This is a genomic window from Rhizobium sp. ZX09, from assembly GCF_017357485.1.
Classification (GTDB): domain Bacteria; phylum Pseudomonadota; class Alphaproteobacteria; order Rhizobiales; family Rhizobiaceae; genus Agrobacterium; species Agrobacterium pusense.
Genome location: NZ_CP031363.1, coordinates 1,359,677 through 1,413,125, shown reverse-complemented (window position 1 = coordinate 1,413,125; position 53,449 = coordinate 1,359,677). Strand labels below are relative to the sequence as shown.

At 59.7% G+C, this 53,449-nt stretch carries 68 protein-coding genes and 1 tRNA gene (2 of these 69 cut by a window edge); 59 read left to right on the top strand and 10 right to left on the bottom strand.

The window, feature by feature from the left end:
- From coaD to BTN45_RS06990, 6 genes are all read left to right on the top strand, one after another.
- A protein-coding gene (gene coaD, locus BTN45_RS07015; protein WP_004442098.1) for a pantetheine-phosphate adenylyltransferase crosses the window boundary here: on the top strand, positions 1-206 show its 3' portion. The gene continues 289 nt to the left of window position 1, outside the view; only the last 206 of its 495 coding nucleotides appear in the window; its start codon lies off the left edge, out of view; its stop codon occupies positions 204-206.
- A gap of 28 nt (positions 207-234) precedes the next feature.
- Positions 235-804: a peptidylprolyl isomerase gene (locus tag BTN45_RS07010; protein WP_004442095.1), complete on the top strand. Its 570-nt coding sequence runs from the start codon at positions 235-237 to the stop codon at positions 802-804.
- Between the two features lie 36 nt (positions 805-840).
- Positions 841-1,350, top strand: coding sequence for a peptidylprolyl isomerase (locus BTN45_RS07005; protein ID WP_037093468.1), 510 nt, complete (start codon positions 841-843; stop codon positions 1,348-1,350).
- Positions 1,351-1,548: 198 nt separating this feature from the next.
- On the top strand, positions 1,549-2,631 hold the full coding sequence (gene queA / locus BTN45_RS07000) for a tRNA preQ1(34) S-adenosylmethionine ribosyltransferase-isomerase QueA (RefSeq protein ID WP_207589530.1): 1,083 nt from the start codon (positions 1,549-1,551) through the stop codon (positions 2,629-2,631).
- Positions 2,631-3,761 (top strand): tRNA guanosine(34) transglycosylase Tgt, encoded by a 1,131-nt coding sequence (gene tgt / locus BTN45_RS06995; RefSeq protein WP_004442089.1) that lies wholly within the window; start codon positions 2,631-2,633, stop codon positions 3,759-3,761. Before queA ends, tgt begins: the two co-directional genes overlap by 1 nt.
- A 191-nt stretch (positions 3,762-3,952) precedes the next feature.
- Positions 3,953-5,110: an aminodeoxychorismate synthase component I gene (locus BTN45_RS06990; protein ID WP_207589528.1), complete on the top strand. Its 1,158-nt coding sequence runs from the start codon at positions 3,953-3,955 to the stop codon at positions 5,108-5,110.
- On the opposite strand, the gene BTN45_RS06985 is transcribed toward BTN45_RS06990, so the two are convergent.
- The 5 genes from BTN45_RS06985 to BTN45_RS06965 form a co-directional block, all read right to left on the bottom strand.
- Positions 5,111-6,388: a type III PLP-dependent enzyme gene (locus tag BTN45_RS06985; protein ID WP_207589526.1), complete on the bottom strand. Its 1,278-nt coding sequence runs from the start codon at positions 6,386-6,388 to the stop codon at positions 5,111-5,113.
- The gene (locus BTN45_RS06980) at positions 6,372-7,904 is read right to left on the bottom strand and encodes an AMP-binding protein (RefSeq protein WP_207589524.1); all 1,533 of its coding nucleotides are present in this window, start codon (positions 7,902-7,904) and stop codon (positions 6,372-6,374) included. Before BTN45_RS06980 ends, BTN45_RS06985 begins: the two co-directional genes overlap by 17 nt.
- On the bottom strand, positions 7,901-8,164 hold the full coding sequence (locus BTN45_RS06975; RefSeq protein WP_034499138.1) for an acyl carrier protein: 264 nt from the start codon (positions 8,162-8,164) through the stop codon (positions 7,901-7,903). The genes BTN45_RS06980 and BTN45_RS06975 overlap by 4 nt, the downstream gene beginning before the upstream one ends.
- Before the next feature lie 107 nt (positions 8,165-8,271).
- Positions 8,272-9,162 (bottom strand): hypothetical protein, encoded by an 891-nt coding sequence (locus BTN45_RS06970; protein ID WP_348649828.1) that lies wholly within the window; start codon positions 9,160-9,162, stop codon positions 8,272-8,274.
- Between the two features lie 137 nt (positions 9,163-9,299).
- Positions 9,300-10,427, bottom strand: coding sequence for an S-(hydroxymethyl)glutathione dehydrogenase/class III alcohol dehydrogenase (locus tag BTN45_RS06965; protein WP_022556250.1), 1,128 nt, complete (start codon positions 10,425-10,427; stop codon positions 9,300-9,302).
- Between the two features lie 429 nt (positions 10,428-10,856).
- On the opposite strand from BTN45_RS06965, the gene BTN45_RS06960 reads away from it, so the two are divergent.
- The 3 genes from BTN45_RS06960 to BTN45_RS06950 are packed head-to-tail and all read left to right on the top strand — an operon-like array spanning position 10,857 to position 13,253.
- Positions 10,857-12,071 (top strand): TadE/TadG family type IV pilus assembly protein, encoded by a 1,215-nt coding sequence (locus tag BTN45_RS06960; protein WP_207589522.1) that lies wholly within the window; start codon positions 10,857-10,859, stop codon positions 12,069-12,071.
- A gap of 1 nt (position 12,072) precedes the next feature.
- Positions 12,073-12,639 carry a TadE/TadG family type IV pilus assembly protein gene (locus tag BTN45_RS06955; protein ID WP_207589520.1) on the top strand — a complete coding sequence of 189 codons (567 nt, stop codon included), beginning with the start codon at positions 12,073-12,075 and terminating at the stop codon, positions 12,637-12,639.
- Positions 12,636-13,253, top strand: coding sequence for a TadE/TadG family type IV pilus assembly protein (locus tag BTN45_RS06950; RefSeq protein WP_207589519.1), 618 nt, complete (start codon positions 12,636-12,638; stop codon positions 13,251-13,253). The genes BTN45_RS06955 and BTN45_RS06950 overlap by 4 nt, the downstream gene beginning before the upstream one ends.
- A 6-nt stretch (positions 13,254-13,259) precedes the next feature.
- On the opposite strand, the gene trmFO is transcribed toward BTN45_RS06950, so the two are convergent.
- The 3 genes from trmFO to BTN45_RS06935 form a co-directional block, all read right to left on the bottom strand.
- A complete protein-coding gene (trmFO, locus tag BTN45_RS06945; protein ID WP_207589669.1) occupies positions 13,260-14,702 on the bottom strand; it encodes a methylenetetrahydrofolate--tRNA-(uracil(54)-C(5))-methyltransferase (FADH(2)-oxidizing) TrmFO in 1,443 nt (480 codons plus the stop codon).
- 563 nt (positions 14,703-15,265) lie between these two features.
- On the bottom strand, positions 15,266-15,409 hold the full coding sequence (locus BTN45_RS06940) for a DUF1127 domain-containing protein (protein WP_003495735.1): 144 nt from the start codon (positions 15,407-15,409) through the stop codon (positions 15,266-15,268).
- A 473-nt stretch (positions 15,410-15,882) separates the two neighbouring features.
- Positions 15,883-16,029 carry a DUF1127 domain-containing protein gene (locus BTN45_RS06935; protein WP_004442060.1) on the bottom strand — a complete coding sequence of 49 codons (147 nt, stop codon included), beginning with the start codon at positions 16,027-16,029 and terminating at the stop codon, positions 15,883-15,885.
- A gap of 582 nt (positions 16,030-16,611) precedes the next feature.
- Here BTN45_RS06935 and BTN45_RS06930 point away from each other — a divergent pair.
- A tRNA-Leu gene (locus tag BTN45_RS06930) sits at positions 16,612-16,694 on the top strand.
- 240 nt (positions 16,695-16,934) lie between these two features.
- Entirely contained in the window at positions 16,935-18,413 is a 1,479-nt protein-coding gene (gene tig, locus BTN45_RS06925; RefSeq protein WP_207589518.1) for a trigger factor, read from the top strand.
- 138 nt (positions 18,414-18,551) lie between these two features.
- Here tig and BTN45_RS06920 read toward each other — a convergent pair whose 3' ends face one another.
- Complete coding sequence (locus BTN45_RS06920) at positions 18,552-19,562, bottom strand: carbon-nitrogen hydrolase family protein (protein WP_173615002.1); 1,011 nt, start codon at positions 19,560-19,562, stop codon at positions 18,552-18,554.
- A gap of 413 nt (positions 19,563-19,975) precedes the next feature.
- Here BTN45_RS06920 and BTN45_RS06915 point away from each other — a divergent pair, with 413 nt between their 5' ends.
- Positions 19,976-20,623: a hypothetical protein gene (locus BTN45_RS06915; RefSeq protein WP_207589517.1), complete on the top strand. Its 648-nt coding sequence runs from the start codon at positions 19,976-19,978 to the stop codon at positions 20,621-20,623.
- Positions 20,624-20,916: 293 nt separating this feature from the next.
- On the opposite strand, the gene BTN45_RS26340 is transcribed toward BTN45_RS06915, so the two are convergent.
- Complete coding sequence (locus tag BTN45_RS26340; RefSeq protein WP_246751676.1) at positions 20,917-21,696, bottom strand: helix-turn-helix transcriptional regulator; 780 nt, start codon at positions 21,694-21,696, stop codon at positions 20,917-20,919.
- 166 nt (positions 21,697-21,862) lie between these two features.
- Here BTN45_RS26340 and BTN45_RS06905 point away from each other — a divergent pair, with 166 nt between their 5' ends.
- The 47 genes from BTN45_RS06905 to BTN45_RS06675 form a co-directional block, all read left to right on the top strand.
- Positions 21,863-22,168, top strand: coding sequence for a helix-turn-helix domain-containing protein (locus tag BTN45_RS06905; RefSeq protein WP_080822817.1), 306 nt, complete (start codon positions 21,863-21,865; stop codon positions 22,166-22,168).
- Positions 22,169-22,215: 47 nt separating this feature from the next.
- Positions 22,216-23,067: a ParB N-terminal domain-containing protein gene (locus BTN45_RS06900; protein ID WP_207589516.1), complete on the top strand. Its 852-nt coding sequence runs from the start codon at positions 22,216-22,218 to the stop codon at positions 23,065-23,067.
- Positions 23,064-23,528: a hypothetical protein gene (locus tag BTN45_RS06895; protein ID WP_202036622.1), complete on the top strand. Its 465-nt coding sequence runs from the start codon at positions 23,064-23,066 to the stop codon at positions 23,526-23,528. Before BTN45_RS06900 ends, BTN45_RS06895 begins: the two co-directional genes overlap by 4 nt.
- Positions 23,525-23,698, top strand: a complete 174-nt coding sequence (locus BTN45_RS06890; RefSeq protein ID WP_167378190.1) for a hypothetical protein — start codon at positions 23,525-23,527, stop codon at positions 23,696-23,698. Before BTN45_RS06895 ends, BTN45_RS06890 begins: the two co-directional genes overlap by 4 nt.
- A complete protein-coding gene (locus BTN45_RS06885) occupies positions 23,695-25,944 on the top strand; it encodes a DDE-type integrase/transposase/recombinase (RefSeq protein ID WP_246751675.1) in 2,250 nt (749 codons plus the stop codon). The genes BTN45_RS06890 and BTN45_RS06885 overlap by 4 nt, the downstream gene beginning before the upstream one ends.
- Positions 25,945-26,006: 62 nt before the next feature.
- Positions 26,007-26,765: an ATP-binding protein gene (locus tag BTN45_RS06880; protein ID WP_112361353.1), complete on the top strand. Its 759-nt coding sequence runs from the start codon at positions 26,007-26,009 to the stop codon at positions 26,763-26,765.
- Positions 26,765-27,400, top strand: a complete 636-nt coding sequence (locus BTN45_RS06875; RefSeq protein WP_207589515.1) for a hypothetical protein — start codon at positions 26,765-26,767, stop codon at positions 27,398-27,400. Before BTN45_RS06880 ends, BTN45_RS06875 begins: the two co-directional genes overlap by 1 nt.
- The gene (locus tag BTN45_RS06870; RefSeq protein ID WP_207589514.1) at positions 27,397-27,795 is read left to right on the top strand and encodes a transcriptional regulator; all 399 of its coding nucleotides are present in this window, start codon (positions 27,397-27,399) and stop codon (positions 27,793-27,795) included. The genes BTN45_RS06875 and BTN45_RS06870 overlap by 4 nt, the downstream gene beginning before the upstream one ends.
- Positions 27,782-28,072, top strand: coding sequence for a hypothetical protein (locus tag BTN45_RS06865; RefSeq protein WP_207589513.1), 291 nt, complete (start codon positions 27,782-27,784; stop codon positions 28,070-28,072). Before BTN45_RS06870 ends, BTN45_RS06865 begins: the two co-directional genes overlap by 14 nt.
- Positions 28,073-28,134: 62 nt before the next feature.
- Positions 28,135-28,662, top strand: a complete 528-nt coding sequence (locus BTN45_RS06860; protein WP_207589511.1) for a host-nuclease inhibitor Gam family protein — start codon at positions 28,135-28,137, stop codon at positions 28,660-28,662.
- 10 nt (positions 28,663-28,672) lie between these two features.
- Positions 28,673-28,951, top strand: coding sequence for a hypothetical protein (locus tag BTN45_RS06855; protein ID WP_207589508.1), 279 nt, complete (start codon positions 28,673-28,675; stop codon positions 28,949-28,951).
- A complete protein-coding gene (locus BTN45_RS06850; protein WP_207589501.1) occupies positions 28,948-29,295 on the top strand; it encodes a hypothetical protein in 348 nt (115 codons plus the stop codon). The genes BTN45_RS06855 and BTN45_RS06850 overlap by 4 nt, the downstream gene beginning before the upstream one ends.
- Positions 29,292-29,555: a hypothetical protein gene (locus tag BTN45_RS06845; protein ID WP_207589499.1), complete on the top strand. Its 264-nt coding sequence runs from the start codon at positions 29,292-29,294 to the stop codon at positions 29,553-29,555. The genes BTN45_RS06850 and BTN45_RS06845 overlap by 4 nt, the downstream gene beginning before the upstream one ends.
- Positions 29,548-29,847: a hypothetical protein gene (locus BTN45_RS06840; RefSeq protein ID WP_207589497.1), complete on the top strand. Its 300-nt coding sequence runs from the start codon at positions 29,548-29,550 to the stop codon at positions 29,845-29,847. Before BTN45_RS06845 ends, BTN45_RS06840 begins: the two co-directional genes overlap by 8 nt.
- A gap of 64 nt (positions 29,848-29,911) precedes the next feature.
- Positions 29,912-30,160, top strand: coding sequence for a hypothetical protein (locus tag BTN45_RS06835; RefSeq protein WP_207589495.1), 249 nt, complete (start codon positions 29,912-29,914; stop codon positions 30,158-30,160).
- On the top strand, positions 30,157-30,735 hold the full coding sequence (locus BTN45_RS06830) for an MT-A70 family methyltransferase (RefSeq protein ID WP_207589493.1): 579 nt from the start codon (positions 30,157-30,159) through the stop codon (positions 30,733-30,735). Before BTN45_RS06835 ends, BTN45_RS06830 begins: the two co-directional genes overlap by 4 nt.
- Positions 30,732-31,382, top strand: a complete 651-nt coding sequence (locus BTN45_RS06825) for a regulatory protein GemA (protein ID WP_207589492.1) — start codon at positions 30,732-30,734, stop codon at positions 31,380-31,382. The genes BTN45_RS06830 and BTN45_RS06825 overlap by 4 nt, the downstream gene beginning before the upstream one ends.
- A complete protein-coding gene (locus BTN45_RS06820; RefSeq protein ID WP_207589491.1) occupies positions 31,382-31,831 on the top strand; it encodes an ASCH domain-containing protein in 450 nt (149 codons plus the stop codon). Before BTN45_RS06825 ends, BTN45_RS06820 begins: the two co-directional genes overlap by 1 nt.
- Before the next feature lie 17 nt (positions 31,832-31,848).
- A complete protein-coding gene (locus tag BTN45_RS06815) occupies positions 31,849-32,043 on the top strand; it encodes a hypothetical protein (protein ID WP_207589490.1) in 195 nt (64 codons plus the stop codon).
- Positions 32,033-32,425, top strand: coding sequence for a helix-turn-helix domain-containing protein (locus BTN45_RS06810; RefSeq protein WP_207589489.1), 393 nt, complete (start codon positions 32,033-32,035; stop codon positions 32,423-32,425). Before BTN45_RS06815 ends, BTN45_RS06810 begins: the two co-directional genes overlap by 11 nt.
- 99 nt (positions 32,426-32,524) lie before the next feature.
- Positions 32,525-33,493, top strand: coding sequence for a peptidoglycan-binding protein (locus BTN45_RS06805; RefSeq protein ID WP_207589488.1), 969 nt, complete (start codon positions 32,525-32,527; stop codon positions 33,491-33,493).
- Between the two features lies 1 nt (position 33,494).
- Positions 33,495-34,028 (top strand): hypothetical protein, encoded by a 534-nt coding sequence (locus BTN45_RS06800; RefSeq protein ID WP_207589482.1) that lies wholly within the window; start codon positions 33,495-33,497, stop codon positions 34,026-34,028.
- Positions 34,025-34,246 (top strand): TraR/DksA C4-type zinc finger protein, encoded by a 222-nt coding sequence (locus BTN45_RS06795; protein WP_080823281.1) that lies wholly within the window; start codon positions 34,025-34,027, stop codon positions 34,244-34,246. The genes BTN45_RS06800 and BTN45_RS06795 overlap by 4 nt, the downstream gene beginning before the upstream one ends.
- A complete protein-coding gene (locus BTN45_RS06790) occupies positions 34,243-34,602 on the top strand; it encodes a DUF2730 family protein (RefSeq protein WP_080823280.1) in 360 nt (119 codons plus the stop codon). Before BTN45_RS06795 ends, BTN45_RS06790 begins: the two co-directional genes overlap by 4 nt.
- A complete protein-coding gene (locus BTN45_RS06785; RefSeq protein ID WP_052817246.1) occupies positions 34,595-34,909 on the top strand; it encodes a hypothetical protein in 315 nt (104 codons plus the stop codon). The genes BTN45_RS06790 and BTN45_RS06785 overlap by 8 nt, the downstream gene beginning before the upstream one ends.
- On the top strand, positions 34,906-35,541 hold the full coding sequence (locus BTN45_RS06780; protein ID WP_207589480.1) for a DUF3486 family protein: 636 nt from the start codon (positions 34,906-34,908) through the stop codon (positions 35,539-35,541). The genes BTN45_RS06785 and BTN45_RS06780 overlap by 4 nt, the downstream gene beginning before the upstream one ends.
- On the top strand, positions 35,538-35,714 hold the full coding sequence (locus BTN45_RS06775; RefSeq protein WP_207589478.1) for a hypothetical protein: 177 nt from the start codon (positions 35,538-35,540) through the stop codon (positions 35,712-35,714). Before BTN45_RS06780 ends, BTN45_RS06775 begins: the two co-directional genes overlap by 4 nt.
- 136 nt (positions 35,715-35,850) lie before the next feature.
- Positions 35,851-37,377, top strand: a complete 1,527-nt coding sequence (locus BTN45_RS06770) for a hypothetical protein (protein ID WP_246751684.1) — start codon at positions 35,851-35,853, stop codon at positions 37,375-37,377.
- Positions 37,377-38,996: a DUF935 domain-containing protein gene (locus tag BTN45_RS06765; protein WP_207589474.1), complete on the top strand. Its 1,620-nt coding sequence runs from the start codon at positions 37,377-37,379 to the stop codon at positions 38,994-38,996. The genes BTN45_RS06770 and BTN45_RS06765 overlap by 1 nt, the downstream gene beginning before the upstream one ends.
- On the top strand, positions 38,983-40,200 hold the full coding sequence (locus BTN45_RS06760; protein ID WP_207589472.1) for a phage minor head protein: 1,218 nt from the start codon (positions 38,983-38,985) through the stop codon (positions 40,198-40,200). Before BTN45_RS06765 ends, BTN45_RS06760 begins: the two co-directional genes overlap by 14 nt.
- A 335-nt stretch (positions 40,201-40,535) precedes the next feature.
- On the top strand, positions 40,536-41,633 hold the full coding sequence (locus tag BTN45_RS06755; protein ID WP_207589470.1) for a phage protease: 1,098 nt from the start codon (positions 40,536-40,538) through the stop codon (positions 41,631-41,633).
- Entirely contained in the window at positions 41,630-42,010 is a 381-nt protein-coding gene (locus tag BTN45_RS06750; RefSeq protein ID WP_112154141.1) for a hypothetical protein, read from the top strand. Before BTN45_RS06755 ends, BTN45_RS06750 begins: the two co-directional genes overlap by 4 nt.
- A gap of 17 nt (positions 42,011-42,027) precedes the next feature.
- The gene (locus tag BTN45_RS06745; RefSeq protein WP_207589468.1) at positions 42,028-43,005 is read left to right on the top strand and encodes a capsid protein; all 978 of its coding nucleotides are present in this window, start codon (positions 42,028-42,030) and stop codon (positions 43,003-43,005) included.
- Between the two features lie 69 nt (positions 43,006-43,074).
- The gene (locus BTN45_RS06740) at positions 43,075-43,554 is read left to right on the top strand and encodes a hypothetical protein (RefSeq protein ID WP_207589467.1); all 480 of its coding nucleotides are present in this window, start codon (positions 43,075-43,077) and stop codon (positions 43,552-43,554) included.
- A gap of 72 nt (positions 43,555-43,626) precedes the next feature.
- Positions 43,627-44,046, top strand: coding sequence for a DUF1320 domain-containing protein (locus tag BTN45_RS06735; protein WP_207589466.1), 420 nt, complete (start codon positions 43,627-43,629; stop codon positions 44,044-44,046).
- Positions 44,043-44,531: a phage virion morphogenesis protein gene (locus BTN45_RS06730; RefSeq protein WP_207589465.1), complete on the top strand. Its 489-nt coding sequence runs from the start codon at positions 44,043-44,045 to the stop codon at positions 44,529-44,531. The genes BTN45_RS06735 and BTN45_RS06730 overlap by 4 nt, the downstream gene beginning before the upstream one ends.
- Positions 44,528-45,049: a hypothetical protein gene (locus tag BTN45_RS06725; RefSeq protein WP_207589464.1), complete on the top strand. Its 522-nt coding sequence runs from the start codon at positions 44,528-44,530 to the stop codon at positions 45,047-45,049. Before BTN45_RS06730 ends, BTN45_RS06725 begins: the two co-directional genes overlap by 4 nt.
- A complete protein-coding gene (locus tag BTN45_RS06720; RefSeq protein WP_207589463.1) occupies positions 45,042-45,593 on the top strand; it encodes a phage baseplate protein in 552 nt (183 codons plus the stop codon). Before BTN45_RS06725 ends, BTN45_RS06720 begins: the two co-directional genes overlap by 8 nt.
- Positions 45,594-45,604: 11 nt before the next feature.
- On the top strand, positions 45,605-45,823 hold the full coding sequence (locus tag BTN45_RS06715) for a hypothetical protein (protein ID WP_080823271.1): 219 nt from the start codon (positions 45,605-45,607) through the stop codon (positions 45,821-45,823).
- A gap of 2 nt (positions 45,824-45,825) precedes the next feature.
- Positions 45,826-46,203 carry a baseplate assembly protein gene (locus BTN45_RS06710; protein ID WP_207589462.1) on the top strand — a complete coding sequence of 126 codons (378 nt, stop codon included), beginning with the start codon at positions 45,826-45,828 and terminating at the stop codon, positions 46,201-46,203.
- A complete protein-coding gene (locus BTN45_RS06705; protein ID WP_207589460.1) occupies positions 46,200-47,138 on the top strand; it encodes a baseplate J/gp47 family protein in 939 nt (312 codons plus the stop codon). Before BTN45_RS06710 ends, BTN45_RS06705 begins: the two co-directional genes overlap by 4 nt.
- Positions 47,135-47,797: a phage tail protein I gene (locus BTN45_RS06700; protein ID WP_207589458.1), complete on the top strand. Its 663-nt coding sequence runs from the start codon at positions 47,135-47,137 to the stop codon at positions 47,795-47,797. Before BTN45_RS06705 ends, BTN45_RS06700 begins: the two co-directional genes overlap by 4 nt.
- 15 nt (positions 47,798-47,812) lie before the next feature.
- Complete coding sequence (locus BTN45_RS06695; RefSeq protein ID WP_207589456.1) at positions 47,813-50,074, top strand: hypothetical protein; 2,262 nt, start codon at positions 47,813-47,815, stop codon at positions 50,072-50,074.
- 12 nt (positions 50,075-50,086) lie between these two features.
- Positions 50,087-50,254, top strand: coding sequence for a hypothetical protein (locus BTN45_RS06690; RefSeq protein WP_207589454.1), 168 nt, complete (start codon positions 50,087-50,089; stop codon positions 50,252-50,254).
- A complete protein-coding gene (locus BTN45_RS06685; RefSeq protein ID WP_207589452.1) occupies positions 50,226-51,719 on the top strand; it encodes a hypothetical protein in 1,494 nt (497 codons plus the stop codon). Before BTN45_RS06690 ends, BTN45_RS06685 begins: the two co-directional genes overlap by 29 nt.
- Positions 51,720-51,778: 59 nt before the next feature.
- Positions 51,779-52,153, top strand: coding sequence for a hypothetical protein (locus tag BTN45_RS06680; protein WP_207589450.1), 375 nt, complete (start codon positions 51,779-51,781; stop codon positions 52,151-52,153).
- Positions 52,154-52,305: 152 nt separating this feature from the next.
- A protein-coding gene (locus tag BTN45_RS06675) for a phage tail sheath subtilisin-like domain-containing protein (protein WP_207589447.1) crosses the window boundary here: on the top strand, positions 52,306-53,449 show its 5' portion. It continues 131 nt past the right edge of the window; only the first 1,144 of its 1,275 coding nucleotides appear in the window; the start codon lies at positions 52,306-52,308; its stop codon lies off the right edge, out of view.

The following is a 53,449-nucleotide window of genomic DNA, read 5'->3' as shown; positions in this document are numbered from 1 at the left end:
GCACCGATCTCGATTATGAAATGCAGATGGCGGGCATGAACCGCCAGATGGCGCCCGATATCCAGACCGTGTTCCTGCCCGCCGGCACCTCGTCGCGACCCATTACAGCCACATTGGTTCGGCAGATCGCCGCCATGGGCGGCAATGTCGAAGCCTTTGTGCCGAAAGCCGTGCTTGAAGCCCTTAACGCCAAGCTGAAGCGCTGACTTCAGCCTTACATTTGGAGCCAATCCGATGAAACTCGTTCGATTTGCCTTTGCCGGCGCCATGTTTGCGGGCGCGCTTGCCGCCAGCACCTTTGCGTCTGCCGCCGAACTTCTCACCGTCCAGCTTAAGGACGGCCCCGTTGTCATCGAGCTTATGCCCGACGTCGCGCCGAAGCACGTGGCGCAGATCGAGGCGCTGGCCAAGAAGGGCGCTTACGACAACGTCGCCTTCCACCGCGTCATCGACGGCTTCATGGCGCAGACCGGCGACGTGCAGTATGGCAACATGGAGAAGGGCTTCAGCGCCCAGCGCGCAGGTACTGGCGGCTCCGACCTGCCGGATATTCCGGCCGAATTCTCCAAGGTTCCGTTCACGCGCGGCGTGGTCGGCATGGCCCGTTCGCAGGATCCGAATTCCGCCAATTCGCAGTTCTTCATCATGTTTGCCGACGGTCCGTTCCTGAACGGCCAGTACACCGTGGTCGGCAAGGTCGTGTCCGGCATGGAAGCCGTGGACAAGATCAAGCGCGGGCAGGGCAGCAACGGCGAAGTTTCCAACCCCGACCGGATGATCAAGGTCACTGTCGGCAAGAAGTAAGACAGGGCAATAGAGCCCGAACAGAGGAGAATAATCATGGCCGAGATCAAGGATCCGGAAAACACCATCATCATGGAAACGACGACCGGCAAGGTCTTGATCCAGCTGCTTCCGGAAGTTGCTCCGGGCCACGTTGCCCGCATCAAGGAACTGGTATCGGAAGGTGCTTATGACGGCGTCGTTTTCCACCGCGTCATCGAAGACTTCATGGCCCAGACCGGCGACGTGAAATTCGGCAAGAAGGGTTCCGAAAGCTTCAACCCGGCCCGCGCCGGCATGGGCGGCTCCGAAAAGCCGGACCTGAAGGCAGAATTCTCCGCCATCCCGCATGTGCGCGGCACCTGCTCCATGGCCCGTTCGCAGAACCCGAACTCCGCCAACTCGCAGTTCTTCATCTGCTTCACGGATTCCCCGTGGCTCAACAAGCAGTACACCGTCTGGGGCCAGGTCATCGAGGGCATGGAAGCCATCGACAAGGTCAAGCGCGGCGAGCCGGTGAAGGACCCCGATTCGATCGTTTCGATGAAGCTCGCTTCGGCGGCTTGAGAATAGCTTATAAGGTGTTTACCCGCTCCGCAGGAAACTGCGGGGCGTTTCACATTGATGACAAGGGTGCCAACCTCTCAGCCGTCATCCTCGGTCTCCGGATCAAGCCCGAGGATGACGTCTCGTTAGACGAAGCCTTGTCACTCCCACCACCCGCCCCATTGAGGGCGGGTTTTGATATTTTCGAGAGCCCTTGCAATGCGTGTAGACCTGTTCGATTTCGACCTGCCCGAGGAGAATATCGCCCTACGCCCGGCGAACCCGCGCGACAGCGCGCGCCTGCTGGTGGTCGATCCGAATGAAAATCGCATGGAAGACCATCGCGTTTTCGACCTGCCGTCCTTCCTGCGGGCCGGCGATGCGCTCGTTTTCAACGACACCCGCGTCATTCCCGCCCAGCTTGAAGGTGTCAGGCTGCGCGAAGGCGCGCCGGAGACGGCCGTTTCGGCCACGCTGCACATGCGCGCCGATCAGTCCCGCTGGAAGGCTTTCGCGCGTCCCGGCAAGCGCATCAAGCAGGGCGACCGCATCCGTTTCGGTTATGAGCGCGATAATGCCTGCGGCCTTGCCCATCTGGAGGCCACCGTCGAGCAGAAGGGCGAGGAGGGCGAGATCACGCTGCTGTTCGACGTCTCCGGTCCCGTTCTGGACGAGGCCATTGCCTCCGTCGGCCATATTCCCCTGCCGCCCTATATCGCGGCCAAACGGCCGGAAGATGCGCAGGACCAGACCGACTACCAGACCATCTACGCCCGCGAGAAGGGCGCCGTTGCCGCGCCTACCGCCGGGCTGCATTTCACGCCTGAGCTATTTGCGACGCTCGACAAGGCCGGTATCGAGCGGCATTTCGTGACGCTTCACGTTGGGGCAGGCACCTTCCTGCCGGTCAAGGCCGATGATACCGACGATCACAAGATGCATTTCGAAATCGGCCACGTCTCGCAGGAAACAGCCGACAGGCTGAATGCGGTCAAGGCGCGGGGCGGGCGCATTGTCTGCGTGGGTACGACGTCGCTGCGTCTGATCGAAAGCGCGGCTGCGGAGGATGGCACCATTCACCCGTGGTCCGATGCGACCGGCATTTTCATCACGCCCGGTTATCGTTTCCGCGCGGTCGATATGCTGATGACCAATTTCCACCTGCCGAAATCGACGCTGTTCATGCTGGTTTCGGCTTTCTGCGGTCTCGAAACGATGCGTGACGCATATAAGCACGCCATCGAAACCGGATACCGTTTCTATTCCTATGGCGATTCCAGCCTGTTGTTCCGGAAAAACTGATGCACGACAAATTCACCTTCACCCTGAAAGCCACGAGCGGCGGCGCGCGCCTCGGCGAAGTCGCCATGCCGCGTGGCGTCATCCGCACGCCCGCCTTCATGCCCGTCGGCACTGTCGGCACCGTCAAGGCCATGTATCTTGATCAGGTGCGCGAGCTGGGGGCGGATATCATTCTTGGCAATACCTATCACCTGATGCTGCGGCCCGGCCCCGAGCGTGTCGCCCGCCTTGGCGGCCTGCATGAGCTGATCCGCTGGCCACACCCGATCCTCACCGATAGCGGCGGTTTTCAGGTGATGTCGCTGTCCGGTCTGCGCAAGCTGGATGAGAAGGGCGTGACCTTCAAGAGCCATGTGGACGGTTCGCTGCATCACATGTCACCGGAACGCTCGATCGAAATTCAGGGCCTGCTCGATTCGGACATCCAGATGCAGCTCGATGAGTGCATCGCGCTGCCGGCCGAGCGCAAGGAAATCGAGCGCGCCATGGAAATGTCGCTGCGCTGGGCCGAGCGCTGCCGCGTCGCCTTTGGCGACCAGCCCGGCAAGGCCATGTTCGGCATCGTGCAGGGCGGCGACCAGCCGGACCTGCGCATTCGCTCCGCCGAAGGGCTGAAGCAGCTCGATCTCAAGGGTTATGCGGTCGGCGGCCTTGCCGTCGGTGAGCCGCAGGATGTGATGCTTGGCATGCTCGATATTACCCTGCCGGTGCTGCCCACTGAAAAGCCGCGTTACCTGATGGGCGTCGGCACGCCTGACGATATCCTGAAATCGGTGGCGCGCGGCATCGACATGTTCGACTGCGTGATGCCGACGCGTTCCGGCCGTCATGGTCTGGCCTTCACGCGCCGCGGCAAGGTCAATATCCGTAATGCCCGCCATGCGGAGGATATGCGCCCGCTCGACGAACAGTCCAACTGCCCGGCCTCGCGCGATTACTCCCGCGCCTATCTGCATCACCTCGTACGCGCCAACGAGGCGCTGGGCGGCATGCTCCTTTCCTGGCACAATCTTGCCTATTATCAGGAGCTGATGCAGGGTATCCGCAAGTCGATCGAGGAAGGCCGTTTCGCCGATTTTTATGCGGAAACCATCGAAATGTGGGCGCGGGGCGATATAGACCCGGTTTAATGCCTCGTGACCTGTCTCCACACTCGACGTCATCCTCGGTCTCGTGCCGAGGATCTGCCGAGGTCGCTAAAGTCAACGGGTGGTAGATCCTCGGGACATCCTCGGACTTGATCCGGGAACCGGGGATGACGATGGAAAGGTATCTTTCCGACGCCCTGAAGTCTCCAGATTTACCTTCTACGGATTTTTCCTTGGCACATGCGCCTTACGTTCTTTTCCGGGATGACACGACCGGCACGGTGACAGCCTTCACCGAGCCGGAGGAAATCATCGTCGCGGATGAGCGAGAAGCGTTTTTTGCAGCGCTGAAGCGCATGGAAGAACTGCGCCGTGCCGGAAAGTATTTAGCTGGCTATATGTCTTATGAGGCCGGTTTCCTGTTCGAGCCGAAGCTTGCGCCTTTTGCGGAAGAACCGCGCAACGTGCCGTTCCTGAATTTCGGGGTCTTTTCCGGCCCGCAGCCGGATGACGGCCGCTTTGCGCGGCCTGACGAAGTTCCGGGCGCGGATGCGTTTCTTGCCGATCCGGTCCCGGGATGGACACCTCCCGAGTATCGGCGGCGTTTCGAGCTGTTGCACGACCATATACGCCGGGGCGACTGTTATCAGGGCAATCTGACCATGCCCGTCCATGCCCGCTGGAGCGGCGATCCGCTGACGGCATTCTGGTCATTGATCGAGCGCCAGCCGGTGAAATATGGCGCGCTGGTCGATCTCGGCGGCCCGGTCATCCTGTCACGCTCGCCGGAACTGTTTTTCTCGGTTGACGGGCAGGGGTTCATCGAAACCCATCCCATGAAGGGAACGACGCCGCGCGGAGCGGATGCGGAGGAGGACAGGGCGATCATCGCGGCGATGCTTGCGGATGAAAAGACGCTCGCCGAAAACCGGATGATCGTTGATCTCTTGCGCAACGATATTTCCCGCATCACCGAGGTCGGCAGCCTCGATGTGCCACGGCTTTTCGATATCGAGACCTATCCGACCGTGCACCAGATGGTCAGCCATATCAGGGCGAAACTTTTGCCTGGCATGACGGTGGAAGACATTTTCGCCGCCTTGTTTCCCTGCGGATCGGTTACCGGTGCGCCCAAAATGTGGGCGATGAAAATCCTGCGCGAACTGGAAGCGACGCCCCGCGACGCCTATTGCGGCGCCATCGGCCTCATGTCTCCTGGTGGTGAAATGCGCTTTTCGGTGGCGATCCGTACGATGACACTGTTCGATGACGGTCGCGCCGTCTTTAATGTCGGCGGCGGCATCGTCTTCGATTCCGTGGCTGAGGCGGAATATGACGAGTGCCTGCTGAAATCGAAATTCGCTGTGGGGGACAGGCTGCTGCGAGGGTGATTATCGCCCGATCATCTCAAACGCCCCATTTTCCACCAGCACTTCCTTCGCCGCCGCGTGGCTTAGAAAACCCGCGGGACTGGCGCTGGCGCCATAGGCGCCTGACTGCAGGATGGCGATGAGGTCACCGGCCTGGAGCCTCGGCAATGCCGCGTTGCGAGCCAGCGTATCGAGCGGCGTGCAGAGCGGGCCCACGATGGTTGCAGTCTCCGCGTGCTCGGCCTGCATCATGGCGGGCGCAACGATGGGATAGTTGCGCTTGACGATCTGACCGAGATTGCCCGAAGCGGCCAGGTGATGGTGCATGCCGCCATCCGTCACAACGAAGGTGGTTCCGCGCGAGGTCTTCACGGAATTGACTTCGGCCGTATAGATGCCGCCCGGACCGGCGAGGAAGCGGCCGGGCTCGACGATGACATGGGCGTCGGCGATCAGCGGATGCGCTTTCAGCAGTGCCTTCAGATCGGGGACGGCGGCTTTTACCTTCGCGAGATCGAGCGGTGCTTCGCCGGCGAAGTAGGGGATGCCGAGGCCGCCGCCGAGATCGATGGTTTCAAGCGGCTTGCCGAGCATTTCCGCCATGCGGGCGGCAATTGCGATGGCATGTCGCCATTGCCAGACAAGCATGTCCGCATCGAGAATCTGCGTGCCGCCATAGATATGGATGCCGACGAGATCGATAACGCCCGCATGCCGGAAAAGCGGCAGGATATTTTCCAGTTCTTCCTCATCGAAACCAAAAGCGGTGGCCTTGCCGCCCATACGCATGGCGCCGGCTTGCGCATCCGGCACCGGATTGATGCGGACAGAGGCCTTGACGGGTTTGCCGATTGCCTCGATGCGGGCAATTTCCTCGGCGCTTTCCACGTGGATTTCGCCGATGCCGCCCGTGATCACTTCGTGCAATTCGGCTCTGCTTTTGCCCGGCCCGGCAAAGATGATGTTTTCGGGCGCGACACCGGCCTTTATAGCGGCGCGATATTCGCCAGCGGAAGCGATTTCCGCGCCGGCGCCTTCCTGCCGGAAGAGCGCGATGATGGCGGGCAGGGGATTGGCCTTCACCGAATAATAGATATCGGCAAAACCGGAGAGCGTCGCCTGGAGATCGCGGTAGGCGCGGCGCATCGCGCCAGCATCATAGAGAAAGCATGGGGTTCCGGTTTCGGCGACGATATCGCGCACGGCAAGCCCGCCGATCACAAGATCGTTTTCACTGATATCGAATGACGCGGCCGCAAGGGCGTGACCGTGGCTCTGGGGTTTATCCGTGGGCGCCATCGTCCGTCCGTTCGCGCACAAGCGCGCGGTAGTCCACCTTGCCATTGGCGGTGACCGGCAACCGGTCGACCAGCTCGATGGCGCGCGGGATCATGAAGGGTGCGAGCATTTCAGCGGCCTTCTTCAGTGCCGCGGAAACATCGATATTTTCATTGGCGGCAGTCGCCACGGCATGCACCTTTTCCCCCGCAAAGGGGTCCGGAAGGCCGATGACGGCGACCTGCTGGAACAAGCCTGTCGACATCAGGCTTTCTTCGACTTCGGTCGGGCTGATGCGATAACCCGAAGACTTGATCATCGCATCGTTACGGGCAACGAAGCTGAAGAACCCGTCTTCGTCTTCCACCGCCAGATCGCCGGAGTAACATACGGTTTCTCCGCCCAGTGCCGCCGGAATGAAGGGATGCGGGCGCAGGACTTTCGCCGTGTCTTCCGGCCGGTTCCAGTAGCCCAGCGAAACGGTCGGGCCTCGATGCACGAGAATGCCGGGTTCGCCGGGCTTTGCCCGCTGTCCCTCGGCGGTGACGATGAATATCTCACATTCGGGAATGGCCTTGCCGATGGAGGTCGGGCGGCGATCGATTTCATCCGGCGGCAGGAAGGTGGAGCGGAAGGCTTCGGTCAGGCCGTACATCAGGTAGATTTTCGTGTCCGGCAGCTTTTCGCGCAGCGCCTTCACAGTTTCCTGCGGCACGCGCCCGCCAGAATTGGTGATGTAACGCAGATGCGGAAGCGGCGTCCTGGCAAGCGACGGCGCCGCCCTCGTCAGGATCGCCCAGACTGTCGGCACCCCGGCAAGCCCGGTCACGGCATTGTCGCGCAGGTCGCGGACGATGTCGTCACCGAGCCTAAAGGTGGAGATGATTGTTGTCGCGCCCTGTTCCACTGCCGTCAGCAGCTGGTTGAGGCCATAGTCAAAGCTGAGGGGCAGAAGGGAAAGAATGCGATCCTTGCCGGTAATCTCCAGATAGGTGCGCACGATGCGCGCGCCGGCCAGGAGATTGCGATGCGACAGCATCACGCCCTTGGGTGAGCCGGTAGAACCGGATGTATAGAGGATCGCCGCGAGGTCTTCGCCGATTGCCGCCGGGCTTTTGACTGACGTCTTGCTGCCTTCGGCGATATCGTTCGCCAGAAGCACGCGGACACCGGCCAGACCTTCCAGCGCCGCGCTCAGCTCGTCGCGCATGGTCGCATTGCTGATGACAAGTTCTGCGCCGCAATCCACGATGATATGGCGTATCTGCTGCGCCTTCAGCAGCGCATTGACCGGCACGAAGACGCATCCGGCCATGCTGACGCCGAAGATCGCCCAGCATTCTTCCGTGCCTCGCGGCAGAAAAATGACGACCCGGTCGCCGCGTTGCGCCCCAGCCTGCTGCAAGGCAGCCGCGCATCGTTCCGCCGCTTCGGCAAATTGCCGGTAGCTCAGGGATGTGTCTTTATAAACGATCGCCTGCCCGTCGCTTGCCGCGCGCGCGCCCAGCAGGTGGTGCAGCAGGAAAGGAGGTGTCATCTCCTCCGTTCCCTGAGGACGAAGGCGACGAGATCGGCGGGCGTGCCAAGGTTGTCGGGGGTGAAATGTTCGTCATCGAGAATGATGCCGAAGCCTTCACCGAGAAAGATCATCAGCTCCAGGAAGCCGAGCGAATCGATGACGCCTCCCTCGAGAAGCGGCGTGTCGGCCGAAAAAGGTGCATAGGCAGGGAAACGATCCGAAAGATAGGAGTGAATGGTATCAGCAATCTCTATTTCGCTCGTTTTTGCTGCAAGCATGTTCATTCCCGCTCTCCCCGCATATTTTCCATGGCTCCCGCCCCGGAACCCCGTTTATCTGTAAAGGCCAGGTTTCGGTCAGGACAACCCTAGCACCACTAAAATACCTAGGGTGGCAATAACACCAACTCTGAGTATGTTTCGTTAATAAATTGTGGGTTCCATGCGCCTTTTACTTGTATCGGCGCAGATTTATGTGCAGCGAAGCCGCCCGCGTTTCGTTCACCCTCGAGTGCAGCCATTGTCATGGCAAATCTGCCGTGGCGGAGGAGATGGCGGGCAATCGCGGAAATGTGTCTTTGTACGATTGCGCGGTCCTCGCAATAGATGAGGCGCGCGGAGGGCGCCCTTTTGGTCGACGTTTTCAGAAAGACCAGCGGGTAATGACGGCCATCCGCCTGCATGATGGCGACGATGCAGCCGAGGCGCGCGTGATCTTCAAGCATCTCACGCGTCTCGCTGGTCAGCGTACCGGGTTGAGCGGAGGCAAGCGTTATGAGGCGGGCGCTCGAGCGGCGCAACGCCTTCAGCGGCAGGGGATAAAAAAGCGTGCAGTCCGTCACCGTGTGAAAGCCCAGCCTCTCATTCAGCCTGCAGGCTTCGGCCGAGGGGGTGAGGTCGGTGAAGACCTCATCCTCTGAAGACGACGCCATTTGCAGCATGCGCGGCGCGAACCATCTGCAAGCCGGCTCGACATACCAGCTGGACAGATTGACGACGACAGTGCCGGTTTCCGGCAGGCGGCTTTTGATTGTCAGCAATACACCGGCGGCGGCGTCACCTTTCATCAGCAATTGCCCGACCGGACCGAGTTGCCGGCGTTCGTGATGTTCGGCGATCAGCGCAAGCCCGCGGGACCAGAAGGCCTCGCTCTTTTCAGGGAAACCTTTCGTCAGAAGACTGATGGCGGCGGCGCGGTTTCCGTTATCGATCGATACGATTTTCAGGGGCGCTCTCCGCTGTCTGGCGTCACTCGGCCTGAGGAAGAGATTTTTCAACCCCACCGCGCGTTATGGGATTACAACGATAGATTTACCGTCCCGTTAATCGCGCTGGCTGCAAGGCCGAAGGCGCGATCACATTTGCATGAATGGGCAGGCGCGCGTGCTGCGCGCCTGCTGACGTTGCTGGCCGATCAGTACACGACGACGCCGCGGATGCTTTCGCCCCTGTGCATCAGGTCGAAGCCCTTGTTGATGTCTTCGAGCGGCATGGTGTGGGTGATCATCGGGTCGATCTGGATCTTGCCTTCCATGTACCAGTCGACGATCTTCGGCACATCCGTGCGGCCGCGCGCGCCGCCGAATGCAGTGCCCATCCAGTTGCGGCCGGTGACGAGCTGGAACGGACGCGTGGAGATTTCCTGGCCCGCACCCGCAACGCCGATGATGACAGACTTGCCCCAGCCGCGATGGGAGGCTTCCAGCGCCTGGCGCATGACCCTGGTATTGCCAGTGCAGTCGAAGGTGTAATCCGCGCCGCCGATTAGGTCGCCGTTGCGTTTCGTCATGTTGACGAGGTAGGGCACGATATCGTCGCCGACTTCCTTCGGGTTGACGAAGTGGGTCATGCCGAATTTTTCGCCCCAGGCCTTGCGGTCCGGGTTGATGTCGACACCGATGATCATGTCAGCGCCGGCAAGACGCAGGCCCTGCAGCACGTTGAGGCCGATGCCGCCGAGACCGAAGACGATGGCGGTGGAGCCGATTTCGACCTTGGCGGTGTTGATGACCGCACCGATGCCCGTGGTTACACCGCAGCCGATGTAGCAGACCTTGTCGAAGGGGGCGTCCGGGTTGATCTTGGCGACGGCGATTTCCGGCAGAACCGTGTAGTTCGAGAAGGTCGAGCAGCCCATGTAATGATGGATCTTGTCCTTGCCGATCGAGAACCGCGAGGTGCCGTCCGGCATCACGCCCTGGCCCTGCGTGGCGCGGATGGAGGTGCAGAGATTGGTCTTGCGAGAGGTGCACGAATAGCACTCGCGGCATTCCGGCGTGTAGAGCGGAATGACATGATCGCCCTTCTTGACCGAGGTGACGCCCGGTCCGACATCCACGACGATGCCGGCGCCTTCATGGCCGAGAATGGCCGGAAACAGGCCTTCCGGATCGGCGCCGGAAAGGGTGAAGTCATCGGTGTGGCAGATGCCGGTCGCCTTGACCTCGATCAGCACTTCGCCGGCCCGGGGACCTTCGAGCTGAACGGTCATGACCTCGAGCGGTTTTCCTGCCTGAATGGCAACGGCGGCGCGGACGTCCATATCTTATCTCCTGGCATTGTCTTGTGATCGGATGGGGCTGTTTTGCCCGAGCTTGGCTGGAGGGACAAGGGGCAAGCCCAAGTTTGTGTTTTCGCAGGTGGCCGTGAATTGAAACCCCGCGCTGCCTTCAAGCGGTCATGTGCTTTTACAGATACTCGCTAATTTATTAATAAATAAATTAAGCATATGAATTTGCTTCATATTTTTGAGTTCCGGTTGAGTTTTGATTTACGGTTTGCGTGTTAATTGACCCCTGTATTTTCAGTGGTCAGGCGAGGTTGCTCGAAAAGCAGCCCGGCCGGTGACCGACGAGCAATTTTCAAGCGACCGGTGCGAGCCGGGTATTTTTAAACGTCGCAGAAAGCCAGGCCTGCCGCTTTTCATAGCGCGCCTTTCCCATGGCGATGAGCGACATGAGACGGTGTTTTGATGACGAGCAGGTGGGTAAAAAAAGCAGCATGGAAAAGCGGGCCGTATTCGTCGCTCCTCAAGGATCGCGCGGGCGCCTTCGCCATTATGACCGCGCTCTTGCTGCCGATGTTCATCATTTTGTTGGGGCTGCTTTTCGAGGGTGGTCGAGCGCTCGCTTATTACAACCAGTCAAAGCGCGTCATAGCGATGGCGTGCGAAAGAGCCACAAAGCCGACGCGCACCTACACGTTGCTTGACAGCGTCAGGCGCGAGAACGTGGCCGCGGCCTTCGATGCCATGATTCAATCCACCAAGCAGAAGGTTCTCTCGCGCGAGGTGAACGTGGACTGGACCGAGACGGACATCAACGCCGAGTTCAGCTACCGTCTGATTTTCTCGGAGATGTTCAATCTCGATGAGCTGAAATATCGCCTCAAGGAGTCGTGCGAAGGCATCCCGCCTTACCCTGAGGACGATGCGGTCATTATTGACAACATGTTCGAGAGCAACGCTCTCGGCGTCGAGCGGATTTTGAAAAACGGCGTCACCAAGGAAACACCCGGCGGTTGCTGGGGTGTCTATCCCTATTCTGAAATTGGATGGGATGGTGGCACCGGGCCCGGTGTCGAGTTGCAGGACTGGAGCAGCCCCTGCTGCCGCCGTAACCACAATTGGCAGGGTTATCCGGCCGGAATGCAGAGCAAGAAACTCAACGAGGCCCCTACCGCCAATGACAAAGCCTGCACTCTGAAGGAAGTCGATAAGGCAAAGACCACCGACAAGATCGAAATCGAAAAGAAGGTGGGCACCGAGCTCTCATTGCCAACCCGTTATGTCATGGAACTCGACAGCGACTGGGGGCCGCCTGCGCCCGGCAAGAAAAAAAATAACGAAGCCAATAGCTCGATCTACAAGGATGTCGAGCTTCACCCCGGAATATATAAGATCATGGTTTGGTATAATGGGCGCCGGGCCGTCGAGGACGTGGAAAAAACCAACGGAATCAAGATCTCGCTCCAACAGCGCCTTCCTGACCTGAAACCCCAGCGGCCGGTGTGGGAGTTGACCCAGGATAAAAACAGTATTGCCTGGACGCCGAAGGAGTACAGTTTCAGGGTCAAAGCCTACTCCATCTATCGGGTGACTATCGAGGCTACCGGACTGAGCGACAGTTTCGGCGGCATCATCACGGGCTTCCGGCTCATCTATGTGGATCGAGTGGAAGAAGACTGAGATGAAGTCTTTTCTTTCCCTGCGTCAGGATAAAAGCTGCGGCGGCCCGCGGGGATGCCGGTTCACGCATGCGGCATGTTACCGGTTGTTTGGCGACCGAAAGGCGGCAACGGCGGTGGAGACGGCGCTGCTGTTGCCGCTGTTTTTTGCGCTGATTTTCGGGACGCTCGAAATCGGCCTGCTGATGCTCTATTACCTCTATCTCTCTTTTGCGTCGAATGCGGGCGTCGAGTATCTCCGCAAGGCGGCGGCGGACGGTCGGCCGGCGACCGAGATTGCGTTGCGCAAGGCAATTGCCTCTCATTTCATTGGTGGGACGGACGAAACCAACCTCAAGATCGCTCTCTTGCCGATCCCCGACGACGATATTGCCGAAGCCAAGGTGCCCACACCGATCGTGAACGATTTTCGCCCGCCCGCCGATACCGCCGGCCAGTACATTCTGGCAATCGGTTACAAGTGGAATTTTTTGATGCCGACGACGCGGCTCCTCGTGCCGGACACGGGTGGCATTCATCAGTTGCGCAACATTTCCCTGGCCATCACTGCGGTACGGGTGACCGAATGAAAAAGACGAGATGGTTTTTTCGTCTTGGCAGTTTCGGCCGTTGCCGTTCTGGCGCTGCGGCGGTGGAAATGGGGCTTCTGGCACCGCTGCTCGTCCTTATGCTTGCCGTGGTCATTGAGGTAGGGCGCGGCTGGTTGAGCTATGACCGGTTCATGGCGATCGTCGACAATTCTGCGCGTTGGGCGGCGAGATTTCCTGAATTCGAGGAACGGGTGCGCACGGGCGTGCCGAGTTTCGTCGTCCTTTCCGGCAGCGGCATTCTCCAGACGGGCAAACTTGACCTGACGCTGAGAAGCGTCAAACTGGTGGATAAGGTCGCCCGGCTGCAATTTCCCGCCCACAATTTTATGGGTTCTGCCGAAGATGTGCCATGGGAGAAAACCGTGATTGCCAACGGTTTCGTTGCCCAGGAAGCTATCATCGTCGTCTCCGGGCGGTACAGCTATAAGCCGCTGATCTCGGTCCTCACCGATATCACGCTCAAATTCGAGTATGTCGCAGCGGTCAACCCATTCTTTTCTCAGCGATATCCATACCAGAGCGGCAAATCGGATTTCGCAAAATGGAACCTCACGCGCACGCCCAAACCCAAAGCCGTACCCAAACCAGACTGAGCAGCCTCATTGCGCTTCTGTCGCTGTCTGACCTTCGCCGAGCCACGCCGCACAATCCTTCAACGCCCGCGCTGCAACCAGCTGGCGCTTCATGATCGTTTTGTCCTTGCCGCGAAAACGCTTGACGCCTTCTGGCTTGACGATCGAGCCCGGCTCCAGTTCGGGGAAGAGGCCGAAATTGATGTTCATCGGCTGGAAGGAGCGTTTGCCCGGCTCATCATCGGAAGACAGATGGCCGCCGGTGATGTGGTTGAGCAGCGAGCCGAGCGCGGTAGTGGCAGGCGGCAGGCTCGGGGTTTCGCCCTTTTGCTCGGAGGCGGCGAAGCGGCCGGCGAGGAGGCCGACGGAGGCGCTTTCCACATAACCCTCACAACCGGTGATCTGGCCGGCGAAACGCAGGTCCGGCCGGGATTTCAGCTTCAGCGAGGGGTCGAGCAGGGTGGGGGAATCGATATAGGTGTTGCGGTGCAGGCCGCCGAGGCGCGCGAATTCCGCATTTTCGAGTCCGGGTATCATGCGGAACACATCCGCCTGAACGCCGTATTTCAGCTTCGTCTGGAAACCGACCATGTTGTAGAGCGTGCCGAGCGCATTGTCCTGGCGCAGCTGGACGACAGCATAGGCCTTGACGGTGGGGTTGTGGGCATTGGTGAGGCCCATCGGCTTCATCGGGCCATGTCGCAGCGTTTCGCGTCCGCGCTCGGCCATGATTTCGATCGGCAGGCAGCCGTCGAAATAGGGTGTGCCTTCCCATTCCTTGAAACCGACCGTGTCTCCCGCGATCAGCGCGTCGATGAAGGCGTTATATTGCTGCTCATCCAGGGGGCAGTTGATGTAGTCCTTACCCGTGCCGCCGGGGCCGACCTTGTCGTAACGCGACTGGTACCAGCAGATATCCATGTTGATGCTGTCGCGGTGGACGATCGGGGCGATGGCGTCGAAAAAGGCGAGCGCATCCTCACCCGTCTCGGCCTGGATGGCGGCGGCGAGATCCGGCGAGGTGAGAGGCCCGGTCGCGATGATCGTGTTGCCCCATTCCTTCGGCGGAAGGCCGTTCACCTCTTCGCGGACGATCGTCACCAGTGGGTGACCCTCCAGCGTTTTCGTCACGGCCTCGGAAAATCCGTCGCGGTCAACGGCAAGCGCGCCGCCGGCCGGCACCTGGTGTTTATCGGCGCAGGCCATGATCAGCGAGCCGGCAAGCCGCATTTCCGCATGGATGACACCAACCGCATTGGCCGTCGCATCGTCGGAGCGGAAGGAGTTGGAACAGACCAGTTCCGCCAGCGTATCGCCCTTATGCGCATCGGTGCCGCGCACACCGCGCATTTCGTGCAGGATGACGGGAACGCCGCTCTCCGCAATCTGCCATGCGGCTTCCGAGCCGGCCAGCCCGCCGCCGACGACGTGAATGGGAGAAATGGTCTTGTCCTGCATGTCGATGTCCATGGGCGGCCGCGGGGCCAAGGCTCCCGTCCGGCGGCCGTCATTCGAGTGAGAGTTCCGCGCGGGTCCTAAAAGGACGCGGCATTGTTTGCCGATGCACTAGCATGCATGGCGGGGGCAGCCAAATGGTTTTGGCGGATGGAGGCTAGTGGGCTACGAAGCTCCCGCCGGGATCGAGGAGCAGGCGCGCATTTTGAAGCGGGCGGATGCTGCCTGCTTCTTCTCCCCGCCGGGGAGAAGGTCGCGGCAGCGGGATGAGGGGGCGAGGTTGGAGATATCAGGGGAGCTAGCCCCCTCATCCCACCCTCCGGGCCACCTTCTCCCCGGCGGGGAGAAGAAACAAGCGGCGATCTCGAACCCGATGTATTTGGCGTAGCGCCCGTATCCGAAATGCCGGCCGGCCCTGTAAAACCGAATGGTGGCGGAAGCCAGGAGTGCATCTTCGGAAAAAAGCCGCTTGCAGCGGAAACTCCAGAATCAAAAACGGCGCCAGAGGCGCCGCTTTCTTAACCTGTCGCTCAATCGTCGCGCCCTGGAGGTCGGGCAGCGGGACGATCGTTTACGCCTTAGCGGAACGAACGGGCTGCTACGTTACGGATGTCGTAACGGGTCAGGCCGATGTCGCTCAGAGCCTGGTTGGAGAGGCTGCCGAGTTCGTTGATCGTGCGGCGGTAGGAGATCCAGTTCTTTGCGATGCGGATAGGGTTCATGGTCGTTTCCTCAATCTATCTCTGTTGATTTCGTCTGCCGGCTCAGCGGTTTCTCTGTGCTCTCGGCTGTTGAGGTTTATATATAGACATGAAGCCATGTTGTGCAGTGCAGAATTTAGGCTACTGCCATGCATTTGTGCAGTATGTCGTCTAAATTTGCGGCTTTGGGTATAATATGGGCAAAATATGAGCGGAAATGCCTGCCTCTGAGGCGGCTTCGAGGGGTATGGCGGCCTTAGACGGCTTTCGAAGGGGCTCTGCGGCGTGAGAGGGCAATCGGAGCAGGCCCGGACATCATCCTGCCGTACGCCAACACTCGGCATCAATGCATTTATCCGTCGGCCCAGCAGGCGGTACAGAAGAATTGCTTCGAGGTGGGGAGCCGCCCAAAACGAAAAAAGGCCAGAGGCGGAAGCCTCAGGCCTTTTTGGGTAGGTCGTCTCGCATCCGCCGCAGAGCGGCGGGACGTCCAATTAGAAGCCGACGGCGGTCTTGGCGACGCGCCGGATGTCCTGACGGCCAATGCCGAGGTCATTCAGTTCGCGGTCGGTCATGCGGCCGAGTTCGGTTACGGTCTGACGATACTTGCGCCAGTTGGTGAGCGAGCGTGCAATGTTCATTTTCATCTTCCTCTTCGTGCTGTTCAGTCGCCGCGGCCAGTCTTGGGAGGCTTTGGTCCGGGGCTGAACTCGATCTCTGTATGACCACGAATATAATCGGTTTAATCAAAACAAAAACAGACAAAGCAAGATGCCACCTATGCATTAAACGCAATGCAATCCGGTAAAATGCCCCGATTGCGGCGATTCATGCATAATTTGTGACCAATTTGTGTGCTTTTGATGGAGTCATCCGCCTGCAGCCCTGCGGCGGTGCGTCATGCGGCGGCTGCGTGCGGCGGTACCGGCGCCATCATGTGCCCGCCATGCCATAATATATATAATGTCAATGCAGCCGCGTGTTAGCATGAAGCGGCCATATGAAGGGGGTCGGTAATCGGGGAGGACGATGGCGCGCTACGCCGCTGCCGTCCCTGTATCCTGGAGGCTTTCGTGTTCCGAAAATCCATTGGCCGGTCGCGAAAGCGGGCCGCGCCTCCTTCTGCCCAGCCCGGCCGGCAAGAAAAGTCCGGGCGAAACGAAAGGCAACGGAACGGCGTGCTTGACCCTTTCTGAACATTGTGACATACCGCCGCCCAACGTGCGGGTATGGCGGAATTGGTAGACGCATTGGTTTTAGGTACCAACGCTTCGGCGTGGGAGTTCGAGTCTCTCTACCCGCACCACAAGCAAGGCATGGCTGTGCCACGCTTGCGCCAGAGTGCATCCTTACAGGATGCGGGGAGCTTCGGGGTTCATTTCTCCCCTTTGGTCTTTATTCTCCGGTGCAGGCGTAACGGTGTCCGGCAGGCGCTTGCGTAAGAAATAACGGAAGCCACGGCCGGGGAACGATGTTTCCGGCGCAGTGCTCGAAAGTAAACCAACGGCTGTCTGAGCACCGCCGCCATGATGTGAAGGTTAGGAAAATGCAGGTTATCGAAACGCTCGCTGAAGGGCTGAAGCGCGAACTTAAGGTCGTTATTCCGGCTGCCGACATGAAGGCCCGTCTGGACGAGCGCCTGGTCGACGCCAAGGACAAGGTTCGCATCAACGGTTTCCGTCCCGGCAAGGTGCCGGTTGGCCACCTGAAGAAGATGTACGGCAAGTCCATCATGGCCGACCTCGTCAACGAGCTGGTTCGTGAAAAGCCGTCCGAAATCCTCTCCAGCCGCGGCGAGAAGTCTGCAACGCAGCCTGCGATCTCCATGACCGAAGACGAGCAGGAAGCTGAAAAGATCCTGTCGGCCGAATCCGACTTCGAATTCACCGTTGCCTACGAAATCATTCCGGCCATCGAACTGAAGGCTAATGACGGCATCAAGGTTACCCGCGAAGTTGTGGAAGTGACCGAAGACGAAATCAACGAGCAGATCCTCAAGATCGCCGAAAGCGCCCGCACCTACGAGACCAAGAACGGCAAGGCCGCTGAAGGCGACCGCGTCACCATGAACTACCTCGGCAAGGTAGACGGCGTTGCCTTCGACGGCGGCGCTGCTGAAGACGCTGAACTGGTTCTCGGTTCGGGCCGCTTCATCCCCGGCTTCGAAGACCAGCTGGTTGGCGTCAAGGCCGGCGACGAAAAGACCATCACCGTGACGTTCCCGGCCGATTACCCGGCGGCGAACCTTGCCGGCAAGGAAGCCAACTTCGACATCACCGTCAAGGAAGTTGCTGCTGCCGCTCCGGTTGAAATCAACGACGACCTGGCCGAAAAGCTTGGCCTCGAATCGGCTGAAAAGCTGAAGGAAATCGTCAAGGGTCAGATCGAAAGCCAGTACGGCAACGTCACCCGTCAGAAGGTCAAGCGGCAGATCCTCGACCAGCTGGACGAGATGTACAAGTTCGACACGCCGGCTGGCCTGGTTGACGCCGAGTTCGACAACATCTGGCGCCAGATCAACACCGATCTCGCTCAGTCCGGCAAGACCTTCGCTGACGAAGACACGACCGAAGAAGAAGCCCGCGAAGAATATCGCAAGCTGGCTGAACGCCGCGTCCGTCTTGGCCTCGTTCTCTCCGAAATCGGCGAAAAGGCCGGTGTCGAAGTGACCGAAGAGGAAATGCAGCGCGCGCTGTTCCAGCAGCTGCAGCAGTTCCCGGGCCAGCAGAAGGAAATTCTCGATTTCTTCCGCAACACCCCCGGCGCTTCCGCTTCTCTGCGCGCTCCGATCTTCGAAGAAAAGGTCATCGATAAGCTGCTCACCGAAATCTCGGTAACGGACAAGACCGTTTCCAAGGAAGAGCTGCTGGCTGACGACGGCGAAGAAGCCACGGAAACCAAGAAGAAGGCGCCTGCCAAGAAAAAGGCTGCTGCCAAGGCTGACGACGCCGCTGAAGGCGAAGAAGCCGCTCCGAAGAAGAAGGCTCCGGCCAAGAAGAAGGCTGCTGAAGGCGACGCCGAATAATCTTCTTCAGCGCAAGCTGATTTGAATTGAAGGGCCGTGGCGAAAGCTGCGGCCTTTTTGTTTGGGAAGATGCGAATGGTTCCGCCCTGAGCGACGTAGCCAGTGGCACAAATCAGCGCCACTGGCAGGTGTAGATTGCTAGAACTGGTTCCGGCTATCGCTTCTAGGATCGTTATCCACCTGGTGAGGTGCATATAGATCGCCACGCGCTTTTTGCCGCCATGGTCGCGCGGGATGTTCTCGATTGATGATGACGTCCGCCACCGCAATGGCCGGTAAACCACTGACCGGGCATTGAGCCGCCCATTGACCATCCGGCGCTGCTATTGCCGATGGGGCGCCGGGACTTTGGGTGGCAATTGTGGAATAGCTGGCCCAGTAGGTGTTGCTTGCTGCATGCCCCAATATCTCGGCGGCAAATGCAGGGGCATTTGAAGCGTCTTCACCTGCGGTAGAAAACAGCATGCAATCAACACTGAGCTTCTCATATTCCATGAATATTTCCGGGTAATGCGCCTCCATGCCAAGCGCGCAACCGAAGCGGAACCCATCAACGTCGAACGTCACGGGGAGGTGTCCCGGCGAGTACATGAACGAGATTTTGGTTTTCGACAACAGACGTTCATCATAGCGGGTTATAATCGCGCCACGATCTGAGATGACGTACAGGCTTTTATATGGTCTGTGGGGCGGCGTCGGTCGATGGACAGCACCGAGAACTGTCCAGAGTTTCAGCTTGCGCGCCAGTTTTCTGGTCGCCTCCAGTTCTTTGCGCAGAGTGTCCCATTCAAAGCGTGTCCAGTCGGAAGGGCCTATTTCCCGCGGACCAGTCTCTGACATGATCCGTTTATGCGGCCAGCACGTTGCCCCTTCAGGGAAGTGTATGAGACGTGCGCCAGCAAGATGGGCATCGTTCATAAGACGGCGTATTTCCTGTCCGCAGTTTTTTAGGGCGGAGATATCACGAGGATCGTTGACCAAGGATGTCTGCGCGACCGCCACCCTTATTGAGTTGCTGATAGGAGCGTCCGGTATTCTGCGAATATGCTGGAGAGCAGCTGTATAAGATTCGCCTGTTTTGGCCGCGCGAGCTCTCACCCGACGTTTTAAATTGCTATTTGCGTCATTGTCAGGCCTTTCACGTCTCAGACGCAGTTCCCCAGCAACCCGCCCGAAACGATCGGACCAAGACAATTGCCTGAGACACTAGTCCCTTTGCCTCCGTGGAAGACCCTGCTGGGGAAGGTCGTGGAGGTTAGGCGCAGGCCACGCGCTCACGAATATCCGTTGGAAAACGCCGATTCGTCAAGCGGCCGGGATACCTGGCCATGTGAAGCTTCCCGATCACAATGCAGTGCAGCATGATTTTTTGCTGCATATGCTCTTGTTCATCTCCCGTTCATCTGGCACCCTGCGCAGCATGATTTGCCTGGTCGTATCAAGCGGCCGTTCGGGCATTGCGCCGCTTGAATGTGGCTTCATCGCAGCCAAACCATTGGCCTTAGCTTTTACCGTGCTTGCCGGGTTCTCCCGGCGCGCCCTTAATTTGCCAGGGGACAAGTATGTCGATCCGAACGGGTTCTGCCCTTGTATTATTGTTCTTCACCGCAGCCGCGGCCGCCCATGCCGATGAGGCGGGGCTGATCTGGAAGCCGGTCAAGAATTCCGATCGGTCCTATACGGCGCGCATCGGCGCGAAACTGCCGGTCGATACCCCGATCCGGGCCGGGCTGGAAATGGGCATGAATGCCTCAAAGACGGGGCAGGTGGTGGATACGCCGGTGCGGCTGTGGGGTAATGTCACGTTGCTGGCCGAACAGCTGCCGGGCGTCTCGCTTGCGCGGGATGTCGGCGTCATGTTCAACGCCCTGACAGGGTCGAGCAGCGTTTCCATGACCTCGCAGCAGAAGCGTATCGTTACGCCGGAGCTGGATATCGAGGCGAACCGCAATTTCACCGTGCGGTATGACGGCACGGCGCAGCAATGGAACGGGCTTGATGTCTCACAATCGCTGCGCCTGTCCCGCTCGGAAACCGGCACGGCCTTCGTGCTGACGGGGGCGAGCCGCAACAGTTTCAACGAGTTCAGCAGCGGTGTCGCGGTGGAACAGAAGCTGGGCGATCACCTGACGGTGCGCGGGACGCTGGATCAGGGTTATGCGGATCATTTCCGGCCGGGGGTAAGTGCGCGGTACAGTATTCGGTGGTGAGGGGGCGGGCTGGCTGTATACGGTTAGTTCGCAGGTGAGAAAGTCTCTTTAGGGGCGAAAACCTTTCCTCCGTCATGCCGGGCTTGATGTAACCCGCAACACCAGATGGCAGGAGGAGGCTTTAACCGGGAATATCTGGGAAAATCCGGGAACCTGCGGTTAGAGGCCTTATTTTCTCGGGACATACGACACCATAGAGAACGTCTTAAAGGGCCTTCTAAGAAAATTCGCCCGCAAGAACAAATGGCAGGCAACGCGGCCGGAACGGAATCAGCACGCCCGGCCGCTGGCTCTCACAATGACCGGCTATACCACATCACCCGACCGGCGATAGACAGCCCCGGCACCTCGGCGGAGGTGACCTCCTCTGGCGGATACACCGCATTGTCGCTGATCAACTGCAGGGAGCCGTTCATTCTCGGATGAACGCGCTTAACCAGCAGCATATTCCCGTAAACCACACAATAGATGCCGTTATCACGCACTTCGGTCACGGACGTGTCTATCAAAAGAACATCGCCGTCGCGGATCGTCGGCTCCATGCTATCGCCTCGCGCTGTGATGATGCGGGCAAATGACGGCGCAACGCCGATCGACCTAAGCCACTCAGACTGAAACGCTATTATTTCAACAGCTTGCTCTTGAAATGCGACCAAGCCAAGCCCGGCAGATGCGCGAACGTCAAGGCGCGGAACCAGTGTTATATCGTGCTGTCTTCCGTCAACTGAGATGATGTTCGGCTCTCCTGCGACGATCAACGTTCCAGCAACGTTGTCGTTGTCTGGCCGCATACGCCCGCGCCCCGTCGCTAGCCAATCCAACGATACATTCCCAGCCTCGCAAATCGAGATGAGCTTTTCCAGCCCGGGCATGGTGCCAGCCAAATATTGGCGAAAGGTAGAATCAGGGATTTTCGCTCTTTTTGAAAAAGCGTGAATTGATTCGCCGTCCAGCACGATTTCAAGGCGCTGCGAGAACGTTTCTCCCGTCATAACGCAAACCGTGACCAAGCGACACGGTTGGAAAACCGCGCATTTCCCCGAAATTTCCCGAACATTTTCAATGCCTTCCATGGGATTTTCGGAACTACGTGAATTTCAAAACTGTGACCCGCGCAATAGCGAGAGTTTGATTGACATTTTCACGTAATTACGCGAATATCCCGTTGCAACAAAGTTTGAACGCCAACCCCCAACCAAACCAACCTTTTGCCGAAGGTCAGAAAAACAGGGAGCAATCATGACGCCCACAAAAACGTGGACTCGCACGACCATCAAAGAGGAACTGTTACGTCAGAATAAAACCCTGACCGGAATCGCTCTCGATGCTGGCCTTTATGCGAGCGCTTGCCGTGCAGGTTTGATCGGGGCCAGCCGTCCCGGTGCCGAGGCTCTTGCCAACGCACTGGGCGTGCCTTTCCGCGAGATGTTTCCCGACAGCTACACGCTTGGTCGTCACGACCGCGATGACAGTAGCAGTAAGAAGAGCGGCAACACCAGAGCAAAAAAGTCGTCGAAGCCTGACGGCGCGCAGAGCGCCGCCTGATGTTTTCGTCAGGCCGCGCAACCTTTCCTGACAATCCAGAGTGCCACATGCAGATTGACCTTCTGTCTCCCAAACTCATCGACGTCCCCTCCGACGCGAAAAGAGTCTCCCCTGACGCCATTCAGGCGTTGGCCGAAAGCTTCCAACAGATCGGGCAGCGCGTTCCGGTCGAAGTTATCGCCGGTACCGAGGGGCGATATCGCCTCGTCTTCGGTGCCAAGCGCCTTGCCGCAGCCACATCGCTCGGTATCGAAATATCCGCCATCGTTCGCCAATCAGACGAATTCGCGAACGACGCTCAAATCCGCCTGACCGAGATTTCCGAAACCCTCTATCGCCACGAACTGACGGCGCTGGAGCATAGTGTCGACGTTGCCGACTGGTGTGCAATCTGGCGGGCTGCAAACCCGGTCCGGCGCGGCCCGAAGCCAAAGCAGGAATTAAGTGCAGACTCTGCACTAAACTCCGATGACGAGACAATCGAGACCGCCGCCGCGTTCTCCGGCACTTTCAGCGAGGCGGCACAGCGCTTCCTCAAGATCAGCCGCCGCAATGTTTTCAACGCTCTCAAGATTGCCAGTATCCCGGCTGAACTGCGGGACCGTATCGCGCTTGATGAGGGCTTGGCAGACAACCAGCAGACCCTTCTGGATATCGCTGGCCAGCCTTACGAGCGCGCCGCTCGTATCGTGGAGCTGCTCATTTCCGGCGAGGCGACGAACTACGCCGACGCCATTGCCATCATTGACCAAGTTCCCCGCGCCAATCCGCTGGCCGCATGGGAAAAGCTCAACGACCGCTTCACACGGCTAAAGCCCAATGAACAGGACGCGTTCTTCGCCCTGAACGAAGCTTCCGTCATGCGTTGGCTTGCCGAGCGGAAGGCTGCTCGCCGATGAGCAAACGCCGCGACCCTCTCACGAAAGACCTCTTCGAGTGGACACCCCCACAGGTGGCGATCCGCTACGAGGAAGGCGTGACCGGTCGCGGCCCACTCGATAACCGCATTTCCCGCCTCATCGCCCGCGCCCTGCGCGATGCCCGCGATGACGGGTTTCAGCGGTCAGAGATCGCCAGCGCAATGAGCAAGTACCTCGGCCGCACGATCTCAAGCGCGATGCTCGACAAGTGGGCGTCGGAAGGAAGTGGCGAACACCGCATTCCGCTCGATGCCTTCATCGCGCTTGTCCACGCCACCAAAGCCAAGGAGCTGCTCGGTTTCGTGCCGGGCGAGTTCGGCCTGACCGTCATCGAGGACGAATACGCCGAGATGATCGAGGACCAGCTTCTTGAGGATCACATTAAGGAAATGGAGGCGCTGAGAGCAGCTCGCGCCGTAAGGAAGAGAGCACGCCGATGAATATAGCCAGCAGCATCGCGCCATTCCTGCAGCTCGTCTGCCGTGTCGCGAAAAGCCAGATCGTAAAAGACGTTTCCGCCCTGTGGGCCATCCTCTGTTTCATCCTCGGAATGATCTATTTCTCGCAGGTCGCCACGACGCTTGTCCTGATCGTGAGGGCAATGCGTTGAACACTATCCCTTTTGCCTCCGAAAAGCGCCACCTGAAGGAATGGCTAACCGCGCGTGAGATCGCGGAGGAAGCCTTGCCCGGCCTGCCCACCACAAAGAGCGCCGTAATCCGTTTCGCGAAACGCGAGGGTTGGAACGACGTTCCCTCATTGACGCGCAACCATGCTGGCTATGGCGGCGGTCTGGAGTATCACTATCGGTTATTCCCGACGCTCGCCCAGGTCACCTATGTGCAGCGCTACATGGTTGTCGGCAGCGAGCCGGTGGACCAACGACCCGAGCCAGAACCCGCTGCCTCGGCATCGTTGACCGATCGCGCCCGCCGCGAACGCGATGCCCGCTTGGCTGTTGTCGCCGCCTTTGAGACCTTCTCAAAGGGCCTTTCAATCTCAGTTCAGGCCTCCATGTTCATCTTCTGCGACCGGTGGAACATGAACATGATCCAAGCGGATGCTTGGGTGAAGGACATCCTTCCGCAGATTTCGCAGCGTTCGGTTTTCCGGTGGCGTTCGGCCAAGCAGGCAGGCGCAAAGGATAGGCTCGCCGTCGATCGGTCAGAAGCTCGCAAGGGCAAGGGCTTGCTCGACACCGCTAATGCCGGTGAAGTCCGCGCCTTTGTGCTGGCATGGATCGCCAAGAACCCGGCGCTGTCGGCCGATGTCATCCGGGGCTACTGCAAGGATCATTTTGGTGCGGAGCTGATCGACCGCAACGGCGAACTGAAGCCATTGCCGCCGGAGCGGACCTTCCAGCATTTCATCGCGCAGCTGAAGTCTTCGGAAAAGATAGTCCTTACCAAGATCACAGACCCGGACAAGTTCCGGTCGCACATGAAGATTTCCGGTACCGGCACCTTCCGCCACATTACCGATCCGAACGCGCTCTGGATGATCGATGCGTCTCCGGTCGATGCGCTCTGCATTGACGGCCGCCATTCCTTGTATGCGTGCATTGACATCGCCACGCGCAGGCTGGTCATCACCCTTTCCAAAACGCCGCGTGCCTCTGCCGTTGGCCTGATGATGCGTAAAGCCATTCTCAAATGGGGTGTCGCCAAGGTCATAAAGACCGACAACGGAAGCGATTTCGTTGCCGTTTCGATCAAGCGTCTCTTCGCCGATCTCGGTATCGAGCCGGATGTTTCCGACGCCTATTCCCCTGAGCAGAAAGGCCACGTCGAGCGCGTCATCAAGACGTTCCAGCATGAGGTATGTCCGCAGTTGCCCGGTTATATCGGCCATTCTGTCGCCGATCGGAAAGCGATTGAGGGTCGCAGGTCTTTCGCTGAACGCCTCGGCGCTGACGAAAAAGACCTGTTCGAAGTCGCGCTGACCGCCGAGCAGCTCCAGCGCCATATCGATGACTGGCTGGAATATGTCTATCACGAGCGTGAACACGGCGGCCTGAAAGACCGCACACCCAACGAGATCGCAGCCGCGTCTCTTGCGAAGATCAACCGCGTTGACGAGCGCGCACTGGACGCGCTGCTGATGCCGGTGGCTGGCAAGAACGGCCATCGCGTCATGCAGAAGCGTGGCATTCAGAATGACGGTTTCTTCTATCTCGCCGGTTCGATCATGGTCGGCACCGATGTGTTCTGCCGCCTCGATCCGCTCGACATGGGCAAGATGTACGTCTTTGACGGGGAAACCGGACGGTATCTCGATGTCGCCATCTGCCCGGAACTCTCCGAGGTCAATCCACAGGCTTACGTCAAGGCGCAGAAACAGATTGCCGCCGAGCTGATCCGCGAGAGGGAACGCGAGATCAAGGCCGATATTCGCGAACTGAAGAAGGGACCGTCCGGCATCGAGCGCACCATCCGCCTTGCCAAGAAGGAGAAGGCAGAGCGCGAAGCCGGAACCGCCAACGTCATCCAGTTGCCCAAGCGCGAACAGCAGCACAGCACGCCCGCCATTGCCGCCGCACTGGAGGCCATGACCGCGCCGAAGTTGCCGCAGTCTGCCACGCTCAATGAGAAGGCGGCGGAAATCCACGCGGCCATCGTTCGCGAAGCAGAGCAGAAGGGCAATTCCACTGTCATTCATCTGGACCCGGACGCGGCACTTTCCGACAGCGCCCGCATGTTCAAATGGGCGCAGGCCATAGAAGCGCAGATCGCCTCCGGTGTCGTCATTGATGACGCCACGGCAGGCAAGCTCGCCCGCTACAAGGCCAGCGCCGATTACCAGACGCGCCGGGACATTTTTGAAGATTTCGGGATCGACGCCGCACTGCGCGGCTAGGTCAAGAAAAAGGGGCCGACTGCCATCGACCCCTCTGCATTGCAATAATTACGAGGATTAAAATGACGACACAACCGATGAAAGTCAATGGCGACACGGCACCGATCAAGAACGTCACTACGGCGCTTACTCTTGTCCGGTCGCTGCAGAACCGTCATCCCCTGCAACCGAACCTCGGCGTTCTCGCCGGTTACTCCGGTTATGGCAAAAGCGTCGCGGCGCTCTATTGCCAGAACAAGACCGGCGCTGCCTATGTCGAAGTGCGCGACACATGGACCCGCGCCAAGCTACTGCGCTCGATCCTCTCCGAACTCGGCGTTTATCAGCCACGCGGCACGCTGTCCGACATGGAAGACGAGGTCATTGGCCTTCTTTGCCGCGATCCGCGCCGCCCGCTGATCATTGATGAAGGTGACCTGCTCATCAAAAAGAACCTGATCGAGTTGGTGCGCGGTATTGCCAAGGCAAGTGGCGTCCCCGTGATGCTGATCGGCGAGGAGCTGTTCCCGAAGAAACTGGAACATGTCGGCGACCGCTTCCGCGATCTCGTCCTCGATACGAAGTATGCCCATCCCTGCGACATGGAAGATGCCCGCACGTTGGCGCGGACGTTCTATCCGAAGCTTTCGATTTCGGATGACTTGCTCGAAAAGGCCAGAACCGAGGGCGAAGGCCGTGTCCGCCGCGTCGGCAATTCTCTGCATAACATTGCCGAGGCGGCAGCGAGGATGGGCCTTAGCTCGATCGACCTTGCGGCCTACGAGGGCGGTAACGGTCTGTTCTCGCGCTCGCGTCTGCCCTCCAGAAAGGAGGCAGCATAATGCGGGTCACTCCGATCGCTCTCAAGATTGCCGTCGCCAAGGGTCAGCGCGTCCTGACTGGCCGCGATCATTACTGGAAGCTGATGATGGACGCCGACATGCGAAACCAGCCCTTCAGCGTGGACGATATCTTCGGCCTGTCCAACAACCGTAGCCGCCTGCAGATATCGGATTTTATCGACATGCTCGAAAAGGCGGAGATCATCCGTCGCACCGGCGAGGTGAACCCGCGTGGCATGGCCCTCTATCGTGTCGCTGCCCGCCAATCTGCCACGCCGATGTTCAAACGTGACGGCACGCCGCTCGCCGACCAGATGACGGCGCGACAGGCGCTCTGGAACGCCATGCGCTCGCCTTTCTTCAGGAACGGCTTCAAGCTGATCGATATTTCCGTTCACGCCTCGACGGATACCATGCCGGTCGCGCAGCGTTCGGCCCGGCTCTATATTTCCTGCCTCCTGCGGGCCGGATATTTGATCGTGCTTCAGAAGGGAACCCGCACAGAGCCGACGATCTGGCGACTTGTTCAGAATACCGGCCCGGCCGCGCCGAAGCTCCTGAAAACCCAATGCGTCTATGACCCGAACGCCGAGAAGATTTTCGGCGAGCCGGAGACTGTCGAGGTCGAGCCATGACCCCGACAAAGCCTAAGCCCGACAATCTGGAAAAGGCCCGTGCCGCATGGGGTGAGCAGCCCCCGGAATGGATTATCGCTTTGGCGGAGGCCTGCAACGCCGAAAACCAGACGCTGGTCGGCAAGCGCATTGGTTATGCCGGTTCTACCGTCAGCCAGCTCCTTTCGAACAGCTATCCCGGCGATGTCGGCCGCATCGAGCAGCTCGTGCGCGGCGCTCTCATGTCCGAGACCGTGCGCTGCCCGGTCCTGCAGGAGATCGGCCGGGATGTCTGCCTCGGTTGGCAGCGCCGCCCCTTCAGCACCGCCAGCGCCAACGCGGTCCGCATGCATCAGGCCTGCCGGAATAATTGCCCTCACAGCCGCATAAAGGAGACGAACAGTGAAGCGATTTGATTACCTTTCCGATCGTTTACGCGACACCCGCAACAGGATTGCCGAACACCGGCATGGCGGCGTTGTCATGTCCAGCGAAGAGGTCGAGCTGCTGGTGAAGCGTCTCGATGGCTACGCCGAGATGGCCGTCGCCATGGAAACGCAGCTCAACGACATGCAGCTCTTAAACAGCGCCGAGCTGAACAAGCTCGTCCCTCCGGCAAGTGCGACGATCCTGCACATGATGCGCCCTGGCACCAACGTTGTGCCGTTCCCGCGCTCTCCGCACAGCTCCTGAAGCCGCCTTCGAAGGGCGCTTGAGCGCCCTTTCAACCCCCCTTTAGAATTGAGGAAACGACCTTGAAGAACGCATTGAAGACGAAGACGAAAGCCATCTCGCGCGTACCGCAGAACCGTGAGGACGCGATTTTCGCAGTCGGCCGGATTGGTGTTTTGCGCCGCTCCATCGCAGCACAGAAGGCGCTGGCTGACGAAGCCATCCGCCTTGTCGGTGAGAAGTTTGAAGCTGATACCGCTGCGATGCTCGAAGAGCTGGCTGAGCATGAGCGCGGCGTGCAGACTTACTGTGAGGCAAACCGGCTTGCCCTGACCAATGACGGAAAGGTGAAATACCACGATTTTGGCAACGGCCGGATTAACTGGCGGTCCCGCCCGCCGAAGGTGTCCATTCGCGGTGTCGAGGCAGCGATCGAAGCATTCAAGAAGCTCGGCCTGAGTGGATTCATCCGCACCCGCGAGGAGCTGAATAAGGATGCCATGCTCGCCGATCCTGACAAGGCCCGCCTCGTCAACGGCGTGACGATCTCCTCCGAGGGCGAGGATTTCGTTATCGAACCCGCCGAACTCGAAACCTCTGCATTGAACTGAGGGCGGGTCCATGAAGAACATTCGCGTCGAAAATCCTGCCACACCGGAAGCCTTCATTCAGGCTTTGAACGAGTTGGGCGTTGCCTTTCCGTTGACATGCTCTCAGCGGGATATGGGTGTCCTGTTGGATGCAGATGGTGATGAGCTTCTGACAATTGATTCCGCTGGTGCCATGCCCGACGACACCGTCGCGCTGCTCGCTGCAAATATCGTCATGGTTCTGAACAATGCTGCCGGTCATGTCGCCATTGCCGCGATCGTCCCTCTTGAACAAGGCAGTGCGGCATGACGGAGATCATGGGCTACGCCACAAAAACCGCCGCTGTTCTAGCCATGCGCGAGCAGGGAAAGCGGATAAGCGAGATCGCCAAAATACTTGGCATTAGCGAGAACGCCGCGTCCGGCCTCGAAAGTTGCGCAAAGCGGGCCAGAAACCGATCCGCCAAGAGGATTTCAGTTTCAGGTTCTACGGTCGCGGAACTTATTCCGCTCACCGCGCGACAGCGTCTTCGCCCTCACGCTGCCAAGCGCGGCGTGAGCACCGATCGGTTGATCGCCGATCTTGTGACGGCGATCGCTGACGGCAACCTTGTGGACGCTGTTCTCGATGACGCGGAAGGTGATGCGCAATGACGAGCATCTACTTCTCTGACGCGACCCTCAAATCCTTCTCCGCCGCCACCAAGGGCGGAAAGTCCACGATCAAGATCGAGATCGAGACGGCCGATCGCTACCAGATGGCCAGCATCCTCAACCAGCTCGATGAGATCGAGGCCGAGCAGAAGGCAGCGAAAACGCCTCGCAAAGCACCCGCTAAAAAGACGGAAGCGCCCTTGTTGGCGCTTCCCGCTCCCCCGAAACAGATCAGCTATCACGGTGAAGATCATGAATGACCCTATCGCCAAGGCGAAGGCCGAGGAGGCCCGCCAGTCACAAATCCTCGCCGATGCAATCCATAAGACCATTATAGAGACCGGCGAACAGTTCGATGTTCCGATCCTGAATGCGGTTGGCGGCGCGCTTGCCACCAACATCGCGGAGGTTTTGGCCTCAATATCCGATCGCCGTCACCGCAAAATGTTCCGCGACCAGCTCGATCGCGCTGTTTCCCTTGCGCTCGCTCAGGCCGCAACGCGGCCGATGGCGCCTGTCGAGACGATCATCATCGGGGGAGCGCGGCAATGACGGTGCTCCTGTTTGCGAGCTTCATCCTTCTTCTTGTCATTTGCGATCTCATGGGAGCCGACCGATGACCGACATTGAGAACCATCCCCTTTCAGATGAGCAGGTAGCGATCGCGCTCAAAATCATCGCGGTCATTCAGCCCCACAGCGCCGACAATGTTCTGACCGCCATGGTGTCCATCATTTCGCATGCGGTCAGCCAGTCGGACGATCCTGTTGGCAACGCACAGTTTTGGGCGAACACCATTCTGAATACTGTCGACTATGCCCGCGAGAACGGCGACCGCCCTTACGGCGGAGGGTCGATCCAGTGAGACTGTTTCCCGAACTCTGGCCGTTTGGTGACCTCCCGCCATTCTCCTTCGACCTCATCATGGCCGACCCGCCGTGGCTATATAAGCTTCGGTCGGAGAAGGGCGAAGGCAAGTCCGCGCAGGCTCATTACAACTGCATGTCGCTCGATCAGATCAAAGCCATGCCAGTTCTCGATCTTGCCTCGGAAAACTGCCTCTTATGGCTTTGGGCAACAAATCCTATGGTCTTTCAGGCCTATGAGGTTCTGCTCGCGTGGGGCTTTAATTTTGTCTCGGCAGGTTCGTGGGAGAAGATCACGAAGAACGGAAAACAGGCGTTCGGGCCGGGCTACGTCTTACGCACATCCAATGAACCTTACCTGATCGGAAAACGCGGAGAGCCGAAAACCACGAAGTCTGTCCGCTCGTCATTCCGGGGCGTAGTCCGTGGCCATTCCCGCAAACCCGAGGAAGGCTACCGGCAGGCTGAAAAGCTGATGCCGAACGCCCGGCGGCTTGAGCTTTTCAGCCGGACCAACCGCAAGGGCTGGACGGTGTGGGGTGATGAAACCGGAAAATTTGGAGAAGCAGCATGAGCATTCAACGTGCAATTTTCGGCGGTTTCCGCCAACTCGGTATCACTGAGGAAAACGCGCAGCGCGACATCTACGCTCGCGTGACAGGACAGTCTCGCCTGTCCCTGATGAACGCGCAGCAACAGGACGCTGTCATGAAGGAACTGCGCCGCCTCGGCTATAAGCCCGTGGCAGTGCGCCGCAACGGTCGCCGTCGTCTCGACGGCCGCTATGCGCCGAAGATGCAGTCGCTGTGGATCGCGGCTTACAATCTCGGCATTGTCGAGGACCGCGAAGATCGGGCGCTGGAGGCGTTCGTCAAGCGCCAGACCGGTCTCGACAGCGGCCGGTGGGTCAACAACGCCGACGATGCCAGAGCGGTTGTCGAAGCCCTGAAAAGCTGGATCGCCCGCGAGGCCGGTGTGGTGTGGGCCGATCGCAAGCCCTGCGAAGCCTACACCATGCGCTACGGTTACAAGATCGCCCTTGCGCAGCATGCCATGCTCAAATCCATGCTGTGCGATGGCTTCTGGCCTTCGGTGACCGGCATTCTCGATCAGGAAATCACCTATCGTGCCGTGACCGACAAGGAATGGATCACGGTCATGGATTACTACGGCAAGCTTATTCGCGGCCGCCGTGCACCGAAGACGAAGGCCACTTCCTGATGGTCGCCTACGGTTTCAAAAAGTACTTCAGCCCGCAGATCGAGAGCGGCCACAAGCGGCAGACGGTGCGCGGCAATCGCGACCGCCACGCCCGGCCGGGCGAGCGCGTCCAGCTCTACGAAGGTCTGCGCACTCAATATTGCCGCAAGATCATCGCCGATCCGGTCTGCACGCATGTCGTTCCGATCGAAATCGTGGTGAGCGACCTCATCAACGAGCTGATCGCCAGCATCGTCATCGACGGCGTGCATCTGCACCGTGTCGAGGTCGAGGCGTTCGCTCGCCGTGACGGCTTTGCGCCCGAGCTGCTCGGCAACAGCTATCCGGCCAAACTCTACGGCCGGACAGCGCGGGAGACGATGGGCCGGTTCTGGATCGCCAATCATCCCGGCGTCTCCAAGTTCACGGGCGTCCTGATCCGCTGGCAACCGGAGGCACCGACGCCATGAACCGGGACGTCTCTCCCATGACCGTCATGCCGCTCTTCGGCTGGCCGGAGCAGCGGGAGATAGACGTTCTGCAGATGAAGAGGGATGAACTGGCAGCACGCGCTGCCAAGCTCCCGCGATTTTCACACAAACGCCTAGAGCTGGAAGTGCGGCTGAAAGCCTTGACCGAAGAACAACTGAGATTATCGAGCAGGATCAATCATGGAAGATGACCGTTTCGCCCATCTGCCCGTGGTCATGCGCGAGATCGCCGAGGTTGCCGGTCTGGAAGCCGCATGGGCGATCGTGCAGGCGCAGGGCGGCCGTGTGGCCTATATTCCTGCCAAGGCCGCGCCGGGCCATTGGTTGCCGGAACTGGTTGGCATGGAGGCCGCCGCCAAAATCTGCAATTTCTATAAGGCAGGCGATTCCGGCTACCGTATTCTGGTCCCGATTGCCAAGGACGCCGCGAAGCGGTTAAGATTGGTCAAGGCACTGGCTGACGGCATGTCGGCCCCGGATGCTGCCGCAGCCGCTGGGATGCATGTGCGCTCAGCCTTTCGCGCCCGCAAGCGCATGAAGCACAGCGACGACGATCAGGGCAGTCTTTTCTGAAGAAACATAGGCTGGCACTGACAGTGTCAGGGGCGCGACGGCACAACCTTTGAAGCACATTTGAACGGATTTCAACGAACCGTTCAAGGTGCTTTTTTTATGTCTCCCAACGTCAGTCCGAAAGGACGGAAATTCATCTACGGACACGAAGGCGTCGTCCTGAAAGCCTATCGTGACGTTGTCGGCGTGTGGACGATCGGCCCCGGCTTGACCGCTGCCTCCGGTGTCATCACGCCCAAGGCGGGCATGACGATTACTTCCCAAAAATGCGATGAGCTGTTCGACCTCGCTGTCGGACGCAACTATCTGCCCCGCGTGGTGAAAGCGCTCGGTGCGAATGTCAGCCCTTTCGCGATCGACGCGGGCGTCTCTTTTGACTGGAACACCGGCGCAATCCACAAGGCCTCTTGGGTGAAATCCTTCCTTGCCGGGAAAAAGGACGAGGCCCGTCAGCGCCTCGGCCTCTGGAACAAGGCAGGCGGCAAGGTGCTGCGCGGCCTGACGCGCCGCCGTGCTGAAGAAGCGAACATCCTGTTGCTCGGTAAATACCCCGCCGACATCGAGGCGGCATCCGTGACCACTACCGACACGGCCCGGTTTGCTGCTTTTGTGGTGTCGGTGACGACGCCGGAAATCGAGGAGGTCAGAACCGGCCTCACCAGTATCGGTTTTGATGCTGGTGTCGCGACCGGCAAAATCCTCCGATCGGCGGTTGAAGGCTTCCAGAAAGCCTACAATCTCACGGTCGACGGCAAGATTGGCAGGGCAACTCTGTCCACTCTGCAACGCGAACTGGATGCCCGGCGCAAGGCAAAGAGCGGTGCGGTAACGACCGCTGCCAGCACCACCGTCGCGGCGGGGGATCAGGCCGTCAGCACGGTGACTACGCCAGCGCCCGCCGATCCGACTTCCGTGGTGCCGGATCATCTCGCCTCGTGGATCGGTGGCGGCATCGCCGTGATCGCCGTCGCCTATCTCGCATGGCAGGCGTACCAGTACCGTGACATCATCGCCGTTCGCGTGGCCGACAAGGCCCCGCGTCTTGCGAACTGGCTGCGGAGCTTCTGACATGAGCGCAGCCATCACCTCCATTCTTATCGGAGCGGCCGCAAAGGTCGGCGCTCCCATCGTCAAGGGCGTGCTGGAAAAGCACGTTGGCGGGCTTGCCGGAACGCTCGCCGGTACCGTCGTCGATCAGGTTGCCGAGCGCCTCGGTGTCGAGCCGGAGGTCTTGCCTTCCGTCGATCAGGCTGAGCTTGGCGATGCCGTCAGCGAGGTCAACGCCAATATGCCGGAGCTGATCGTCCTCTATGAGAAGGGCCTTCAGGGGCAGTTCGCGCTCCTCCAGGCCGAGCAGGCCGAAGGTTTCTGGCAAAGCGCTTGGCGCTGGGGCTGGATGTATCTGCTCGCGTTCCTTTGGATTTGCGCATTCCTTCTTTTTCCGATTCTGCGCGTCTTCGGCATCTATATCGATCCGATCGACAGCACCACGCTGATGACGCTGACAGGGTGGTTCATCTCCCTCTACATGGGCGGGCATACGCTGAAGGAGTTCGGCAAGCAGGCGGTCGAAGCCGTCAAGACGTGGAAGCGCACTCCATGAATTTTGGTGGAAATGCTGCTTTTGAACAGGCCGACATGCGGGCCGAGCAGGAACGCGAGGCAGGCATCGCCGCTGCCTCGCGCACCTTGCGGAGTCCCGGCACCATCCAGTGCGAGGATTGCCCAAACGACATACCCCGCGAACGCCGCATCGCCCTCCCATCCGCAATCCGGTGCATCCAGTGCCAGACACGCCACGAACAGAAAGCACGCCGATGACCCCCGGTGAAATGATCCCCTATGTCAGTCTCGCCTTGGGCCTGATCGCATTGCTCGGCCACATCAAGGGCTGGATGAACAGCGGCGAAAAGAAGCTCACTGATGATGTCGCTGCGCTGAAGGTCGAGACTGAAGTGCACGAGAAAAAGCTGATCGAGCATGATCGGCGCATCCAGTCGGTCGAGAGCGACATGAAATACCTACCCGACCGGGAGAGCCAGCACCGGCTGGAGCTGGCGCTCGAAAAGGTGAACGGGCGTCTCGACACCCTCAACGAAACCCTCAAGCCGATCAAGGCGAACGGCGAGGCTATGAACGAACTGCTGTTGGAAAGGGCGCGACAGGCCAATGTCTGATATCGGTGTGGATTGGGCGCGGATGCGCCGCGAGCGTGCACGGCTCATTATTCTGAAGGCGCTTGCCGAGCAGGTAAATGGTTCCTTGGACAGCAGCATGATCGAAGAAATCATGCCAAGCTTTGCCATTCGGGAAACGCGTCTCTGGATACACGAGCAGATGGAGTATCTGGCGGAACGGGATGCGGTCACGCTCACCAAGGCCGGAACGGTCATGATTGCCACTCTCAATAAGCGTGGTCGCCGCCACCTTCAGCGCGACATTGCTATCGAAGGCATTCTGCGCCCCTCCGAGCCGGGTGAATGACGATGGGTCGCGGTCGCCTTTCCGGCATTGAACTGTTGCCCGAAGCCTGCGCGGATGTTGTCGCATGGGCCGCCGAAGAGCTTCAGAAGCGTGAGCGAACGCAGACGGAAATCTATGAGGAGTTCGTCGGCAAGCTTGAGGCGCTCGACCAAGAATTCCGTGGCGAGCTGGAATTCACCATTCCTTCGTTTTCGGCTTTCAATCGCTATTCGATCCGTCTCGCAACGTTGACGCAGCGTCTCAACCAGACCCGCGAAATCGCCACGACGCTCGCCAGCAAGTTCGATGCCGCCGCTTCCGACGATCTCACCCTGATCGCTTCCGAGGCGATCAAGACGCTCGTGTTCGAACTGGTGACGGCCGGTGGCGAAGCCGGGTTTGATCCGAAGGGCGCAAAGGCTCTTGCTGATGCTCTTTTTTCGGCGAGCCGTGCGCAGGGCGTCTCGACCGCCCGACGCCAGAAGGTCGAGGCCGAGTTTTCCAAGAAGGCCGAAAACGTCATCGACAAGGTTTCGAAGGAAATGGGCCTCTCGTCCGAGCGGGTTGCGCAACTGCGCCGTGACTTCCTCGGCGTGCGGCCGGAGCACAAGACGGAACCTGAGACCGTCACGACCAGAGGATCGCAGGAATGATAAAAGCTGCCCGCCAAGAGCCGTGCAGCCGGTGCGGTGGCGTCGGGCAGGCTGTGAAACGCATCAACCGTCGCCGGGACGGCACGATCTCCAGCGTCGTCTACGACCTGAAGGTGATCTGCAAGCCCTGCAAGGGAAGCGGCCTTGCTTGCATGGAGGTGCGCCGTGACTGACAGCGCGCTTCCCGGCCTGCCCCGTGGCAAGTGGGACGGTTCGGCCGTTCTCGCCAGTCTGGCAGACCTCCCCGCTGAACTGCCCCGCGGGGCAGACGTGCCGGACGATCTCGATCCGCTTGCCGAAGGCGTGCTGATGAAACATCAGTCTGAGTGGCTCGCCGACGAGTCCGATCTGAAGCTCGGCGAAAAGGGCCGACGCACCGGCATTACCTTTGCCGAGGCGACGGACGCGACCCTGATTGCGTCATCGGCTCCGAGCGCCGGTGGCCAGAACTATTTCTATATCGGCGATACCAAGGACAAGGGCCGCGAATTCATCGGCTATGTCGCCAAGTTTGCTAAAACGATCGCCGACGATCTCGGCCAGATCGAGGAGTTCCTGTTTGAAGACGAGTTGAAGGACGGCTCGACGCGGTACATCGCCGCCTACCGGGTGCGCTTCAGATCGGGTTATCGTGTCGAGGCGCTTTCGTCGCGGCCGGAAAACATCCGTGGCCTTCAGGGGACCGTCTGCATTGACGAAGCGGCTTATCACCGTGACGTGCGAGGAGTGCTTGATGCCGTCAACGCCCTGTTGATCTGGGGCGGGAAAATCCGTGTCATCTCGACACATAATGGCGTCCTCAATCCGTTCAACGAACTGATCAGGGAAGCCCATGCGGGAAAAATTCCCTTCTCCGTCCATCACATTCCGTTCTCGCTTGCTGTCAAGAATGGTCTTTTCCGCCGCGTTTGCATGCTCAAGGGCGAACAGTGGACCCAAGCGGGACAGGATGCATGGGAAAAGAAAATCCGTGGCTCCTACGGCGTTCGTCTCAGCGCCATGCGTCAGGAGTTGGATGCAATCCCGGCCGATCAGGAAGGTGCGGCGCTCACCCGCGTCCAGATCGAAAACCGCATGGAGAAGGATATCCCCATCCTGCGGCACGCCCAGACCGACGATTTCAAGAACTGGAGCGATGAGGACCGCACGGCCGAGGCGCTAAAGTGGTGCAGGGAAAACCTGATCGCCGTTCTGGAGCGGCTCGATCATCGCCGTCAGCATGTGTTCGGCGTGGACTTTGCCCGCAGCGGCGATGCCACCGCGATCGTGGTGATGGAGATCGGTCAGGACCTCGTCAGGCGCACCCGCTTCATTGTCGAGCTGCACAACATGCCGTTCGACCAGCAGCGCGAAATCCTCTTTTATGTTTGCGATCGCATCCCGAGCCTTGCCGGTGGCGCGCTCGATGCCGGTGGCAATGGCTCCTATCTCGCGGAAAAGGCGACCCAGAGATACGGCTCCAGCATCATTGAGGTGAAATTCTCCGAACAATGGTATCGCCGTGAAATGACCGCCTATGTCGCGGCCTTCGGCGATCAGACAATCGTCCTTCCGCTCGATGCCGATGTTCTGGCCGACCATCAGGCGCTCGCCTATGTCAGCGGCGGTTACATCAAGGTGCCGGACGGTCATCGCTTCAAGGGTGCGAACGGCTTCAATCGCCACGGCGACACCGCGATTGCCGGAGCCTTGGCCTATTTCGCCTCGCGATCCGAACTTGAATACTTCGGTTACACCACGATCGAGGAACTGGACACCATGGACGGCGTCCAGCTCTTCGAGGCGGTTTCGACCGGAGACATCCTTATCCCGACATTGAATGGAGGTCTTCACTGATGGCCACGCCGCCCCGGATCATCGACCAGTGGGGAAACCCGATCTCGACCACAGTCCTTGAGGATGAATTCGCCGCCCCTACCATGGGCGGCATTCACTCTGTATGGCAGGAAACCATTGTCAGCGGACTGACCCCGCATGCGCTTGCGGAGGTTCTGCGGCAGGCAGGTCGCGGTTATCCCGACCGCTTCTTTTCGCTCGCAACGGAAATGGAGGAACGCGACCTGCATTATGCCGCCGTGCTTGGCACCCGCAAGCGGGCGCTGACCGGCATCACGCCGCTCGTTGTTCCCGCGTCGAACTCGGCCGAGGACGAGAAGATCGCCGAGGCCGTGCGGGAAATGATCGGTCAGCCGGAGTTCGTGGACGATTATCTGACCGACCTGCTCGACGCCTTGGGCAAGGGTTATTCGGTTGTCGAGACCATTTGGGACCGCAGCGCCAAGGAATGGTGGCCGAAACGATATGAGTGGCGCGACCAGCGGCATTTCGTGATCGATCAGCGCGACGGCCGCACGCTGCGCCTGAAGGACAGCAGCATTGAAGGCGTTGACCTGCCGCCCTTCAAGTTCTCGATTCATCGCCCGAAGCTGATGTCCGGCCTGCCGATCCGCGCCGGTCTGGCCCGGCTGGCGGCATGGGCGTTCCTCTACAAGAGCTATACGCTCAAGGACTGGATGGCCTTTCTGGAAGTTTACGGCATGCCACTCCGCGTCGGCCGTTACAGCCGCAACGCAAAGGATGCCGAGAAGCGCGTGCTTCTGACGGCAGTGCGCAACATCAGCTCGGACGCTGCAGCCATTATCCCGAAGGAAATGGAGATTGAGTTTATCGAGGCCAAGGGTGGCACCGGTAATGCCGTGTTCTCGGCGAAGGCGGAATACCTCGACCGGCAGATTTCCAAGGGCGTCCTCGGCCAGACCATGACCACGGATGACGGCTCCTCGCTCGGTCAGGCGGCCGTGCATGAAAACGTCCGTCATGATATTGCCCGCGCCGATGCACGCCAGACGGCAGTGACGGCAAACCGCGATCTTATCCGGCCTTTCGTGGACTTGAATTTCGGACCTCGCGACAAATATCCGACGATGATCATTCCGATCACCGAAAACGAGGACATCAAGGCGCTGGTCGAGGCAGTACAGGCGCTGGTGCCGCTCGGCCTTGAGGTTTCCATGTCCAAGGTGCGCGAGCGTATCGGTTTCGAGGAGCCGGACGAAGGCGAAAAACTTCTCAAAACCGTTGTGCCTGGCACAGCCCTGCCAAAGCCCGAGGAACCGTCAGCGCAAGAGAAAAACAACCCGCTGCAGCCGAAGGACAGAGCGCAGGCCCGCCTACAGCCGTGCGCCCATTGCGGCGGCTTCCACGCCGTTGCTGCTGACCAGCGCCCTGAACTGGAGGCGCTTGCTGACGACGCCCTGTCGGAATGGGAAACTGATCTTGAGCCGCTCGTAAAGCCGCTTCAAAGGCTCTTTGAAACCTCGAAAAGTTATGCGCAGCTTGAAACCGGTCTCGATGACCTGATTGCCAAGATGGATGCCGGGCCGCTCGCTGACAGGCTTGCCAAGCTGCAGATGAAGGCCAGAGGTTTGGGGGATATCGGCGATGGGCGTAGCTGACCTTTTCAAGACCGCGCCGAAGGAAGTCACCCGGTATTTCGACGGCAAGGCCAGCCTGCCGACATTTGACTGGCGGGATATCGCGCCGGAGGAACACGCGTTTTCCTTCACGGTCGCGAAGTCGGCCGGTTACGACATTCTGGACGATATCCGCTCCGCGATCTCCGAGGCGATCACCGGCAAAACGCCGTTTGAGGAATTTCAGCGCAACCTCATGCCCGTGCTGCAGCAGAAGGGTTGGTGGGGCAAGGCATTGGCATTTGACCCGGAGACCGGCGAGGAGAAGCTCGTCCAGCTCGGCTCGCCACGCCGCCTGCGCACGATCTATTGGGCAAACACGATGTCCGCCCATGCGGCGGGCGAATGGGAGCGGACGCAACGCAATAAGGATTTCCTGCCCTTCCTCGTCTACACCCTGTCCACGGCCGAGCGGAAACGGCTGGAGCATGAAGGCTGGGTCGGGTTTGTCGCTCCTGTGGACGATCCGATATGGAACCGCCTCTATCCGCCGAACGGTTGGGGCTGCATGTGCGGCGTGCGCCAGATCTCGCGCAGCGAGGCAATCCGCCTCGGCTGGCGTGAGGACACGCCCGTCATGCCGCTGGTCGAAAAACCGTGGGTGAACAAGCGTACCGGCGAAACCCGCATGGTGCCGGTCGGCATCGATCCGGGCTGGGACACGAACCCCGGCAAGTATCGCGGCCAGAATGTCTCCCGCTTTCTTGAGGAGCGTCTCGGCTCCATGCCCGCCGATCGGCAGCGCATCGCCATCCGCGATATAGTCCGCTCTCCGCTCCTGCAGGCGATGGCAGGCGGCAAAATGCCGAAATCATACCTGCCGGTAGCGCAGATGCCGGGACCGGCTGTCGAGGCGCTTGGCGCATCCACCTCGGTTGTTCGCCTGTCGTCGGACAGCCTCATCCATATTCTTCAGGAGCGCGCCGAGCGCGGGCTTGATCTCGACAATATCGAGGCGGCGATCGAGGTCATCATCAATCCGGCCGCGATCATCCGCAGCGCCTCGACCAATGCAGTCTCCCTGCTTGGTAAATCATCGGACGGCTTCTGGTGGCGGCTCGCCGTGAAGACGGCCGGGAACGGTTCGGAATGGTGGCTGACCAGCTTCCATCGCAAAAGCTACACCGAGACATACAAGGTCATCGAGCGGGCGAAGCGGGCTGGAAATCTTATTGAGGGGGATTGAAAGGCGCGGAGGGTCGGCACTCCCTCGTTGATCCGGTAAAACCGTCCAAGTAAACCTTGCTCGCGCCTGTCATCAATATGCGCCCGAACCCCGAAATTATCAAGCCGGGCTTTGCTCCAGCACCGGATTGAAATAAACGGCCACAGAGCGCGATCACGGGTTAAAACGCTCAATCGCTCGTCCCGGCCGAGAAATCGCCTGTACGGCTTTCAATCCGGCTTCAATTTTGATGCCGTTCGGGTATTCTTCATCACAGATCAGGTTTTGGGAAAGATCGGCGTGGCACTGACAGTGTCAGTCTCTTAGGTCTCCCGCCGTCAGGGCATTAATCGCCCATGACGAAAAAAACCGCAACCGCAATTTTCAGCCTCGCCGCAATCGCCGCTTCGAAGGGAAAGACCCCTCCGGAATGGGTCGAGCTGTTTCCGGCCGGACCCGAGATCAAGGCGCGGGACGGCCGCAACTGGACGCTCCAGCCGCAGATCGTCGTTGAAGCCTTCAAGCTCAACGATGGCCCGCTCGCGATCGACTATGAGCATGGTCAGGCCCATCTCGCACCGCAGGGCATTGCCGCTCCGGCTGCTGGCTGGATCGTGCTTGTCGAGGAGCGCGACGGCGGTGTCTGGGGAAAGGTCGATTGGACCCCGAAGGCATCTGCGGCAATCGTCGACAAGGAATACCGTTTCCTGTCTCCCGATTTCGATCACACGATTGATGGCCTGATTTTGCGCCTCAACGGTGCAGGCCTCGTAAACCGGCCCGCACTGGTCATGACGGCTTTGAGCCGTGTCTCCCCTGAAGAAAAGGAAAATCCACCGATGTCGAAGGCAATTGCCAAGGCGCTCGGTCTTGCGGAGGATGCCGATGAAAAGGCGATCCTTGCGGCACTGACTGCGCGTCAGGATGAGCGTTCCGCCCTGTGCGGCCTGCTCAAGATCGAGAACGGCAGCAATGCCGAGGCGATCACCGCCGCCGTAACCAAGCTGCAGACAGAGACCGAAACGGCGCTTGCGTCCGTCAAGTCGAATACGTCTGCCGCCGAGGTCAAGGCGCTGAAAACCGATCTCGACCAGACCCGCACGGCACTTGCCGCGCTCCAGAAGAAGGACGCCGATCGCGAGATCGACGCCGCCCTCGATGCCGAGATCGCGGCCGGGAAAATCACCCCGGCATCCCGTGACGGCTATCGCGCCATGTGCGCCGAAAACGGCGGGCTGGAGCGGTTCAAAGCTCTTGCCGCGACCCTGCCTGTCATCTGCGCACCGTCCGATCTGGACAACCGCAACGTCAACACCCGGACTGCCGAGGATGACCGCGACCCGGTCGTAATCGCCTCGCTTGCCCGCAAGTATCAGGACGATCAGGCCGCACTCGGCATCAGCGTCACGATCTCCGAGGCCGTCCGCCATGTCGAGGAGACGAAGACGAAATGACGACGCCCATTCTCATCAAATCTTTCCGTGTCGGCCTTGCCGCGATCGCCGGCTATCTCATCGTCAAGGCTGCGGCTGAAGGCAAGGTTGCCGCTGCGGCTGGCCCGACCGATCCGCTTATCGGCGCAGCCACCATGCTCGGCGCTCCGGCTGAAGGCATCCTTGATGTCGATCAGGCCGGTTGGTCCGAGGTTCGCTGCGGCGGAAATGTTTCCTTTGGTGACCCGCTGACCTCGAATGCCAACGCCAAGGCCGTCAAGGCCGTGCCGGTGGCCGGGTCAGTGGTGCGCATCATCGGCTTCGCGATGTCGGATGGCTCTGCCGACGATGTCATTCCCTATCAGGTCGCGCCCGGCGTTCTTTCCACGCCCGCCTAACTTCGAGGACGCTTTAAGTGAACACCACCAACAGACCTTTTCCGGTCTCGCCGACGCTGACGGCGATCTCCATTGGATATCGCAATCCGGCCGCCACGCTGATCTATGATCGCGTGCTGCCTGAAGTCGATGTCCTCGGCGACACCTTCAAATGGACCGAGTTCCCGCTCGGCGAAGCCTTCACCGTGCCGGAACTGGAAGTCGGCCGCACCGGCCAGCCCGGCCGCATCGAGTTCACCGGCGAGGAGCGCGACAGCAGCGTCCGCAATTACGGCCTTGATGATCCAATTCCCTATTCGGATATCAAGGAAGCCGAGAAGGCCCGGCGCGAGAAGCGGTCCACGATCGATCCCGAGGCGCTGGCGACGGAAGGTCTCACCAACCTTGTCCAGCTCGGCCGCGAGGTGCGTGCTGCCGCCGTGGTTCAGAACCCGGACAACTATGACGCCGCGCGCCGTCTCGTTCTGGCCGGTAACCAGCAGTTTTCCGACTTCGCCAATTCCGATCCTTATGCGGTCATTGATGAGGGCATGGACAAGACGCTGGTTTATCGCCCGAACACCATCGTCATGGGCCAGCCCGCATGGTCGAAGATCAAGCGCCACCCGAAGCTGATCAAGGCCGTCAAGGGCGGTCTGACCGAAGATGGCGCCATCACCAAACAGCAGTTTGCCGAACTCTTCGAAATCGACGTCAAGAACCTCCTGATTGGCGTCGCCCAGGTGAACCTCTCCCGCAAGGGTCAGCAGGTGAACCTTAGCCGCGTCTGGGGCAAGTCGGTCTCGCTGCTCTACATCGATCCGACGAAAAAGCAGGCGGATGGCTCGGTCATCACGTGGGGCTTCACCGCCGCCAACGGCAAGCGCATCGCCGGTTCGATCGAGGACAAGGATATCGGCCTTGAAGGCGGCAAGCGCGTGCGTGTCGGCGAAAAGGTCCGCGAACTCGTCTGCGCCAAGAGCGTCGGCTACCTGATCCAGAACGCCGTCGCCTGACCGGCCTTCTCTCCTGAACCATCATCGGCCCTGCGGGGCCGGTCGTTTAATCCGACCGGAGACAGTCACATGGGAACTTCTGAAGAAGAGAAGGTCAAGGCCGAAGCGGCCGCGAAAGCTAAGGCAGAGGCGGACGCGAAGGCAAAGGCTGACGCAGAAGCGAAGAAAAAGGCCGAGGCCGAGGAAAAGGCCAAGGCGGAAGCTGCGGCGAAAGCAAAAGCGGAAGCCGACGTAAAGGCGAAGGCCGACGCTGATGCGAAGGCAAAAGCCGACGCCGAGGAGAAGGCCAAGGCCGACGCCGAGGAGAAGGCCAAGGCCGAGGCCGCTGCGAAAGCCAAGGCGGAAGCAGAAGAAAAGGCGAAGGCTGACGCGGCCGAGAAGGCCAAAGCCGAGGCGGACGCGAAAGCCGCAGCTATTGCCGCCACGCCCGGCCCAAAGGCCAAACAGGAAATTCGCCTTTCCGGCAAGACCTACGCGCCGGGTGAACACCTGCCCGGCGACGTGGACGAGGCCGATCTCGCCACCTTCATGGCGCTTGGCGCTATTTGATCCGCCTCCCAAGCGGCGCGACCAGCTCCCGCAGCAATCCGGCTGCGGGAGCATCTTCAACGGGTTTCTTCCATGGCATACGCAAGTCGCACCAATATCGAGGATTTGTGGGGTTCCGAGTTCATCGCGGACCTTATTCACGAGGACGTGGACGCCGAGGTTGCCATCGCCCGCGCCGTCGAACAGGCCAGCGGCGAAATCGACACCCATCTTTCTGCCCGTTATGCCACGCCGATTCCCGGCACGCCTCAGGCGCTTGTCATGCCCTGCGTGAACATCGCCGTCTATTATCTGGCGATCCGCCACACCAGTCTCACCACCACGATCGAGGACCGCTACAAGCAGGCCGTCGAGCTGCTGAAGCGCATTGCCGATGGCAAGGCGGGTCTCGGCGCTGACGAACCGAAGGTGCCGACCGATGACGGCCTGTCCTCCAGTGGTGCTGCATTCTATTCCGGGCCTCGTCTGTTCGGTCGGGATCGCCTGCCATGAGCGGTATCGTCACTGAACTTGTCGGCTATGAGGAAGCGATTTTCGCCCTTGAGGGGATCGAGAACGCGCCGCTCGGCGAACTGAACGAAGGTCTAGGCCGTCTCGTGCAAGGCCAGATACGTCACCGTATCGAGGTCGAAAAGACCGAGCCGGACGGAACGCCGTGGGTTCGCAACAATCAGGGAACCAGCATCCTGTTTGCTTCAGGCGCGCTTTCCCGCTCGATCGACTATATCGCCGACGCCTCCACCATCATGATCGGTTCCGGTCTGGTCTATGCCCGCATTCACCAGCTCGGCGGCATCGTCAAGCCCAAGAACGGCAGCGCGCTGAAGTTCTGGTGGGTCTCCGGCGGCTTTGTCAATTTCGCCGTGGTCAAGCAGGTCGAAATGCCTGCCCGGCCGTATCTCGGCATGTCCGTCGCCAACCAGAATGAACTGGTCGAGACAACAGAGGACTGGCTTTCCAGACTGGTGCAGCGATGAGCGGCCGTCTTATCACCTTCCGTGAATCTGTTCTGACTGACATCAAGCGCATCCTTCCCAACCTTCGATCATGCGAGGCGCAGTTCGGCCGCTTCGATCTGTCGGAGCTGGAGCGCGAAATGATCCGTGCACCCGGCGTGCGCCTTGCGATCCTGCGCAGTCCGCTTGCATGGCAACCGAACGGACAGGCCGAGGCCGCGTTGAGCATGGTAGCCTTTGTCATCACTGAGGGTTCCAAGCGCGAGGAAGACGGCTGGAATATCGCCGAGGCGATCGGAACGCTTCTTCATCCGGGCCAGCTCTGGGGCATGACGAAGCTCACCGCGCCGTCTTCTGTCGTCATCCAGCCGATCATTTCCGCAGCCGTTAAACAGCGCGGCGTCGGCGTCATGTCCGTCGAGTGGAACCAGACGCTCCGCCAGCTCGGCGACGGCCTGTTCGGTCCTGACGGTGTTGTCATCTCCGAGTTCGAGGTGAATGGAGAGCGGATCGATATGCCGGAGGCCGGTCATGTCTGATGCCGATATCATCGTCCGCGAGTTTCGCGGCATCTACAAGAATATTGACGATCTCAATCGCCGCCTCGTGGCATCACAGATGACCGGCCGTGTCGCCGAGATCGAGGGCAGCCGCGTGCGGCTGGAGCTGGCCGCAGTCGGTGCCAATGGCAAACCGTTTCTCTCCCCATGGGTGCAGGTGCAGGAAGCGGCCGGAGCCACCGGTACCAACATGCCCGTCGCGATCGGCGATCCCATGCGGCTGTTTTCGCCGAATGGTGAGATCGGCAGTCAGTCGCTCGCAATCCGCGATAGCCACACGGACGATGCACAGAACCCGGCCGGGACGCCGAAGGAGCTGGCAATCACCTATGCCGGGTCCGCGATCCGCATGACGGCCGAGGGCCTGAAGCTTTCGCATGGCGGCTCCAGCATCACGCTTTCGGAAGACACCATTCACGCTCTTTCGGCCCGCCTGCGCCACAACGAAAAGAATGTCGGCGATAGCCACAACCACGGCGGCATCCGCAGGGGCGGCGAAAACACCTACGAACCCAACGAATAAAGGAGCCTTTAATGACCTCTAAAAAGACTTTCACCGTCACTGCCAGAGCCGGGCTTTTTGTCGCGGGCGTCCGTTCGCCCGGCGTCGGCAAGCCCATCGAGCTGACCGACGAACAGGCGGCTTATCCGCTGATCGCGGGTGAGATCGAGGAGCCGGGTACGAAGACGGAACCGCCTGCAGGTGGAACCGAAACCACGCCCGCAGCCAAAGCCAAGGCTGTGAAGGAGTAACCATGCGGGCCGGTATCGACGCGAGGACAGGCAAGATGCTGCTCGGCTGGAAGCATTGCGTCCAGTCGATCAGGAAGTGCCTGACGACACGGTTAGGAAGTCGCGTCCTTCGCCGTCATATCGGCTCGGTTCTGCGCGAGCTGCAGGACGGCAATGCCGATGCCACAACTATCCTTGCAGCCTATCGGGCGATTGCCGATGCGCTCAATGACCCTGATGGCGGCGAACCCGGTTTCAGCCTGCAGAAGATCGAGCTGGTCGAATACGAGCGCACCGGCCGCTTCATTTTTATTCTGACCGGCGTCTGGTTCCCGCGTGGCCACCTCGGCGACTGGTCCGTCTACGAAACCGTTAATACGTCTTGGCCGGAGGCCGCATGAGCTTTCAGATTATCGACCTTTCCCGCCTGCCGGTTCCTGACGCGATCGAGACATTGAGTGCCGAGGCGATGATTGCCGGGTTCAAGGCGCGGTTCCTTCAGGTATGGGATATCCAGCGTCAGCTTGATCCGACGCTGCCTGCCTATGAGACACTCGACCTCGAGACCGACAGTGCCAATATCGTCGGTCAGGCTTGGACCTATCTCCGGCTTCTCGATCGCCAGCGCGTCAACGACGCTTTCCGTGCCTTGCTTGCACCCTATGCCAAAGGTTCCAACCTCGACGCGGTGGCGGCCGACAACAACGTCGAGCGCCAGATCGTGTCACCGGCAACTGCGAATACGGACGCCGTCATGGAAGGCGATGCGTCCTTACTGCGCCGCTACCTGCTTTCGCTCGATGCGCCTGCATCCGGCTCTCCGGGCCGTTACCTCTATGACGCATGGACCGCTTGGCCGCAGACCGAGGACAGGATGCTTGGACTGTGGGACGCCCGGATCAACGGCCGGGCGGTCCATGGCCGTCGCGGCGATACCGATGTGGTGCTGATCGGGCCGTTCGGCCGCGAGCCCACCCCGGCCGAACTGGCGACAGTGCGCGCCGCTGTTCTCGACCCCGACCGCACACCAGAGGCTGTCAGTGTTTCCATCATGGCGGCATCACGCAGGGAATATCAGGTGTCTTTGGTGCTGGAGATTGTCGGAACCGGGCCGTCGCCTGATCTGCTGAAGGCCGAGGCCGTGAAGCGCGTGACGGCTGCAGCGATCGAGCGGACCACCGTTGGCGGCGAAATCCCCGAGGGCCTCCTGTCGGGTGCTGCTTATGGCGCTAACATCGTCAAGGTGCACGACCTTTCGCCGGTGGCGATCGAACCCGATCCATACACCGTGCCGGTTATGACTGAGCTGACAGTGGTGACGGAGGTCCGTGCATGAGGGACGTTGTCGCACTTCTGCCCTCTAATTCCGAGGCTTTTGAATACGCGCTTGCCGGTGGCATGTCCGACGACCTGGCTGTGCCTTTCGCCGACCTGATGGACCCCTATAAGACGGAGGCGCGGCTGCTGCCTTACCTCGCCGCGCACCATTCGGTTGACCTCTGGTATGACGATTGGACCGAGGAACGGAAGCGCGAAATGATTGCCCAATGCGCCGGGCGTTCCGTCCTATATCCCGGCTCGCGGCTGGCGGCGCTGAAAGGCACGCTTATCGGCCTTAAGCGCTATCTCGCATTTGTCGACGCTGAGATTGTTGACCGGATCGCGCATCCAGCTCGGTTCACGTTCGGTCGCGCCGTTCTCGGCCGCACGCCGATCGCGCACCAGCCGTTCACGGCGCACTACCTCGTGCATGTCACCTTGCGTGCTCCGAAGAACCATTTCCAGATCGGCCGATCGGCTTTCGGCCGCGCCGCTCTTACATCTGTCGATCTTGAACCGATCCGCCGCGCAAAGCGCGCCATGATCACCGCCAAGACGCCGGACACCCTCTACACCGTCAGTTTCGCATGGCGTCGACCAATCACCCTGCAGGACGCCGTCAAGATCGACGGCAGCACTTCGCCGGGCGGTTATCGCCACCGCCAATATCTTTGATACGAGGACCAGCCTATGCCCCGCGTTACCTTCTCTAATGCCGAAATCGCCGACCACAGCGACTTTGAAAATATCAGCCTGTTTGCGCAGCAGGACATTGATGGCGTCTGGCGGGACGCAATCGGCTATCCAGCTCACTGGTCGCACTTCACCGTTGCCCGCAAGTCCGTGCAAGAGATCACCGTATCGCCGGGCCGCTATGTGGCCGGTGAGAAGGTCTACGCGCAGGCGGCGTCCAAGGACGTCAACCTTCAGCTCCAAATCCCGCCGGCGGCGTCTGATCAGCGCTGGGTCGCCATCTTGCTGCGTGGCGAAGAAATAACCGAAACGGCGAGCCGGCCGTTCGAAACGTCTCAGGACCCTGAGACATCGATCCCGGTGCAGCGCGTCACGCCCAAAACTGTTCGCCGCATCGTCAATCTGATCGTGCAAGCTGGAGAGGCGAACCCGGTTCCGGCAAAGCCGGTGGTGGCGGAGACCGATGCTTGCATCGCGTTCGTCCTGCTGAGATCAACCGGTGTTGATACGATCGAGCCGGGCAACACCACTCGCGTCAAGACGCTTTACGAGGTCGAGGGGCGCGTGACGGCGCTGGAAATAAACCTCTCCGGGCTGTTCCTGCGTACCGAAACCATCGAGACACAAATCACCAATATTGCCACCCGGCTGACCGACATTCCGCGCCCGGCGATCATCCGCCAGATGCAGCGCGACATCGGTGCCGCAAGACTGAAGGTCGACCTGCCCGATGAGGCCCGCGCCTATGTCTTCGACAATGGCCTGATCCCCGATCGGTGGGACCTGCAGCATGTGGACTGGCTGGCGCGGGTCGAGGAAGGCGTTCGCTTTGGATTTGCCGCGATTGTGCAGGCGCGTCTCGAAGTGCAGGCCGAGGACAATCCGCAGATCGCCTTCCGGGACCGCCGCATGATCCCGGCCTTTGACGAGGTCGTGAAAATCGAGAACACGTCTCTCGACAGCACGCTCAACATCTCGCAGCTCGTCCATACTCAGACGACGCTCAAGCGGCTGGAAGCCTCCCGCGTGCGCCTGACTTATGGACCGACCATGTGGGCGTGCGAAAATCAGGCAGGATGGTCTGGTCTTGGCGAGGACTCGCGTGTCGGCCAGATGTTGAACGTAGGGGGTGAAACTTTCGAGGTCGCCGAGGTCTACACTCGCAACAATGGCCACTCGCAATACGGCGTTCGCCAGATCCGCTACGAAATCTATAGCGAACCTTATTGGGAGTACGTCACCGAGAAGGTTGGGATGAACGGCTCCATTTACGCTCAGTCGTTTCTTGTCGCCCAGCCCATGCTGATGACGTCGATCGACCTGCATTTCGCCAAGGTTGGACTTGATGGCGATGTTCACGTCGCCGTGGTCGAAGTTTCGACGGGAGGCACCCCGCTGTTTGACCGTGTCCTCGCCATCAGCACGATCGAACACAAAGACATGGCGGTCGGCTGGGTTAACTGCGTCATGCCCTACACGTTGATGGAGAGCGGCAAGCGGTATGCCATCGTGACCGTGACCACTGGCGCGCACGCGCTCTCTGTTTCCACCGGCAACAAGTACACCGGTGGAACGCAGTTTATCTGCACGGATGGCGTGTTCGCCCAAGGCTCGATGGACATCGACTTCTGCTTCAGGGTGAATGGAGCGCGTTATCACAGCCCGCGCACGGTGATCCCGATGCAGGCTCTCAATCTCGCTGACGGCATGACACAGATCGACATGCTCTTCTCAGGTTGGGTGCCGGGCGGCACAGCACTTGTATGGGAAATCCGCCCTATAGGAACGACCGCGTGGGTCGAACTGGATGATGGCGACCCAACCACGAACCCGCTTGTTGGCCTGCCAGCATCGGTGGAGCTGCGCCTCGTGATGGTCGGCACGGCCGATCTTCAGCCGATGATCCAGCTGGACGCGAAAGCTGTCTCGCGGGTAGCTCGAAACCGCACCAACATGAAAGCGGTCACCAAGGCCTTCGATTTCGGCATCTCAACCAGCGCCATCGTTACGCAGTATACGCTGGATGCTTTCGACCCGGCTCACCACACCTTCACACCCCGGATCATGGTGGGCAACAACGTGATTGCTCCTGGCACCACAGTAGTCACGACCGACCCGAACAATCCGGCGCGGCGAACCTTCGTCTCCACCTATTCACTGGGCGCTGCCACACAGAACGCCCGCATGCATTTTGCGGCCAACACCGACAACCCTGTCACCGTCCCGTTCCTTCAGGACGGCTTCATTTCCGCCCTTTAGCCCGAGGCACCCATGAGAATTGATGAGAAGAAAACCTATGACGTCAAATTGAAACGGCCAGTGACGCTCGGACCGTTTCGGTATCGACCACTCAACGAAATCGAAATGTCCGGCTCGGTTTTGAAAACCGTCATCGAGCAGGAAGGGGAGGATGTCATTGACTACGCCAACGCGCGATAATCGCTACCAGCTTCCCTCTTGGCCTCCTACCGAGTTCACGGTGGACCTGTGGAACGCGGTAATGGGCGACCTTGCCGATCGCGTCACCGATCGTGAGCAGCTTGAAGCCACCTTCGAGACATTGAAGGCACAGGGTATTCAGGCCTCGCTTGACTACATTCAGATCAACGTCGCGCCGCAGATCGTAAATCTGCAGCAGTCCATTACGCTGGCCCAAAACCAGATTGATCAGATCATTATTGGCGGCAAGGCACCGGATGCACTCAAGTTCGGCGGTCAATTGCCAGCCTACTACGCGACGGCAAGCGCTCTCGCTGACGGCCTCGCGAGCAAAGTGCCAACCACCCGCAAGGTCAACGGCAAGGAACTGTCTGGTGATGTGACCTTGGCTAAAGGTGATGTCGGGCTTGCCAATGCCGACAACACCTCCGATAAGGACAAGCCGGTCAGCGACTTACAGGGGGCTGCTATTGATGCGGTTGCACGGTCGGCGTCCACGAAGGCCAGCAGGCGTAATCGCCACCTCAACCCCGCTTTTCAAGTCTGCCAAGATCGCGCGGCAGGGGCAACTATTGATGTCGCTTCGGCACTTTACGTATTTGACGGCGTTTTCCTGAACAGTACAGGTGGCGGCGTATTGAGGGCAGGTCAAGCTCTAGCGGTAACCCCCGGCGGTTCAGGGACTAGATTTCGGGCAACAGTAATCACAGCAGATGCAGCGTATGGCACTGGCGATTATTACGGCGTTGCGTTCAATATCGAAGGTCTTGATGTTGCCGATCTAAAATTCGGAACAACTGACGCGCGCCCGTTCACATGGCGCGGTGTGGTTAAGCTTCCACAAGGTACTTACGGCCTTTCGTTCACCAACAATCAAGCCTCATCCATGTCCTATGTGAAAATGTTCACTGTCACGGCGGCGGAGGCGAACAAGGATAAGTTGGTGACGGCTGTAGTTCCGGGGTGCACAACGGGCACGTGGATCAAGGACAATACTGGCGTCGGCTTGTCCGCGCGAATTACGTTCGCCAGCGGCAGTAACTTCATCACCAGTCAAGAAGGTGAATGGCTTAACGGCAACCTTGTCGGGACGGCCGCACAAAGCCCAGCGGTCGGCACAGTAGGTAATGTTTTCGAGGTCGCGGATGTTGGGCTTTATGAGGGCAACAACCTTCCAGAATGGGAATTGCCTGACGCAAAGGCCGTTTATCGTGATTGCCTTAGGTATTTCGAAAATGGCGAGGCGACATTCAACGCTTACGTGCCGGGGCCAAATTGGACTTACGGCGTCAATATCGGCTTTGCTGAAAAGAAGCGGGTTGTCCCTAACATGTCCTCAAGCGTGCTGGAGGGGAGTTTCTCCGGAGTGGACCCGAAAACTTTCGAAAGCTTCTACCACTACATGCAGAGCAATGGCGGGAATAATTACAGCCGCATCTATTGGACGGCGAACGCGAGGCTTTGATTATGATCACTGAAATCAGACTTACAGCGCCGCCTCCGTATTCAACCGCGAAAATTGTAATGTCGGACGGTACGGAATGGTCGGATGATCTTTCCCTGCCAGCCGACAGCCACATTAGGCGTATGCGGGATGAGTGGCTCGCGGCAGGCAACGTACCCGTAGCCTTTGTTGCGCCCACGCCTGTTGCTCCGCCGATCCCTCGACTTGGCTTTTGGCTGGCTGCCGCTGAAATCGGCGTCACAAAAGCGGGCGTGAAAGCCCATATAGACGCCATGCCCGAAGGCGTCGAAAAGCAGCAGGCGATTGTGTATTTCGAGGATGCGCAGCTTTATCGACGCACCGATCCGCTGTTGAACCAAATGGCCGAGCTGGAAAACATCACGCAGGCACAGCTTGACGACCTCTGGACGTGGGCTCTCGCGAACTACGCCTGACCGGATGGACAGGCGGCCGTAAATAGGTCATTAAATAGTCTTCAAGGGCGGCTTCAAACCGCCCTTTTTCTTTGTCGGACTGACAGTGTCAGGCTCTCCGCTCCTCGCCTCGGAACCTAATTTGTCTCCAATTAGACCTTTGGAGACGGCTTATGGCACTCGATTTTAATCATGGCGTCCGCGTAATTGATGCTGGCAGCGAAAGCAGGCCGCTTGAAACGGCCGACAGCTCCGCGATCGGCGCGGCCGTCATTGCGCCGGACGCCTCAAACACGCTTTTCCCCTACGATGAACCGGTAGCCTTTTATACTCACGAGGCTGACAAGGTTGCAGCGCTCGGCACTACCGGTACCGCGATCGACATTATTAATGCGATCCGGGCGCAGGGTATCGAAGCGCAGTGCGTATTCGTCCGTTGCGAGGCAGGTCAGACGCCGGAAGCAACCCGCGCTAAGCTGCAGGGTTCGGCCGCCTCGATGACTGGCGTTCATGCGCTCTCGTTTGCCCGTGGTCATGTGGGCGTCGAGCCGGGTCTCGTCATCGCACCGGGTTATTCTTCCGGTCGCGTCGAAAATGCCAAGAACCCCCTAGCCGATGCAGTGGAGCAGGTCTCTGAAAAGCTGAAGGCTATCGCCATTCTCGATACTGGCGGCCCGGACGCGGCCACTAGCCTCGCGTTCCGTGCAGATTTCTCGTCGCGCTACACTTATCTAGTCGACCCGTTTGTGCGTGTCGCTTCCGGTGCGACGATCGTCACCAAGCCCGCTTCTCCCTTTGCGGCCGCCATGTTCGTGAAGCGCGACAAGAAAAAGGGCGGTGCCTACTGGTCGCCGTCGAACCAAGAGGTAAAGGGCGTTCTTGGCACTGCTCGGCCCATTACCTATTTCGACGGAGAGATCGATCACGAGGCAAACCAGCTCAATCAGAACGGAATCGCCACCTTCATTCCGTCGCGGCTTTCGCAGGGCGCTAACGGCCAGTTCGCCACGAATGGTCGCATCCTGTGGGGCAATCGCACGGCCTCGGAAGACACGCTCTGGCAGTTCGTCAACGTGGTGCGCACACGCGCAACGATCGAGAAAGCCATCATCAACGGCTTCCGGCCGTGGGCGAATGACGAGAACCTGACCGCGCAGCATGTCATTGCGGTGATGCGGAGCCTTCAGGACTTGCTGGACAGCATGCAGAACGTGGGTGCCATCCTCGGTGGTCGAGTGTTCTGGGACCGCGCCGCGAACAGCAACGCAAACCTGCGGCTCGGCAAGCTCCGGGTCGAGTTCGACGCCGAAGAAACAC

Excerpts from the sequence above, each read along its gene's own strand:
- BTN45_RS06850 (WP_207589501.1), top strand. The coding sequence starts at position 28,948 with ATGACGGAGATCATGGGCTACGCCACAAAAACCGCCGCTGTTCTAGCC.
- BTN45_RS06890 (WP_167378190.1), top strand. The coding sequence starts at position 23,525 with ATGAATATAGCCAGCAGCATCGCGCCATTCCTGCAGCTCGTCTGCCGT.
- BTN45_RS06710 (WP_207589462.1), top strand. The coding sequence starts at position 45,826 with ATGCGGGCCGGTATCGACGCGAGGACAGGCAAGATGCTGCTCGGCTGG.
- BTN45_RS06690 (WP_207589454.1), top strand. The coding sequence starts at position 50,087 with ATGAGAATTGATGAGAAGAAAACCTATGACGTCAAATTGAAACGGCCA.
- queA (WP_207589530.1), top strand. The coding sequence starts at position 1,549 with ATGCGTGTAGACCTGTTCGATTTCGACCTGCCCGAGGAGAATATCGCC.
- BTN45_RS06740 (WP_207589467.1), top strand. The coding sequence starts at position 43,075 with ATGGGAACTTCTGAAGAAGAGAAGGTCAAGGCCGAAGCGGCCGCGAAA.
- BTN45_RS06965 (WP_022556250.1), bottom strand. The coding sequence starts at position 10,427 with ATGGACGTCCGCGCCGCCGTTGCCATTCAGGCAGGAAAACCGCTCGAG.
- BTN45_RS06755 (WP_207589470.1), top strand. The coding sequence starts at position 40,536 with ATGACGAAAAAAACCGCAACCGCAATTTTCAGCCTCGCCGCAATCGCC.
- BTN45_RS06730 (WP_207589465.1), top strand. The coding sequence starts at position 44,043 with ATGAGCGGTATCGTCACTGAACTTGTCGGCTATGAGGAAGCGATTTTC.
- BTN45_RS06700 (WP_207589458.1), top strand. The coding sequence starts at position 47,135 with ATGAGGGACGTTGTCGCACTTCTGCCCTCTAATTCCGAGGCTTTTGAA.
- BTN45_RS06985 (WP_207589526.1), bottom strand. The coding sequence starts at position 6,388 with ATGGCGCCCACGGATAAACCCCAGAGCCACGGTCACGCCCTTGCGGCC.
- BTN45_RS06750 (WP_112154141.1), top strand. The coding sequence starts at position 41,630 with ATGACGACGCCCATTCTCATCAAATCTTTCCGTGTCGGCCTTGCCGCG.
- tgt (WP_004442089.1), top strand. The coding sequence starts at position 2,631 with ATGCACGACAAATTCACCTTCACCCTGAAAGCCACGAGCGGCGGCGCG.
- BTN45_RS06760 (WP_207589472.1), top strand. The coding sequence starts at position 38,983 with ATGGGCGTAGCTGACCTTTTCAAGACCGCGCCGAAGGAAGTCACCCGG.
- BTN45_RS06900 (WP_207589516.1), top strand. The coding sequence starts at position 22,216 with ATGCAGATTGACCTTCTGTCTCCCAAACTCATCGACGTCCCCTCCGAC.
- BTN45_RS06720 (WP_207589463.1), top strand. The coding sequence starts at position 45,042 with ATGTCTGATGCCGATATCATCGTCCGCGAGTTTCGCGGCATCTACAAG.
- BTN45_RS06955 (WP_207589520.1), top strand. The coding sequence starts at position 12,073 with ATGAAGTCTTTTCTTTCCCTGCGTCAGGATAAAAGCTGCGGCGGCCCG.
- BTN45_RS06845 (WP_207589499.1), top strand. The coding sequence starts at position 29,292 with ATGACGAGCATCTACTTCTCTGACGCGACCCTCAAATCCTTCTCCGCC.
- BTN45_RS06825 (WP_207589492.1), top strand. The coding sequence starts at position 30,732 with ATGAGCATTCAACGTGCAATTTTCGGCGGTTTCCGCCAACTCGGTATC.
- BTN45_RS06960 (WP_207589522.1), top strand. The coding sequence starts at position 10,857 with ATGACGAGCAGGTGGGTAAAAAAAGCAGCATGGAAAAGCGGGCCGTAT.
- BTN45_RS06915 (WP_207589517.1), top strand. The coding sequence starts at position 19,976 with ATGTCGATCCGAACGGGTTCTGCCCTTGTATTATTGTTCTTCACCGCA.
- BTN45_RS06875 (WP_207589515.1), top strand. The coding sequence starts at position 26,765 with ATGCGGGTCACTCCGATCGCTCTCAAGATTGCCGTCGCCAAGGGTCAG.
- BTN45_RS06815 (WP_207589490.1), top strand. The coding sequence starts at position 31,849 with ATGACCGTCATGCCGCTCTTCGGCTGGCCGGAGCAGCGGGAGATAGAC.
- BTN45_RS06775 (WP_207589478.1), top strand. The coding sequence starts at position 35,538 with ATGATAAAAGCTGCCCGCCAAGAGCCGTGCAGCCGGTGCGGTGGCGTC.
- BTN45_RS06905 (WP_080822817.1), top strand. The coding sequence starts at position 21,863 with ATGACGCCCACAAAAACGTGGACTCGCACGACCATCAAAGAGGAACTG.
- BTN45_RS06765 (WP_207589474.1), top strand. The coding sequence starts at position 37,377 with ATGGCCACGCCGCCCCGGATCATCGACCAGTGGGGAAACCCGATCTCG.
- BTN45_RS06975 (WP_034499138.1), bottom strand. The coding sequence starts at position 8,164 with ATGCTTGCAGCAAAAACGAGCGAAATAGAGATTGCTGATACCATTCAC.
- BTN45_RS06950 (WP_207589519.1), top strand. The coding sequence starts at position 12,636 with ATGAAAAAGACGAGATGGTTTTTTCGTCTTGGCAGTTTCGGCCGTTGC.
- BTN45_RS06780 (WP_207589480.1), top strand. The coding sequence starts at position 34,906 with ATGACGATGGGTCGCGGTCGCCTTTCCGGCATTGAACTGTTGCCCGAA.
- BTN45_RS06795 (WP_080823281.1), top strand. The coding sequence starts at position 34,025 with ATGAATTTTGGTGGAAATGCTGCTTTTGAACAGGCCGACATGCGGGCC.
- BTN45_RS06980 (WP_207589524.1), bottom strand. The coding sequence starts at position 7,904 with ATGACACCTCCTTTCCTGCTGCACCACCTGCTGGGCGCGCGCGCGGCA.
- BTN45_RS06855 (WP_207589508.1), top strand. The coding sequence starts at position 28,673 with ATGAAGAACATTCGCGTCGAAAATCCTGCCACACCGGAAGCCTTCATT.
- BTN45_RS06840 (WP_207589497.1), top strand. The coding sequence starts at position 29,548 with ATGAATGACCCTATCGCCAAGGCGAAGGCCGAGGAGGCCCGCCAGTCA.
- BTN45_RS06790 (WP_080823280.1), top strand. The coding sequence starts at position 34,243 with ATGACCCCCGGTGAAATGATCCCCTATGTCAGTCTCGCCTTGGGCCTG.
- BTN45_RS06680 (WP_207589450.1), top strand. The coding sequence starts at position 51,779 with ATGTCGGACGGTACGGAATGGTCGGATGATCTTTCCCTGCCAGCCGAC.
- BTN45_RS06805 (WP_207589488.1), top strand. The coding sequence starts at position 32,525 with ATGTCTCCCAACGTCAGTCCGAAAGGACGGAAATTCATCTACGGACAC.
- BTN45_RS06705 (WP_207589460.1), top strand. The coding sequence starts at position 46,200 with ATGAGCTTTCAGATTATCGACCTTTCCCGCCTGCCGGTTCCTGACGCG.
- BTN45_RS06895 (WP_202036622.1), top strand. The coding sequence starts at position 23,064 with ATGAGCAAACGCCGCGACCCTCTCACGAAAGACCTCTTCGAGTGGACA.
- BTN45_RS06800 (WP_207589482.1), top strand. The coding sequence starts at position 33,495 with ATGAGCGCAGCCATCACCTCCATTCTTATCGGAGCGGCCGCAAAGGTC.
- BTN45_RS06770 (WP_246751684.1), top strand. The coding sequence starts at position 35,851 with ATGAAACATCAGTCTGAGTGGCTCGCCGACGAGTCCGATCTGAAGCTC.
- BTN45_RS06715 (WP_080823271.1), top strand. The coding sequence starts at position 45,605 with ATGACCTCTAAAAAGACTTTCACCGTCACTGCCAGAGCCGGGCTTTTT.
- BTN45_RS06685 (WP_207589452.1), top strand. The coding sequence starts at position 50,226 with ATGTCATTGACTACGCCAACGCGCGATAATCGCTACCAGCTTCCCTCT.
- BTN45_RS06835 (WP_207589495.1), top strand. The coding sequence starts at position 29,912 with ATGACCGACATTGAGAACCATCCCCTTTCAGATGAGCAGGTAGCGATC.
- BTN45_RS06870 (WP_207589514.1), top strand. The coding sequence starts at position 27,397 with ATGACCCCGACAAAGCCTAAGCCCGACAATCTGGAAAAGGCCCGTGCC.
- BTN45_RS06695 (WP_207589456.1), top strand. The coding sequence starts at position 47,813 with ATGCCCCGCGTTACCTTCTCTAATGCCGAAATCGCCGACCACAGCGAC.
- BTN45_RS07010 (WP_004442095.1), top strand. The coding sequence starts at position 235 with ATGAAACTCGTTCGATTTGCCTTTGCCGGCGCCATGTTTGCGGGCGCG.
- BTN45_RS07005 (WP_037093468.1), top strand. The coding sequence starts at position 841 with ATGGCCGAGATCAAGGATCCGGAAAACACCATCATCATGGAAACGACG.
- BTN45_RS06735 (WP_207589466.1), top strand. The coding sequence starts at position 43,627 with ATGGCATACGCAAGTCGCACCAATATCGAGGATTTGTGGGGTTCCGAG.
- BTN45_RS06820 (WP_207589491.1), top strand. The coding sequence starts at position 31,382 with ATGGTCGCCTACGGTTTCAAAAAGTACTTCAGCCCGCAGATCGAGAGC.
- BTN45_RS06810 (WP_207589489.1), top strand. The coding sequence starts at position 32,033 with ATGGAAGATGACCGTTTCGCCCATCTGCCCGTGGTCATGCGCGAGATC.
- BTN45_RS06940 (WP_003495735.1), bottom strand. The coding sequence starts at position 15,409 with ATGAACCCTATCCGCATCGCAAAGAACTGGATCTCCTACCGCCGCACG.
- BTN45_RS06725 (WP_207589464.1), top strand. The coding sequence starts at position 44,528 with ATGAGCGGCCGTCTTATCACCTTCCGTGAATCTGTTCTGACTGACATC.
- BTN45_RS06785 (WP_052817246.1), top strand. The coding sequence starts at position 34,595 with ATGTCTGATATCGGTGTGGATTGGGCGCGGATGCGCCGCGAGCGTGCA.
- BTN45_RS06935 (WP_004442060.1), bottom strand. The coding sequence starts at position 16,029 with ATGAACATTGCACGCTCGCTCACCAACTGGCGCAAGTATCGTCAGACC.
- BTN45_RS06880 (WP_112361353.1), top strand. The coding sequence starts at position 26,007 with ATGACGACACAACCGATGAAAGTCAATGGCGACACGGCACCGATCAAG.
- tig (WP_207589518.1), top strand. The coding sequence starts at position 16,935 with ATGCAGGTTATCGAAACGCTCGCTGAAGGGCTGAAGCGCGAACTTAAG.
- trmFO (WP_207589669.1), bottom strand. The coding sequence starts at position 14,702 with ATGGACATCGACATGCAGGACAAGACCATTTCTCCCATTCACGTCGTC.
- BTN45_RS26340 (WP_246751676.1), bottom strand. The coding sequence starts at position 21,696 with ATGGAAGGCATTGAAAATGTTCGGGAAATTTCGGGGAAATGCGCGGTT.